General features: G+C 62.1%; 55 protein-coding genes, 3 tRNA genes and 1 pseudogene (1 of these 59 cut by a window edge). 24 read left to right on the forward strand and 35 right to left on the reverse strand.

The window, feature by feature from the left end; translation table 11 throughout:
* Positions 1-78 precede the first annotated feature (78 nt).
* From CKO42_RS03855 to CKO42_RS03875, 6 genes are all read right to left on the reverse strand, one after another.
* Positions 79-360 carry a hypothetical protein gene (locus CKO42_RS03855; RefSeq protein ID WP_242479101.1) on the reverse strand — a complete coding sequence of 94 codons (282 nt, stop codon included), beginning with the start codon at positions 358-360 and terminating at the stop codon, positions 79-81.
* The gene (locus CKO42_RS03860; protein ID WP_338034840.1) at positions 332-766 is read right to left on the reverse strand and encodes an MBL fold metallo-hydrolase; all 435 of its coding nucleotides are present in this window, start codon (positions 764-766) and stop codon (positions 332-334) included. The genes CKO42_RS03855 and CKO42_RS03860 overlap by 29 nt, the downstream gene beginning before the upstream one ends.
* A 185-nt stretch (positions 767-951) precedes the next feature.
* Positions 952-1,677: a heparinase II/III domain-containing protein gene (locus tag CKO42_RS27110; RefSeq protein ID WP_338034841.1), complete on the reverse strand. Its 726-nt coding sequence runs from the start codon at positions 1,675-1,677 to the stop codon at positions 952-954.
* 47 nt (positions 1,678-1,724) lie between these two features.
* The gene (locus CKO42_RS27115) at positions 1,725-3,044 is read right to left on the reverse strand and encodes a heparinase II/III family protein (RefSeq protein ID WP_242479102.1); all 1,320 of its coding nucleotides are present in this window, start codon (positions 3,042-3,044) and stop codon (positions 1,725-1,727) included.
* A gap of 2 nt (positions 3,045-3,046) precedes the next feature.
* Positions 3,047-3,403, reverse strand: a complete 357-nt coding sequence (locus CKO42_RS03870; protein WP_200239548.1) for a DUF5615 family PIN-like protein — start codon at positions 3,401-3,403, stop codon at positions 3,047-3,049.
* The gene (locus tag CKO42_RS03875; RefSeq protein WP_200239551.1) at positions 3,400-3,639 is read right to left on the reverse strand and encodes a DUF433 domain-containing protein; all 240 of its coding nucleotides are present in this window, start codon (positions 3,637-3,639) and stop codon (positions 3,400-3,402) included. The genes CKO42_RS03870 and CKO42_RS03875 overlap by 4 nt, the downstream gene beginning before the upstream one ends.
* A 111-nt stretch (positions 3,640-3,750) precedes the next feature.
* Between CKO42_RS03875 and CKO42_RS03880 the strand changes: the two genes are divergently transcribed.
* Positions 3,751-5,175, forward strand: coding sequence for an IS701 family transposase (locus tag CKO42_RS03880; RefSeq protein WP_200239556.1), 1,425 nt, complete (start codon positions 3,751-3,753; stop codon positions 5,173-5,175).
* Between the two features lie 15 nt (positions 5,176-5,190).
* Here CKO42_RS03880 and CKO42_RS03885 read toward each other — a convergent pair whose 3' ends face one another.
* The 6 genes from CKO42_RS03885 to CKO42_RS03910 form a co-directional block, all read right to left on the reverse strand.
* Complete coding sequence (locus CKO42_RS03885; protein WP_200239561.1) at positions 5,191-6,507, reverse strand: hypothetical protein; 1,317 nt, start codon at positions 6,505-6,507, stop codon at positions 5,191-5,193.
* Positions 6,504-6,779: a hypothetical protein gene (locus CKO42_RS03890; protein ID WP_200239566.1), complete on the reverse strand. Its 276-nt coding sequence runs from the start codon at positions 6,777-6,779 to the stop codon at positions 6,504-6,506. The genes CKO42_RS03885 and CKO42_RS03890 overlap by 4 nt, the downstream gene beginning before the upstream one ends.
* Positions 6,776-7,066: a hypothetical protein gene (locus CKO42_RS03895; RefSeq protein WP_200239571.1), complete on the reverse strand. Its 291-nt coding sequence runs from the start codon at positions 7,064-7,066 to the stop codon at positions 6,776-6,778. Before CKO42_RS03895 ends, CKO42_RS03890 begins: the two co-directional genes overlap by 4 nt.
* Complete coding sequence (locus CKO42_RS03900) at positions 7,063-7,293, reverse strand: hypothetical protein (protein WP_200239575.1); 231 nt, start codon at positions 7,291-7,293, stop codon at positions 7,063-7,065. The genes CKO42_RS03895 and CKO42_RS03900 overlap by 4 nt, the downstream gene beginning before the upstream one ends.
* 665 nt (positions 7,294-7,958) lie before the next feature.
* On the reverse strand, positions 7,959-9,098 hold the full coding sequence (locus CKO42_RS03905; protein ID WP_200239580.1) for a tyrosine-type recombinase/integrase: 1,140 nt from the start codon (positions 9,096-9,098) through the stop codon (positions 7,959-7,961).
* A gap of 247 nt (positions 9,099-9,345) precedes the next feature.
* Positions 9,346-10,302 (reverse strand): SphA family protein, encoded by a 957-nt coding sequence (locus CKO42_RS03910; protein WP_200239583.1) that lies wholly within the window; start codon positions 10,300-10,302, stop codon positions 9,346-9,348.
* 242 nt (positions 10,303-10,544) lie between these two features.
* Here CKO42_RS03910 and CKO42_RS03915 point away from each other — a divergent pair, with 242 nt between their 5' ends.
* Positions 10,545-10,922: a NifB/NifX family molybdenum-iron cluster-binding protein gene (locus CKO42_RS03915; protein ID WP_200239587.1), complete on the forward strand. Its 378-nt coding sequence runs from the start codon at positions 10,545-10,547 to the stop codon at positions 10,920-10,922.
* Positions 10,923-11,130: 208 nt separating this feature from the next.
* On the opposite strand, the gene CKO42_RS03920 is transcribed toward CKO42_RS03915, so the two are convergent.
* Positions 11,131-13,347, reverse strand: a complete 2,217-nt coding sequence (locus CKO42_RS03920) for a polysaccharide deacetylase family protein (RefSeq protein WP_200239591.1) — start codon at positions 13,345-13,347, stop codon at positions 11,131-11,133.
* Between the two features lie 276 nt (positions 13,348-13,623).
* Positions 13,624-14,004 (reverse strand): VanZ family protein, encoded by a 381-nt coding sequence (locus CKO42_RS03925; protein ID WP_200239597.1) that lies wholly within the window; start codon positions 14,002-14,004, stop codon positions 13,624-13,626.
* 15 nt (positions 14,005-14,019) lie between these two features.
* Here CKO42_RS03925 and CKO42_RS03930 point away from each other — a divergent pair, with 15 nt between their 5' ends.
* Entirely contained in the window at positions 14,020-15,483 is a 1,464-nt protein-coding gene (locus tag CKO42_RS03930) for a carotenoid oxygenase family protein (protein ID WP_200239601.1), read from the forward strand.
* 59 nt (positions 15,484-15,542) lie between these two features.
* Here the strand turns inward: CKO42_RS03930 and CKO42_RS03935 are convergent, their stop codons facing one another.
* From CKO42_RS03935 to rpsT, 3 genes are all read right to left on the reverse strand, one after another.
* Positions 15,543-16,631, reverse strand: a complete 1,089-nt coding sequence (locus CKO42_RS03935) for a glycosyltransferase family protein (protein WP_200239603.1) — start codon at positions 16,629-16,631, stop codon at positions 15,543-15,545.
* Between the two features lies 1 nt (position 16,632).
* Positions 16,633-16,887 carry a cupin domain-containing protein gene (locus CKO42_RS03940; RefSeq protein WP_338034843.1) on the reverse strand — a complete coding sequence of 85 codons (255 nt, stop codon included), beginning with the start codon at positions 16,885-16,887 and terminating at the stop codon, positions 16,633-16,635.
* A 92-nt stretch (positions 16,888-16,979) separates the two neighbouring features.
* Positions 16,980-17,246, reverse strand: a complete 267-nt coding sequence (rpsT, locus tag CKO42_RS03945) for a 30S ribosomal protein S20 (RefSeq protein WP_200239606.1) — start codon at positions 17,244-17,246, stop codon at positions 16,980-16,982.
* A 179-nt stretch (positions 17,247-17,425) separates the two neighbouring features.
* Here rpsT and murJ point away from each other — a divergent pair, with 179 nt between their 5' ends.
* Positions 17,426-18,985, forward strand: a complete 1,560-nt coding sequence (murJ, locus tag CKO42_RS03950; RefSeq protein WP_200239608.1) for a murein biosynthesis integral membrane protein MurJ — start codon at positions 17,426-17,428, stop codon at positions 18,983-18,985.
* 156 nt (positions 18,986-19,141) lie between these two features.
* Entirely contained in the window at positions 19,142-20,233 is a 1,092-nt protein-coding gene (gene ribF / locus CKO42_RS03955) for a bifunctional riboflavin kinase/FAD synthetase (RefSeq protein ID WP_200239611.1), read from the forward strand.
* On the opposite strand, the gene mtgA is transcribed toward ribF, so the two are convergent.
* From mtgA to CKO42_RS03970, 3 genes are all read right to left on the reverse strand, one after another.
* Positions 20,230-20,955, reverse strand: a complete 726-nt coding sequence (mtgA, locus tag CKO42_RS03960; RefSeq protein WP_338034844.1) for a monofunctional biosynthetic peptidoglycan transglycosylase — start codon at positions 20,953-20,955, stop codon at positions 20,230-20,232. The two genes, ribF and mtgA, sit on opposite strands and share 4 nt — an antisense overlap.
* Entirely contained in the window at positions 20,939-21,538 is a 600-nt protein-coding gene (locus CKO42_RS03965; RefSeq protein ID WP_200239615.1) for a 2OG-Fe(II) oxygenase, read from the reverse strand. The genes mtgA and CKO42_RS03965 overlap by 17 nt, the downstream gene beginning before the upstream one ends.
* A gap of 105 nt (positions 21,539-21,643) precedes the next feature.
* Positions 21,644-23,017, reverse strand: a complete 1,374-nt coding sequence (locus CKO42_RS03970; RefSeq protein ID WP_200239617.1) for a porin — start codon at positions 23,015-23,017, stop codon at positions 21,644-21,646.
* A gap of 488 nt (positions 23,018-23,505) precedes the next feature.
* Between CKO42_RS03970 and CKO42_RS03975 the strand changes: the two genes are divergently transcribed.
* Positions 23,506-24,294 (forward strand): M15 family metallopeptidase, encoded by a 789-nt coding sequence (locus tag CKO42_RS03975; protein ID WP_200239619.1) that lies wholly within the window; start codon positions 23,506-23,508, stop codon positions 24,292-24,294.
* A gap of 5 nt (positions 24,295-24,299) precedes the next feature.
* Here the strand turns inward: CKO42_RS03975 and CKO42_RS03980 are convergent, their stop codons facing one another.
* The 3 genes from CKO42_RS03980 to apbC all read right to left on the reverse strand — a co-directional run bounded on the left by CKO42_RS03980 (position 24,300) and on the right by apbC (position 25,793).
* Positions 24,300-24,521: a hypothetical protein gene (locus CKO42_RS03980; RefSeq protein WP_200239621.1), complete on the reverse strand. Its 222-nt coding sequence runs from the start codon at positions 24,519-24,521 to the stop codon at positions 24,300-24,302.
* Complete coding sequence (locus CKO42_RS27870; protein ID WP_200239623.1) at positions 24,518-24,622, reverse strand: BrnT family toxin; 105 nt, start codon at positions 24,620-24,622, stop codon at positions 24,518-24,520. The genes CKO42_RS03980 and CKO42_RS27870 overlap by 4 nt, the downstream gene beginning before the upstream one ends.
* A 79-nt stretch (positions 24,623-24,701) precedes the next feature.
* Positions 24,702-25,793 (reverse strand): iron-sulfur cluster carrier protein ApbC, encoded by a 1,092-nt coding sequence (apbC, locus tag CKO42_RS03990; protein ID WP_200239625.1) that lies wholly within the window; start codon positions 25,791-25,793, stop codon positions 24,702-24,704.
* A 211-nt stretch (positions 25,794-26,004) separates the two neighbouring features.
* Between apbC and metG the strand changes: the two are divergent.
* From metG to cydC, 6 genes and pseudogenes are all read left to right on the forward strand, one after another.
* Positions 26,005-27,681, forward strand: a pseudogene (gene metG / locus CKO42_RS03995) (methionine--tRNA ligase); the annotation flags it as partial.
* A gap of 113 nt (positions 27,682-27,794) precedes the next feature.
* The gene (locus CKO42_RS04000; RefSeq protein WP_200239627.1) at positions 27,795-28,583 is read left to right on the forward strand and encodes a DUF1295 domain-containing protein; all 789 of its coding nucleotides are present in this window, start codon (positions 27,795-27,797) and stop codon (positions 28,581-28,583) included.
* A 255-nt stretch (positions 28,584-28,838) separates the two neighbouring features.
* Positions 28,839-29,501, forward strand: a complete 663-nt coding sequence (locus tag CKO42_RS04005) for a DUF6134 family protein (RefSeq protein WP_200239629.1) — start codon at positions 28,839-28,841, stop codon at positions 29,499-29,501.
* Complete coding sequence (locus CKO42_RS04010; RefSeq protein ID WP_200239631.1) at positions 29,501-30,046, forward strand: lipocalin family protein; 546 nt, start codon at positions 29,501-29,503, stop codon at positions 30,044-30,046. The genes CKO42_RS04005 and CKO42_RS04010 overlap by 1 nt, the downstream gene beginning before the upstream one ends.
* 108 nt (positions 30,047-30,154) lie before the next feature.
* Positions 30,155-31,927: a thiol reductant ABC exporter subunit CydD gene (gene cydD / locus CKO42_RS04015; protein ID WP_242479105.1), complete on the forward strand. Its 1,773-nt coding sequence runs from the start codon at positions 30,155-30,157 to the stop codon at positions 31,925-31,927.
* Positions 31,920-33,719 carry a thiol reductant ABC exporter subunit CydC gene (cydC, locus tag CKO42_RS04020; RefSeq protein WP_200239633.1) on the forward strand — a complete coding sequence of 600 codons (1,800 nt, stop codon included), beginning with the start codon at positions 31,920-31,922 and terminating at the stop codon, positions 33,717-33,719. Before cydD ends, cydC begins: the two co-directional genes overlap by 8 nt.
* Before the next feature lie 89 nt (positions 33,720-33,808).
* Here cydC and CKO42_RS04025 read toward each other — a convergent pair whose 3' ends face one another.
* From CKO42_RS04025 to dapA, 5 genes are all read right to left on the reverse strand, one after another.
* Positions 33,809-34,009 carry a PIN domain-containing protein gene (locus CKO42_RS04025; protein WP_200239635.1) on the reverse strand — a complete coding sequence of 67 codons (201 nt, stop codon included), beginning with the start codon at positions 34,007-34,009 and terminating at the stop codon, positions 33,809-33,811.
* Positions 34,002-34,247, reverse strand: coding sequence for a UPF0175 family protein (locus CKO42_RS04030; RefSeq protein WP_200239637.1), 246 nt, complete (start codon positions 34,245-34,247; stop codon positions 34,002-34,004). The genes CKO42_RS04025 and CKO42_RS04030 overlap by 8 nt, the downstream gene beginning before the upstream one ends.
* A 91-nt stretch (positions 34,248-34,338) precedes the next feature.
* Positions 34,339-35,100: an MBL fold metallo-hydrolase gene (locus CKO42_RS04035; protein WP_200239639.1), complete on the reverse strand. Its 762-nt coding sequence runs from the start codon at positions 35,098-35,100 to the stop codon at positions 34,339-34,341.
* Between the two features lie 5 nt (positions 35,101-35,105).
* Complete coding sequence (gene bamC / locus CKO42_RS04040; protein ID WP_200239641.1) at positions 35,106-36,284, reverse strand: outer membrane protein assembly factor BamC; 1,179 nt, start codon at positions 36,282-36,284, stop codon at positions 35,106-35,108.
* 38 nt (positions 36,285-36,322) lie between these two features.
* Positions 36,323-37,198 (reverse strand): 4-hydroxy-tetrahydrodipicolinate synthase, encoded by an 876-nt coding sequence (dapA, locus tag CKO42_RS04045; RefSeq protein WP_200239643.1) that lies wholly within the window; start codon positions 37,196-37,198, stop codon positions 36,323-36,325.
* A gap of 163 nt (positions 37,199-37,361) precedes the next feature.
* Between dapA and CKO42_RS04050 the strand changes: the two genes are divergently transcribed.
* The 6 genes from CKO42_RS04050 (at position 37,362) to CKO42_RS04075 (ending at position 44,080) form a co-directional block, all read left to right on the forward strand.
* Positions 37,362-37,901, forward strand: coding sequence for a glycine cleavage system transcriptional repressor (locus CKO42_RS04050; protein ID WP_200239645.1), 540 nt, complete (start codon positions 37,362-37,364; stop codon positions 37,899-37,901).
* 195 nt (positions 37,902-38,096) lie between these two features.
* On the forward strand, positions 38,097-38,564 hold the full coding sequence (locus CKO42_RS04055; RefSeq protein WP_200239647.1) for a peroxiredoxin: 468 nt from the start codon (positions 38,097-38,099) through the stop codon (positions 38,562-38,564).
* A gap of 179 nt (positions 38,565-38,743) precedes the next feature.
* The gene (locus CKO42_RS04060; RefSeq protein ID WP_200239649.1) at positions 38,744-40,165 is read left to right on the forward strand and encodes a PhoH family protein; all 1,422 of its coding nucleotides are present in this window, start codon (positions 38,744-38,746) and stop codon (positions 40,163-40,165) included.
* A 44-nt stretch (positions 40,166-40,209) separates the two neighbouring features.
* Entirely contained in the window at positions 40,210-40,656 is a 447-nt protein-coding gene (locus CKO42_RS04065) for a DsrE family protein (protein WP_200239651.1), read from the forward strand.
* A 140-nt stretch (positions 40,657-40,796) separates the two neighbouring features.
* On the forward strand, positions 40,797-42,131 hold the full coding sequence (locus CKO42_RS04070; RefSeq protein WP_200239653.1) for an MFS transporter: 1,335 nt from the start codon (positions 40,797-40,799) through the stop codon (positions 42,129-42,131).
* A 119-nt stretch (positions 42,132-42,250) separates the two neighbouring features.
* Positions 42,251-44,080, forward strand: coding sequence for an ATP-binding protein (locus CKO42_RS04075; protein WP_200239656.1), 1,830 nt, complete (start codon positions 42,251-42,253; stop codon positions 44,078-44,080).
* Positions 44,081-44,364: 284 nt separating this feature from the next.
* Here CKO42_RS04075 and CKO42_RS04080 read toward each other — a convergent pair.
* The 3 genes from CKO42_RS04080 to CKO42_RS04090 all read right to left on the reverse strand — a co-directional run bounded on the left by CKO42_RS04080 (position 44,365) and on the right by CKO42_RS04090 (position 44,764).
* Positions 44,365-44,440: transfer RNA gene (locus CKO42_RS04080), tRNA-His, on the reverse strand.
* A gap of 87 nt (positions 44,441-44,527) precedes the next feature.
* Positions 44,528-44,604, reverse strand: a tRNA-Arg gene (locus CKO42_RS04085).
* An 83-nt stretch (positions 44,605-44,687) separates the two neighbouring features.
* Positions 44,688-44,764 (reverse strand) — tRNA-Pro (locus tag CKO42_RS04090).
* A 196-nt stretch (positions 44,765-44,960) separates the two neighbouring features.
* On the opposite strand from CKO42_RS04090, the gene folD reads away from it, so the two are divergent.
* Positions 44,961-45,824: a bifunctional methylenetetrahydrofolate dehydrogenase/methenyltetrahydrofolate cyclohydrolase FolD gene (gene folD, locus CKO42_RS04095; RefSeq protein WP_200239658.1), complete on the forward strand. Its 864-nt coding sequence runs from the start codon at positions 44,961-44,963 to the stop codon at positions 45,822-45,824.
* A 179-nt stretch (positions 45,825-46,003) separates the two neighbouring features.
* Here the strand turns inward: folD and cysS are convergent, their stop codons facing one another.
* Positions 46,004-47,398, reverse strand: a complete 1,395-nt coding sequence (cysS, locus tag CKO42_RS04100) for a cysteine--tRNA ligase (protein WP_200239660.1) — start codon at positions 47,396-47,398, stop codon at positions 46,004-46,006.
* Between the two features lie 323 nt (positions 47,399-47,721).
* Between cysS and CKO42_RS04105 the strand changes: the two genes are divergently transcribed.
* Positions 47,722-48,210 (forward strand): peptidylprolyl isomerase, encoded by a 489-nt coding sequence (locus CKO42_RS04105; protein WP_200239662.1) that lies wholly within the window; start codon positions 47,722-47,724, stop codon positions 48,208-48,210.
* A 68-nt stretch (positions 48,211-48,278) separates the two neighbouring features.
* Positions 48,279-49,022, forward strand: coding sequence for a UDP-2,3-diacylglucosamine diphosphatase (locus tag CKO42_RS04110; RefSeq protein ID WP_200239911.1), 744 nt, complete (start codon positions 48,279-48,281; stop codon positions 49,020-49,022).
* 10 nt (positions 49,023-49,032) lie between these two features.
* On the opposite strand, the gene CKO42_RS04115 is transcribed toward CKO42_RS04110, so the two are convergent.
* The 3 genes from CKO42_RS04115 to CKO42_RS04125 are packed head-to-tail and all read right to left on the reverse strand — an operon-like array spanning position 49,033 to position 52,053.
* Entirely contained in the window at positions 49,033-49,386 is a 354-nt protein-coding gene (locus CKO42_RS04115; protein WP_200239664.1) for a hypothetical protein, read from the reverse strand.
* A gap of 2 nt (positions 49,387-49,388) precedes the next feature.
* Positions 49,389-50,531, reverse strand: coding sequence for a phytoene/squalene synthase family protein (locus CKO42_RS04120; protein WP_200239666.1), 1,143 nt, complete (start codon positions 50,529-50,531; stop codon positions 49,389-49,391).
* Complete coding sequence (locus tag CKO42_RS04125) at positions 50,512-52,053, reverse strand: phytoene desaturase (protein ID WP_242479106.1); 1,542 nt, start codon at positions 52,051-52,053, stop codon at positions 50,512-50,514. Before CKO42_RS04125 ends, CKO42_RS04120 begins: the two co-directional genes overlap by 20 nt.
* Before the next feature lie 253 nt (positions 52,054-52,306).
* Here CKO42_RS04125 and CKO42_RS04130 point away from each other — a divergent pair, with 253 nt between their 5' ends.
* The 3 genes in view from CKO42_RS04130 to CKO42_RS04140 are tightly spaced (at most 16 nt apart) and all read left to right on the forward strand, a layout consistent with a single transcriptional unit that may run on beyond the window.
* A complete protein-coding gene (locus CKO42_RS04130; RefSeq protein ID WP_200239668.1) occupies positions 52,307-54,466 on the forward strand; it encodes a DUF2868 domain-containing protein in 2,160 nt (719 codons plus the stop codon).
* On the forward strand, positions 54,466-55,905 hold the full coding sequence (locus CKO42_RS04135; RefSeq protein ID WP_200239670.1) for a GTPase/DUF3482 domain-containing protein: 1,440 nt from the start codon (positions 54,466-54,468) through the stop codon (positions 55,903-55,905). The genes CKO42_RS04130 and CKO42_RS04135 overlap by 1 nt, the downstream gene beginning before the upstream one ends.
* Positions 55,906-55,921: 16 nt before the next feature.
* A protein-coding gene (locus CKO42_RS04140; RefSeq protein ID WP_200239672.1) for a monovalent cation/H+ antiporter subunit A crosses the window boundary here: on the forward strand, positions 55,922-56,512 show its 5' end (the start). Its footprint extends 2,220 nt past the window's final position; the window shows 591 of its 2,811 coding nt (coding positions 1-591); its start codon is at positions 55,922-55,924; its stop codon lies beyond the right edge, outside the window.

Below are 56,512 nucleotides of genomic sequence, written 5' to 3' on the forward strand. Positions count from 1 at the left end.
GGTCATGCTGTTCATGGCTCGACTCCTGCCCGCCGCAGGAACACGCGGGCTTCTTCGACCTGGTATCGTTTGGCTTCCTTACCCGGATGCGGGCGGTGACAGCGCCACTGGATGCCCTGCAGCACGAAAAAAACCGAGCGAGCGCTCGGTGTCGATGGCCCCGGCCTCGTGCTCCCAGGCGTTCAAGGAATCACCACCTGCGTCCCCGGCAGTCTTGCCTTGAGCATCCCCTGCAGCGCCGCCTTCGCCGCCGCGTGGTCCATAGCGCTGGATGTCGCGCCCGGGGGTGCCGGCCGCCTGGTAGCCGACGAAGAGGATGTCGTGGCGCGGATCACCGAGCAGCGCTTTGAGGTAGTTCACCACCCCAGCGGCGATAGGGCAGTGCAATCACGCGCCGGCGCAGCTCGGCGAGCACCTGCTCGATCAGCCGCCGCTTGCGGGTGAAGCCGACCTTGAGGGCGTCTTCGAGCACCATCGGCAGCAGCTCGGCAGAGGCGGGACTGCAGAGGATCGGGCCGCGGTAGCCGGCGGCGAGCAGATAGGGCAGCCGTCCGACGTGGTCGATGTGCACATGGGTGATGACCAGGGCTTGGAGGGAGGCGATCGGGAAGCCGATCTCCAGCTGCTGGGCACCAGCGCCGTCGGGGCCGGCCTCAGCGCCTTGGAAGAGGCCGCAGTCGATCAGTAGCGAGCGCCCGTCGGCCAGGATCAGCTGGTGGCAGGAGCCGGTGACGCCGTCGATGGCGCCGTGGTGGAGCATCTGCATTGGCATGACCCTTGTTGAGCGCTGCTGCACGACTGTTGAGCGCCGCTGCATAACGGTTGAACGTTGCCGCACAACCACCCGTCGTCCCGGCCGGGAAGCCGGGACCTAGGCCATGGAGGGTGAGCGGGCGGTCACCTGCCGAGCTTTGGTTTCTGCTGCGAGGTTGCTTTCCCTCACGGGGTTACTTAGGTTTGCCAGCTGAGCTCCAGGGCGCACTGATCGCCCTCAATCACGACCTCCAAACACTGCGACGGCAGTGAACGCCCGAACTCCGGATGCCAACGATCAGCGACGAGGCGCGGCTGCCCGCCGGTCACGCCCCAGCGGACGCGCGGACCATCACCATCAGGCAGGCGCAGCACCCCCTGAGTGCCCTCGATGCTGGCCTCAACCTCCGGATGCAAATGAAAGCGAGCTACAGCCGAGCGGCAGTCACCTTCGATTCGATCCGTCACCACTAAGCGATCCTCGGCCAACTGCCACTGGCGCCGATGCACCACCCTCCCCGGCAGGCGCCGATAACCATCATGCGCTGCGGAGACAACGAGCGGCTCCTGAGAACCCTGGCCGAACTCCTGAGAAAGGGACGTTGCCTCGGGTCCGGCAAATCCAGGTCTGTCATGGTCTGAACCGGCCATGAGATCGTTAACCACGACATCAAAGGGCCGAGCACGCCGTGCGACGCGAAAGCCGCCCCAGACCTCGCTGGAATCGGCACCATCGATCTGCACCGTGCTGTGTGCGGCGGTGCCGCGCTCGGCGAGGCGCTCGGGGCCAGTGCCGTAGCGTGATGTACCGCCGTTGACGATGAGCCGTTGGCTGAATAATGACAGCTCGAATGAGAGGGTGTCGGCATGGGCGTGGCCCGGTAGGTAGTCAGGGCCGATGGGTGCGACGTCGAGCAACGCCACCGCTGGGCCGGCTTGGAGTCGGATGTAGCCTGAGTTGCGGAGCCAGATCAGCGCTGGTGTTGTTTGCGAGGGACCGTCCTTGGCCTGGATTCCGGCTTCCCGGCCGGAATGACGGAGGGAGAAGTAGCCGGCGGGACGGAGGGAGAAGTGGCCGGTAGGACGGAGGCAGCTGGGTTCGTCATATCGGCAGCGATCGAGATCGCTCGTGCGTAGCACTCTAGTTGTGCCTGCGTTGGCGCAATGCCGAAGGCGGCGTCGTTGAAGAGGCTGATCTGGCCGTCGGGGTGGGTCATGGCGGCGAGCCAGTCGAGCATGGCAACCGCCTTCGCGCGGCCGAGTGCCAGCAGTGAGGCGTCGAGCACGCCGGGGTAGACGTCGGCCAGAGTCAGCAGATCCAGCAGGTCTTCGAGCAGGATGGCGTGGTACATCGGGCTGCGCTCGAAGTGGCCGCCGTCGGCGAGTATCTGCTCCTCGAGCTCGCGGCGCAGCAGCCGTTGGCCTCGGCGCAGCCAGCGCTTGGCTTCGGGGCCAACGAAGAAGGCCCCGGCGAAGACCAGGGCCTTGGCGTTGGCGAAGAGGTGGTTGCCGAGCAGATGGTGTTCCAGCCGCCGGCTCAGCCAGCTGGTCTGGATGGCTAGGCTGTTGAGGATCGCAGTGTTTGCCTGCTGGGCGGAAGCGCTGTTGAAGCGGTCCGTTTCGTTTGTACCCGTCGTCCCGGCCGGAATCACGCCCTCCCGCAGCAGCCACTTCACCCAGTTCACGATGCGTAGCGAGGTCGGATAGGGCTCCCAGCCGTTGCCTTGACCGGGTGGGTTCTCGCTGATCCAGCGTTGGACTAAGGCGCGGTGCCAGTCGGCTCGGATCGAGTCCGCGACGAAGTTTCGCTCAGCAGTTGCGCACTGATCAGCATCGGCGTTCAGGGCATCAGCGGCGCACTGATCAGCAGCCGCATTCAGGTCATCGAAATAGTGCAGGTTGTAAAGCCAGAGTTTGTCGCGCGCGGCGTCGTTCCAGGCTTCGGGGCCGGTGACGTCTTGTGTCTGGTTTAAGAACCGGAAGCGCGCTGGGCCGAGCATCGAGATCGGATGCAGCAGCGGGAAGGGTGACTGCCCTTTGGGCTCGTCCGATGGGTTTCTGGCCGCTGGAGTGAAACGTTCAAGCTGCGAAAACGTGGTCTGTCCCTTATTTCTCTCTGGATGGAAACGTTCTAGCTGCGAAAACGTGGTCTGCGGAAACGTGGTCCGTCCTCGATTTCTGCGTCCCCGATTTCCGGGTCGCGGGCGGTAGAGCCGGAACCAGAGGCGGCCATAGAACTGAACCGGGCGCAGATGGCGCAGCGTGTGCCAGTAACGCAGCAGTTGATGCATGGTCAGGGGCAGTGCACGCGCACTTTGACCTCTGTTGCAACAACGAAACAGCCTTCCCAACCGTGCACAGGCTGAACGGCAAACAACGTCCGGATGCGTTCTGCAACGGCCCGTCGCCCAGGACTCTTCAACCGAACGAGCAGCAAGCCCGCGTGCGTTCCAGGTACAAATTGCCGGATATCAGAGAAATCCAGATCCTGAGTAATCAGGAACCGACCTGCCCGTTGCGCACCATCCCAAACGTCAGGGTCGGGACAGCCGTCCAAGCCTTCATCCATGACTGAATCGACATCGTGGCCAAACGCAGCCAGATGCGATGCAACCGCCGTGGGAATATTCTCGTCCAGCTTGATCTTCACGCGACTTTCGGCATCGGTGGTACCGGGAGATCCTCTTCCGCCGAGGCAGCCGCAAACGCAATCACAGCCTGCAGGTCGCTTGTCGAGAGGGTTGGAAAATCGGCAAGAATGTCGTCAAGCGTGCCGCCTTCCGCCAGACTGGCCAACACAGTGCGCAAGGTGACCCGGGTACCTCGGATCACCGTCTCACCGCCACAGAGGTCGGGTCGCGTTTCAAAATGCAATAAATAGCTCATCGTGTCGCCCGTTATCTCGTCTCATTAGTACTACTTTGTTATCTTGCTCTATGCATCTGATATTGTTATCATTTTCCAGGCAGCTCGTAACAAATAGATTCTGGACGTCTCATGGTCAAAACCCAAAGCCTTGCACGGCAAGATCCCTTGCGCTCGCTGAAAGAGAATCTGGCGTTTCACATTGAAGAATACCACCACCATTTCTACACAGCGACGTCAGCGAACCATGACATCGGCGAGGCGTATATCCGAGGCCTGTTTAAAACCGAAGCGAGTTGGCGCAACATGGAACGGATGAACGAAGAGCTGGATTTATCGGGTGATGGCCAACAGCGCTTGCAGCAGTTCATTTCCGACTCCCCTTGGTCTGCGAGCGCGTTAATCAGTGACATTGCGGTGAAGACCTCCGCCTTCTACGCCAGCCAACCGAGCTATCAGTGCCGGGACGTCGGCTATATCCTCGATGAATCGGCGCATCTCAAGAAAGGCAAACAGTCCGTCGGCGTTGCCCGCCAATATGCCGGTGTCAGTGGCAAGGTCGAGAACTGCCAGGTCGGCGTCTATGCCAGTTTGGTGTGGAACACCCACAGTACCCTGATCAACACCCGGCTGTATCTGCCTGAGAGCTGGACCGATGACCCCGCGCGCTGCGACAAGGTCGGTATTCCCGCCGATCAGCGCACTTTCAAGACCAAGCTCGAGCTTGCTCGCGAGATGGTCCAGGCTGATCTCAAGGCGGGCGTCGAGTTTGGCTGGGTCGGGGGTGATGGCTTCTACGGTCATGGACTGGAGCTCGGCGAGGCGCTGGATGAGATGGGGTTAAGCTTCCTGCTCGATGTCCACTGCACTCAGCAGATCTATCCCTTCAAGCCCCAGTTGCAGGTGCCGGAGCGCACCTCCCCACGCGGTGCGGCGCCGACGAAACGGCGCGCCGACGTCGAGGCGCTGCGCGTCGATGCCTACGCCCAACAGCTGCTGCCCTGCCAGTGGCAAACCGTGACCGTGCGCGATGGCACCAAAGGCCCGCTCAAGCTGGCGATGCACGTGCGGCGCGTCTGGCTCTGGGACAGCGAGGCCGAGACCCCGACCCAGCGCACCTTGGTGATCAGTCGCCGGCTCACCGACAACAAGCTCAAATACTCGTTGAGCAACGACGATGCCATCACCACGCCCATTGAGCGGTTTGCCTATCGCCAGGCCCAGCGTTATTGGGTCGAGCGCGCGTTTCAGGAAGCCAAAAGCGAGCTGGGGATGTCCGACTACCAGGTTAGAAAGTGGTTGGCGTGGCACCATCATATGGCACTGGTCATGCTGTCCTTGTCGTTCTTGGTGAAAGAGCGTATTCAGCAAACAGCATCCTGCCCACTGTTGAGTGCGCGTGACATCCGCTTGCTCATCATCGCCATGCTTCTCAATGATCCTGATGCGGTTGATCGGCGCATCGCACAGATGGATATTCGGCATGCACAACGACGTAAAGATATTGAGCGACATTACAGAGAAAATGATCCTGATAGCGCGAATGATACTGGTTGAGTCAGGGGCTCGGAATTAATCTAACAAAGTAGTACTAAGCGGCTTCGTGTCTCCCTCGACAGGCTCTACACCAAAGCCTCTCCACAAGTTATAGATGGTCGCAGGCGTGTTATCCTTTGGGATGAAAGCGACACCATCTGGATACCGCCGCGCTTTCGGACTACGCAACCAATATGGTGCAAGCGGTTGGGACTTCTCGCCAACCTCGATCGACTCGTGCTGGTGCAACAGCTTGAAGTCTTCTGCCGAGTATCGGGCAAGTGTGGGCTTGCCCGTCTCGGGGTCTTTCATCTCCCTGAAGACGCGCACCTTACCCCCTTCAGGTGCTATGAAATGGTCTCGGTTTAGGCGTTCGATTGCATTGGGGCTTGCGCTACCCCCCTGTGCATCCTGCTCGGTCGCCTCGATTGCGTTGCGGATGGTCCGCTCGCGGTAGTCCGCCCGGTCTTGCCACTTCTCGCGCTCCGCCAGTCCGCTACGGTTGAACGTCTCCTCGCTCGCTTCCATAAGCTGGCTGTCCGGCACCCCGGCCTCGCGGGCTTGTCTGGCGATCTCACAGGCGAGCGCGTGATCAGCTTCTGACTGCCCTGGATACCCGCCTACACCTTCGCCCAGGTCGCCGCTCCCGCCTTGCCAGTCGCCCGCCCACAGTTGCGGTTGCCGGCGCTCCACAGCCGCTGAGACACGTTCGACAGCTTCAGCCAGGTCAACGGGGGGCTCGCCGTCGTCCTGACGGGCTAGTGTCGGCCTCTCAGGCTGCTCTAGAGCCAACAGCCCATCAAGCAGCCATTGGGCCTCTTGGATGGTTCCGCCCTTCCAAGCCGGAACTCCCGTTACAGTGACGAAGCCTTGACCGAACAGCTCGACTCCGGGTGTCTTCTCACCTTTCGGCCAGTCTCCCGGAGCCCTAACGTTCGTCTTCTTCTGTTGCAGCAGCCAGGGTGCCCGAACGAACAGCCGTAACCCTGTGCCGCTTGGCGACTTCTCGCCATAAATCCCCTCCTTGCGCGCACGGGCCAGCAGCCTGCCGACTTCCGGCATGGCTGGAATCAGCTTGTCGATCGCATCAAGATCAATCGCACGAAGGTCTGATTCCCGCTGAATCAGAACCCCGAACCCGTCGAACCCTGCAAGCGCGTTCTTGGCTTCGTCAAAACGCATCCATCCCTCGGGCTTATTGGTGCTGATCTTGTAGCCTTGCGCGTTACAGGGCGGCTTGGTCCATCTGCCGTCTTTATCTTGCGTGGCGTTCCAGACTGCCCAAAGCCAGGCTTGCCACTCGGGCGGTATGTTCTCGGGTCTAACTTCCAGATAATCAGGCTTGCTACTCACGCGGCGTCTCCTTCCGGCTTCTTTGCAGTTGGTCGGAAGCCTTGAGCGCGTAACCGTAGCTCGCGAAGCGTGCCCTTCTCGTAGGCTTCAAACGCGGCTGCGCCATCGTCGCCGTTGGGCGTCTCAATGTTGTAGCCGTCCGGCCAGCATGAACAATGCGATGCGCGGTGCCCGTTGCCGACACCGTGTCGGCTGGTCTTGCCACACTGCGGGCACACGAAGGATGCGCAGCCGTCGGGGCCTCGTTCGACAATGAAGGTTGGTGCGGTCATTCCACTTCCTCCTTGTCGCCCCATCCGAGATAAGCGAGAGTGTGGTGTAGCTCGCCGCTCTGCGCATCCGGCACCCAAGCGCGCCCGGTAGCTCGGTCATGCAGCCCCCAGAGGAGGCCGTGCCCGTCCGTCGTGATCGGCTTTGCAGGTTCGCCCGGCTTCTCAGGGTCGACAGCCCAAGCAACGATAGGCTGATAGCGGATAACCTGCCCCATGTTGTCGTCGAAGTCGCGAACCTCGACCAGCTCAATGTTCGGGTTGGTGTTGGCGATGATGACCGGATTCATGCGGCTTCCCTCCGCCCTTCGCCCGAAAGCCAGCTCAAAAAGCCCTGCTCGTGAATGAGAATCTTTCGCCCGAGTCGGCGGATATGCGGGCTTAGGCCGTTCTGCTCCGCCGTGCGAACGTAATGCCGCAACGCGTGCTCACTCAGGGTTGGCTTCTTGGCGCCCGCGTTGACGATTTCCGCCATCGCGCCGATTGAGCGCCAGTGGTTGACGGTCGGTTGATCCATCGCTGTTACCTCATGTTTCACCGACGCGCCTTATTGCGCGTCGACCATGTGGCTAAGGATGGATGAGCGTCGTTGCGTTGGTGAGGGGGGCTAATCCCCCGATTTGTCGTTTCTAGCGTCGCCCCACAAGATGCGGTGTCGATTGCGGCGGATGCCACGCTCGGCCCCATCACCTAGTCCGCCCGCTTGGCGAGCTTGTTCGGTTGCGGCTTCGACGGTAGCCCCCGCCCGAATCAGCCGTTCAGCCTCAAATGCCGCTCGCTGGTATCTCGTCAGCCGCCACGAATGTGGCTTGCCCGGCTGATTCAGGCCAAATGCTTGATGCGCTGGCACTCCCCGAGCAATCGCCGCGAACGCTCGCCGACATTGAAACCACGCATTGAACTGCCCCAAGTGACAGCATGAAGCTTTGACTTCGCCCATCCGTGCCCATCGCCACAGGTCACGAAACATGCTTGGTTGTCGTCTTCGGGCTTGCCCGACCAAACGGTTAAACCGATCTCGGGGCTTGCGCCTGACGCTCTTGGGATCTGGCATACATCCCTGCCACAACACATCAAGCGCATCCCGCACGTTCGGCGGGACACACACCTGTGCAGCTTCGAGCGTCAGGATGAACCGTGCTAAGGCTCTTGGCGGCTCCTGCCGCCCGATCGCGCTCATTGCTAACTCTGAGACAGCAAGTCGTTGGCGACGGCCAGCACGCGAGCATGGGCGGTCTTCTCTGTCAGGTGGGCGTATCGGCGGGACGTTTGCGCTTGTTTGTGCCCCAGCACCGCGCCGATTTCGAGCAGGCTCGCCCCTGATTCAGCGAGGAACGACGCGGCACTATGCCTGAGATCATGCCAGCGTAGACCCTCGATCCCTGCCCGAGCGAGCGCGGTTGTGAAGGGTCGACGCAGGTCGACAGGTTGCTTGGCCGTGACGCGGGACGGGAACACCAGGGCGGCGGCTTCATCATCTCGGGCTTTGATCTCGATGACGTTGCTATGCTGGCGTAGCGCGCTTTGACGGGCCTTGAGTAGTGCGACGGCTTGCGGAGGTATCGGCAGACTGCGGGTGCCGCCCTTCACACTGTTTGCCGTCTCGGTGCGAACGCTGAGTACTTGTTGTTCAAGATTGAGATCACGCCAGCGCAAGCCCATCAGTTCTGAGCGACGCGCCCCGGTGGTGACAGCCAAGATGACAGCGAGGTACAGGTCGGGACTCTCGGATGCCTTGCAGGCTTCAAGTAGGCGCGCCAGCTCGTCGCGGGATAGGAACCGGGTGCGCTTGTTGTCGGCCCCCTCGGGCTTTTTGACGGCCTTCACGGGCGAGACAGACAACCAGTGCCACTCTCTGACGCAAGCCGTCAGAACGGCTTCCAGGGTCGCTAGATAGCGCCTCACGGTTGCAGGTGTGCGTTGCTTGGACTCTCCGCCCGGTTTCTTTGGCGGAATCGGCGTTGCTGCCAGGGCGTCGCGGCAACGTGCAATCTCTGCAGCACTGAGGGTTGCGAGCTTCAGGTGGCCCAGCTCACGCGCCCAATAGTCCAGGTGGCGGTTGTAGTTTGGTTGCGTGCTGGGGTTGCGGTTAGGCAGCAGTTCGCGCCGATAGCGCTCAATCGCTGATCCTAAGGTGTGCTTTTGGCCTTCGTTGGTCAGTCCGGCGGTGTCTTCGTCGATCGCCGCTTCCGTCTTGCGCGCCCAGCGTTCAGCGGCGTTGCGGGTCTTAAAGGTCTTCGTGAGGGGCTTGTGCCCTTGCTTGCGGATATAGGCTTGATAGACAGTGCCCGACTCGCGGGCTATCTTGCGGATGGTTGCCATTTGCTGCGCTCTCAGCAGGTGGTGACTCCGAGTCCCGTTGGTTGCCGCCTTCGGGGCTCACTTTGCGCTAGCGTGCGCTAGTTCGCATGGCTTCACCTTAGCACAAATTTACAGCGCAGTGTGACTCCTAGTGTGACTTGTGCCGCAAAATACCGTCTCAGGCCGCGCTATTGCTGGGGGACCATCGGACTCATAATCCCTTGGTCGTAGGTTCGAATCCTACACGGCCCACCATAAAAGCAACCACTCAATGGAAGTGATGCACGTAGCGCAGATTGAAGCGGCCGCCCTCGGGCCGGTTCTCGGCCTCGGTCTCCCAGTAGGCATTGAAGAAAAGATGGTCGTGCTTGGAGAGGTGGTAGACCAAGCCCGGGCCGAGGCCGAGCACCTGTTCCTTGCTGTCGCTGATGCGCCTGCCGTCGAGACGCTTGTCGGTGATCTCTTTTAGATAGTAGCCGTTGAGGCCGAGGCGCAGCCGTTGTGGGATCACCTCGTAAGCGCTGGCGAAGTTGAGGTGAATGGCCTGTCCGGCTTGGCTGTCATCGACGCCGAGCAGGCGGAAGGGGTCCTTGTTCTCGGCATTCCAGAGGTAATGCAGGCGCCAGGAGAGGGTCCATTTGGGCGTCGCGAAGAAGGTCGCGGCCCAGTAAGGATTGAACGAGAAGACGTTACTGCCCGGGTTGATCGCCTTATCGGCATCGTAGTCGCCGGTTGGCAACAGCATTTGCAGTTCAACCCGCTGCATGAAGCGCGGTCCATTCGCACCCATGATCGGGTCCCACTGCAGGAATGGTCCCACGAGCAAGTCGCCGAGGTTGGCACTGCTGGCCTGGATCGGGCCGTTATCCGGATCGAGCTCTAGGCTGGCATAGGGCAGCATCAGGTTCAGGCCCCACTTGCCGTTGAACAGTAGCGGCTGATCGGATTGATAGACCAGCTGGGTGATGCCGATGTTGGCGTCGACCTCGGCGGTGCGCGGTCCCTGCGGAGTCGGGATCAAGGCATTGTCGCCGTCGGCGTCCTTGAGGCGCGCGGAGCGATAAAACTGGACATATTGCTGCGCATACCAGCCCGGACCCGAGGGCGGCGCGCCATCGAGAAAGCTGGTGAAGCCTAGATTGAGGGACGGCAGATCATAGGCCGCCACGGGCTGGCTCAGCAGCAGGGCGAAGATGAAACCGCCGGCAAGGTGACGTTGACGCATCGTATTGACAGCCTCTTTGTTGTTTATTTGCCGTCGCTATCAAGCCGCAGGGCGATCGCGGAGCGCTACAGCGGATTGATGCGGTTTTGCGCTAGCTCAGCATCCGCTGCGAATCATCAGCGCCGACTCGCCTCCAGTCAGTCAATAATCGATGCAGTTCAGGCACTGATCACGACCCGGATGATCAGGCCCCAGTGATCAGCATTCGATTGCTCACACACCAAGCTGGAGACAAGACACCGATGAAGATTGCCATTACCGCTGAGACCGACGCTGGACTGGAGAGCCCTGTCGCGCAGCATTTCGGGCATGCGCCCTACTTTGTGCTGGCTGAGGTCGAGAACGGCGCAGTCACCACGACTCAGGTGATCACGAACCCCTTTGCCGAGTCGCACGAGCCCGGACAGATCCCGGCATTCATCCATGAGCAGGGCGCTGAGGTGATGATCAGCGGCGGCATGGGTGGTCGCGCCATCGCCTTCTTTGAGCAAGCTGGCGTTAAGACCGCCACCGGTGCCGCGGGTAGCGTCAATCAGGCGCTACAGGCCTATCTGAACGAGGGTCTGCAGGGTGCAGCCCCTTGTGCCGAAAGTGTCGCGCATGGTCATGCGCACCGATGACCTGATCAAGGAGCGGCGCATGTCATTGGGTCGGCGTCGCTCGTCGGCGTCGACCACCACAAGCTCGATCGCGCGGAGACACTTTGGCGGGCGCGCTCGGTGTCACCCTGAGCCGCCGCAAGTATCGCCAGGGTGCCGTGCAGGTTGAGAAAGTCCTGAACATGGATGCGTGACAGGCGGCCTTGGCGCTAAAAAGCGCGCTCTCATACTAGGCCAAAAAGATCCGCTCCAGACTACCTCGGGCGATATTCCCCCGCTGATCCTCGGCCTCGATGTAATAGCGGACATCACCGGCGCCGAGCGGAAGCTGCGCGGTCAAGTAATGTGCGCTCAGCGCCGCGCCGGTCTGCGACGGATAAGGGCCATGATCGTGCATCGGCAGGCGCTGCTCGCCGGTGTCGCTGCGCAGCACCAGCTCCACGCTCTTCAGCCCAGCGCAATCGCTGACGAAGCTATGGAGCACCGACTCGCGCGGTGCGTCGAGCAGACAGCCCTGGCCCCAACGCTTACCGCCCGGGTTCTCCGGCGTGACCCAGGGCGGGAAAATGGTCGGGCCGCGACGATCTTGGCCCGATGCGACCAGGTCGTCGATCGCCTGACCGATCCGGCTCAGCCCCAGGTTGGCGGCATTGGTGACCTGCTGATCCCAACCCGTCTGCCCAGTCCAATACCAATAGCAGCTGGTCTCGGCGGTGAGCAGCAGGCGTATTGCCTCGGCCAGCGCTGGATGATCGGGCTCACTGTCTTCAAGCGTATGCACCCGATCCTGGAACGCAGTGAGCACGGCCCAGGAGTTCAGGTCCGGCGAGTAGGGCTGGTCGTAGCGACTGAACCACTTCATGAACTGCGGGTCGCCGTTGTCGGCGCCGGCCCAGGAGCCAGGTTCGATATGGGCGACCTGGCTCGGGTCTGGCGGGAAGCGCTGCAGATAGTCCTCGGCGGTGGTCAGCTCGAAGCGCGGATCGCGCTTGAGCCAGTCGACCAGCTGGCCGGTGTTGTGATGGTAGTAGCTATCGGCGCCGCCACCGTGGTTATCGCCATCGGAATGCAGCAGGAAGAACGGCGGATGCTTGGGATCGAAGCTGCCGGTATCGACAATGCGCTGGTAGAGCTGGCCGAGGACATCGGGATATTGCAGCGCACCGAAGCCACCACGCGCATCCTCATTGCCGATATAGCGCTCCGCCGGGATGGCGATGATCTTGTGCAGCTCGCCATCGGCGTCTTCATAGCCGACATACTCGGGTCTCAGCAGGCTCGGGCTGATCTTCGACGCCGCCCAAATGTTGTGCAGCTGCAGCCAATCGTCGACAGGTGGATTGGTTTGATCGGCCGGGTTCGGCGGTAGCATGCCCTCCTCGATCCCAGCGTAGGGATAGTCCTTGCAGGCGCGGAAGCGATGGATGGAGTCATAGATCACCGCCTCGACGCCGGCCTCAACCAGCGCCGGGATCATCCGCACATGGAACGCCGTCTCCGGCGGGAACAGCACGCGCGAGGCCTCAGCGCCAAAGACGCGTTGGATCAACTCCCGATGCCAGCGGATGTTGCGCACGATATCGCGGTGCGGGATCAGCGGCATCAGCGGGTGGTAGAAGCCGAACGCCGAGAACGCCAGGCGCGGATTGCCAAGCGCGGTCTTGGCGCTGGCCATCTCGCTGAGTGCACGGTTCCAACCGCTGAAGCGCCCGCCGCAACGGCCCAACTCGTCGCAGCGCTCGAGCTGCTCGATCAGGGTGCCGCTCCAGCTGGTTGATAGTCCGCCATGATCGAGACCGCCATCACGATATTGGCGAATGGCGGCCGGCACGAAATCGGTGTAGTTGCCACCGCGCGAGCCGAAGATCTCATCCTTCTCGCCATCCCAATAGTCGGGGTTGGTGGTGTCGTAATAGGGCTGGTGCATGTGCTTGTGGATGCCGAAGTAGACCTTAACCTCTGCGCCGTTGGACTGCGCAAGCTGGATCTGGGCGCTTGGGGACCGTTGCTCGGCGCCTGCCTGAGCCGCGCCTTCACCTGTGCCAGCCGGTTCTGCTGACCCGGTCTGACCATGTCGAGCGCTGCCGGCTTCATCGCCAGCGCGCTCAAGCCGCACCCCGGCGAAGGTCTTGATCCAGTCACCACCGCCCGCCTGCTGAATCTCGGCGCGGCGGCAGCCTTCGATCTGCAGATCGAGCCGCTCGCTCGCTGCCCTGCCAGCAGGCATCGACACCTGGTAATGCCAGCGGCCACTAGCCTCCTCGGAGCCGACGATCGCCTCGCCATTGATCAGCGTCTCGCGGCCGGACGCGCGCACGATGACCTGCGGAAACGGGATCTCACCATCGGCGGAAAACGCCACCCGGAAGGCTGGGTAACTGCCATCGGCGGCAATCTCGAGTCGCGACGGACACTCGATGTTGAGGAAACGGTTAAAGACGGGCATGGGTTTGAGTCCTTGGGATCGATGGGATCTGTCGCGTCAGGCTCAGACTTCGGCCCGAGACTGAGAACGGCTTTGGTTGCCATAGCGACGGTTCAACCCATGCTGCCAAGTACAGGGCGCCTTCGCAACCAACGACAGCAGCATTTGACACTAGCATGCGTCTGCCCCATGCCGAGGACGATCGCATCGACGCAGGCAATGAAAAACCGAAAATTTGGCATTAGCTGTGCATTTACAGGGTGTCGAGATTGGCTTGCGAGGCCTGCAAGGCATCAATCAGCGCTTTTGTGCAAGCGAGCACCAGACGTGCTTCCAGCTGGCTTTTAGGCCAAGATAGATCAGAATACCAACGCCATCGGCGATCCAATCCAGCAGCGAGAAATGCCGCAGCGGCAGGAAGTGCTGCACGCTCTCAATCAGCAAGCCGTAGCCAAGCAGCAGGCCCCAACGCAGCGGGGCTTGCCGCTGCGCCGGCCAGCCGAGATCGGCCAGCCACGCCATCACCGCAAAGGCAAACAGGTGATTGGCCTTGTCCCAGGAGGCACCGATCGGATCGGCGCTTGGCAGGAAGGCCAAGTAGGCGACAATCAGCACACAGACCCAGAGTGCGAGCTGGGACAGCCGCTGCAGGGCCCATTGTGCTCGCTCAGTGTTCAACACCCGAGATCCCTCATGACTATCAATCGCGCTGAAATGCTGAAGATACTGGCGGAAGCCATGATGCCTATCGAGCGCGAATATACCGATAGCGAGCTCAGGGTGTCAGGGACGCTGCCGCCGAGCTTGAACGGTGTGCTCTACCGCAATGGGCCGGGACGGTTCGAGCGCGGTGGCGTCCCCTATAGCCATGCCTTCGACGGCGATGGCCATCTCTGTCGCTTCGAATTCGCGCAGGGACGGGTGCGTTATACCAATCGTTTTGTCCGCACTCGGGCTTACTGTGCGGAGGAGGCCGCTGGGCGCATGCTCTGGCGTGGCTTCGGCACGCAGAAGCCCGGCGGGCTCTGGACAAACGGCCTGCGGCTGCGCTTCAAGAATGCCGCGAATACCAATGTTATCTGGCACGGCAACCGCTTGCTAGCGCTATGGGAGGGTGGCGCGCCGCATCGGCTGGACCCGGTGACACTGGCCACCCTCGGCGAAGAGGATTTTGCTGGCCAGCTGCGCAATCGCTTTGATCCACTGTCCCGCTGGAACTCGCCGCTGTTGCCCTTCTCCGCGCATCCGCAGCAGGATGCTGAGACCGGTGAGCTGATCAACTTCGGGCTGGTGCTGGGACATCCGAGCCGGCTGCTGCTGTATCGGGTCGATGCCCAGGGGATGATGGCCCCCCCTGATGTGCATCAGCTCGACCGCTTCAGCTTCGTGCACGACATTGCCGTCACCGCGCGCTGGATCTGCGTGCTGCTGCCGTTTGCCGATTTCGATATCCCGCGCGCACTGCTCGGGCTCCAGAGTCCGGCAGCCTCGCTGAAGTTAGACAGGGATCGACCGATGCAAGCGCTGCTGATCCCGCGTGCTGGCGGGCCGACGCAGCTGATCGACGCGGTACCGGGCTTCATCTTCCATATCGCCGCGGCTAGCGATCGCGACGACGGCGGTCTCGATCTGCGGGTGATCCGTTATCCGAACTTTCCGGCCCTGGGCGATGTCGAGTGCTTCTTTCGCGAGGTCGAGCAGACCGATGGGCTGCCGCGACTGGAATGGCTTCAGATCGATCCCGCAGCGAATCGTTGCTCGCTCAGTCCCTGCAGCGAGGAGGTCGGATTCGAACTGCCAACCGTCAGCCCGGGCCCCCTTGGGGCCAAGCCGCGGCAGATCTATGGCATTGGCACTCCGGCAGGCCGCCGACTGCCATTCTTCAGTGCTATTCAACGTTTCCAGATGCAGACCGGTGAACTGATCCAACAGGATCTCGGGGCCGATCTTCCGGGCGAGCCCATCCCGACGGCGATGCGGCCGGATCAGGAGGACTGGCTGCTGAGCCTGGTCTACCGCGCGGCCGAACGGCGCTCGGATCTCTTAGTCCTGCGCGCGGCCGATCTGGCGATCCAAGCGTCGATCGAGCTGCCTCATGCCATCCCGCCCGGGTTTCATGGCTGTTGGGTTCCAACCAAACCTTCACCTGTTGGGTAGCTTTGCCAAACCTGCTAGAGCCTTGTTTTCGAATCGGCGTGCATCTGCGGTTTATAGGTTTACTGAAGCAGGTCAATCAGCAGGTCAATCAGCAGTTCAGCGGCCTCGGCGACACCGGTCGGCGCGACCGGCTCGGCGATGCCCTCGGCGAGCAGCTCGGCCAGCGGCTCATGAATCTGGCCGGCGGCGAAGTCGCGCGCGCTGATCTCGCGCAGCGGCACCTGCTGAGCAAGCCAGTCAACCAGCCAGCGGCTTTCCGGCCAGTCTTGGCGTTCAACCGAAAGCACCGGGATGCCATTGCAGGCGGCCTCGGCAAAGGTGCCGTAACCAGGTTTGGTGATCAATGCATCACAGCTTGCAAGCACCTCGAGGACGCTGTTGCCGTCGGCATCGATCAGGGTCAGGTCATCGCGTCCACGCCCCGCATCGGCATCGGGACTCAGCAGATGCACGCCATCCATCAAGTGCGGGCCGCCGCCGAGCTGCAAGCGGCCGGTACCACCGAACTGCATCAGCACCAGCTGTTCAGTAACGGGACGCCCGAAACGCTCATGCAAGCGGAGTGGATCACGCGCGAACGGCTGCGCGATCGGCCCGATGTCGCGCCCGTTCGGCAACCAACTCATCGGCATCGAGGGCGCGGGCCGCAAGAAGAGGTCAGCACCGCCATAGGCTCGCTGCATCCGCCGCGCCAATGCGGTCGGCAACTGATCGCCAACCGGGCTTTCAGCAAGGATGTCGTACCAGCTCAGCGAGCAGAGTCCGGCGCAGGGGATGCCCATCGAACGGGCGACATCCAGCGGTAGCCAGGGGATGTCAGCGAGCACGAGATCGGGGCGCGTCTGCTCGAATAGCCGACGCTGTTGTGCCAGATGCGCTGGGTAGTCCAGATCGAACGCCGCATAGTCCGCCAGCCCCTCGGCCCAGCGCGTCGTCAACGGGCCGTCCATCGGCAGCGGCACGTCGGCCGCTAATGGGATGTGGTGATAGCCCGCCGGCAGCCGAGCGTTGGCGAAGGCTGGGGCAATGTTGCCCTGCAGACTGATCTCGAGATCCGGGAGACGGCGCTTCAGCTCGGTCACGACCGGCGCGACCTGTGCAAGATGGCCGTAGCCATGGGCGGTCACGGCGACGAAGAGGTGGGGCACGTCAGGCCTCGAGGTGGATCGCCAACCAGGTGCAGGTGCAACCTGGCTCGGCTGATGTCGGCTCGGCTGAGGTCTGCAAGACGCGGTGCGGGGTGTGAGCCGGGATGAAAAGGTAATCGCCGCGGCTCAGCGCGATCGTCTCACCCGCGATCTCAAGGCGCGCTTCACCGCTCAGCAGCAGGACCCATTCGTCGTGGGCCTGATCATAGAGGACTGGCTCAGGCTCGCCGCTGCTGGTAATGCGCTCAATGCGCAAGTTTCGACAACGCTGCAGCTCTTCGAAGACCTCGCCTGTCGCTGGCGACGGCAGGTCAGCGAACAGGTTACCGCGTTGAGTCAGCGCCAGAATTAGGAGGCCAGTGCCTTGACGCGGGCATTCAACCGGGACTTGTGGCGCGCAGCCTTATGGGCATGGATCAGCCCTTTGCCGGCGGCGCGGTCGATCACAGGAACGGCCTTTTGGTAGGCGTCAGCAGCAGTGGCATGATCGCCAGCGGCGGCAGCTTTCAGGACCTTCTTCATCGCGGTACGCAAGGTACTGCGCTGCGCGGCATTGCGTTGGCGGTGGTTTTCAGCCTGACGGGCGCGCTTGCGTGCTTGTGCGGTGTTGGCCAAGAGTGATCTCCTAAGCTTGGCGGATCAAATGTTCGGTGGCGCTAAAACGCCTAGCCGACTATCTTCTCTCGCAACAGCCTCCGTTGTCAATCCCGAGTGTCAAGCCCGAGCGATCCCCTATAATCGCGCCTCTTTGGCTCAATCATCGCGCGTCCACGCGCCGTTAGAGGCAGCACCCAATGGCATCGCTGGCCGCGTCCATCGCCAAGGTTGGCAGCAATACCCTGCTGTCGCGCATCCTGGGCTTCGTGCGGGATCTGATCGTCGCGCGCCTGTTTGGTGCCGATGCGGGCACCGATGCCTTCTTCGTCGCCTTCAAGATCCCGAACTTCATGCGCCGGCTGTTCGCCGAGGGCGCCTTTTCGATGGCCTTCGTGCCGGTGCTCAATGAGTACAAGACGCAGCGCGGCTTCCCGGCCCTGAAGCGCTTTGTCGACGACGTCGCCGGCACCCTCGGCGCCATCCTGTTCGTCATCACCGCGCTCGGGGTGCTGGGCGCGCCGATCCTGGTGCTGATCTTTGCACCGGGCTTTGCGAGTGATCCGGACAAGCAGCTGCTGGCGGCGGACATGCTGCGACTGACCTTCCCTTATCTGCTGTTCATCTCGCTGACCGCGCTCGCCGGCGGCATCCTCAATACCTATGATCGCTTCGGCGTGCCGGCCTTCACGCCCGTGCTCTTGAACCTCTCGCTGATCGGCTGCGCACTCTGGCTGGCGCCGCAGATGGAGCGACCGATCATGGCGCTGGCCTGGGGGGTGCTCATCGCTGGCATCGCGCAGTTGCTGTTCCAGCTGCCTTTTCTACACCAGCTGCGGCTGTTACCGCGCCCAAGGCTGAGCCCGCGCGATGAGGGCGTGCGGCGGATCGTGAAACTGATGATCCCGGCGCTGTTCGGGGTCTCGGTCACCCAAATCAGCCTGCTCATCGATACCCTGCTCGCCTCCTTCCTCGCCACCGGCAGCATCTCCTGGCTCTACTATTCCGATCGGCTGATGGAATTCCCGCTCGGCATCCTCGGTGTCGCGCTCGGCACCGTGATCCTTCCCAAACTCTCGCGCCAGCACGCGGCGGCCTCGCCAGAGGCCTTTTCGGAGACGCTAGACTGGGCTTTGCGCTGGGTGCTGCTGCTCGGACTACCGGCAGCGGTTGGGCTCTTCGTGCTCTCCGGGCCGATGATCGCGACCCTGTTCTATTCCGGTGAATTCACCGCCTACGATGTGCTGATGGCCGAGCGCAGCCTGATGGCGTACTCGCTCGGACTGATGGCGTTTCTCGGTATCAAGGTGCTGGCTCCGGGCTTCTATAGCCGCCAGGACATGAAGACGCCAGTGAAGATCGCCGTGGTCGCGATGCTGACCAATATCGTCTTCAACCTGATCCTCATGTTCCCGCTCGGCCATGCCGGCTTGGCGTTGGCGACCATCATCGCCGCCAGCGTGAACGCGCTGTTGCTATTGATTGGCCTGCTCAAGCAGGGCATCTACCGGCCCCTGCCTGGCTGGTGGCTGCTGCTTGCCAAGGGTCTCATCGCGAGCCTAGCGATGGGGGTGGCACTCTGGCTGCTGAGCGGACCGACGCCATTTTGGACCGTCTGGAGCTTTCATGATCGCCTGATCCGTCTGATCGGCCTGATCCTCATTGGCGGACTCTGCTATCTGCTACTCGCGCTGGCACTCGGCATCCGACCGCGGCATCTGTTTCGGATGAACCCAATCACCACAGATCACGCAGCTTGACGCAGAGTAAACAAGGCGAAGCAGCGCCTCTCATCACGCATTCACAGGCCAGACGCACAGGATCTCTCAGGGCCATTTTTCTCGCGACAGCACAGTCAACGACGACGCGCCCTATAATCGAGGGCATTCGTTCACTGGACCGATGGACTCATAGGCATGCGGCTGATTCGGGGCCTTCATAATCTGCGCGACCAGGATCGCGGCTGCGTGGCAACCATCGGCAACTTCGATGGCGTGCACCTTGGCCACCGCGCCGTGTTCCAACGCCTGCTCGCGCAAGGCGAGGCGCTCGGGCTACCAGCCACGGTGATCACCTTTGAGCCACAGCCGATGGAGTATTTCGCGCCGGCGGTCGCACCTGCCCGCTTGACCCGGTTGCGCGAGAAGGTGGCAGCCATCGCCGACGACGGGATCGAACGCATCTTGCTGCTCGAGTTCGGTCCGCGACTGGCCGAGATGGACGCGCACGACTTCATTCAGCAAGTGCTCGTCGATGGACTCGGGGTGCGATTCCTGCTGGTCGGCGACGACTTCCGCTTCGGCCACAACCGTTCGGGCGACTATGCGTTGCTCGAACGCGTTGGCGCCGAACTCCCGCCCGAGCAGCGCTTCGAGGTGGCCAATCTGAAGACCATCACGCACGCCGATGAGCGCATCAGCAGCACCCGTATCCGGGAATTGCTCGCCGCCGGCGATTTCGAGCAAGCCCGACAGTTGCTCGGCCGACCATACCGGATCTGTGGTCGGGTCGGACATGGAGACCAGCGCGGGCGCACCATCGGCTTCCCCACTGCAAACATCGAGCTTCATCGACGCATCAGCCCACTGCGCGGGGTCTATGCGGTCTGGGTCCAGGGTGTCGCTGATGACCCCTGGCCTGGTGTCGCCAACATTGGCCGCCGCCCAACCTTGGCTGGAACCGATGAACGGCTCGAGGTGCATCTGTTCGACTTCGACGGCGATCTCTATGGTGCGCATCTCCAGGTCGAATTCGCCCTGCGCTTGCGCGATGAACAGCGCTTCAACTCATTCGAGGCCTTGAGGGCGCAGATCGAGCGCGATGCTGAATCAGCACGGGCCTGGCTCGTCGACGCGTCGAGGCAAAGCTCAACACAGTTGCCGTTGCCAGAACGCCACAAGCCCTCAGACATTGTCCAGCACGCCTTCGGCCCCAAGCAAGGGATCGACCTGGGAGAGCGCAAGCGGTTTGGCTTGGATGGGCCCGCATCACCAGACTCAGAACGCTAGAGCCGATCCAGATAGGCAGCACCACCGAGATTGCGCATCTGGCGCTCGATCCAAGCGGCCTTGCGGCGCACCTGCGGTGACGGTGAGTCAACGCGGTAGATGTTCGGATTCGGCAGCACGGCGGCGAGCAAGGCGGCCTCGGGCGTGCTCAATGTGAAGACAGGCCGATCGAAGAACCGCCAGCTAGCCGCGCCCACGCCATAGGTATCCGGCCCAAATTGGGCGATATTCAGGTAGACCTCGAGGATGCGCTGTTTCGGCCAGAGCCACTCGATCATCAACGTCAACGGCGCCTCGAGGCCCTTTCGCAGCCAATCGCTGCCGGGCCAAAGGAAGAGGTTCTTCGCAGTCTGCTGAGACAGGGTGCTCGCACCACGAAGCGAGCCGCCATTGCGCCAGCGCTCCAGCGCGTTCTTCATCTCCACCAGATCAAAACCAGTATGCGTTGGAAAGCGCTGGTCTTCAGCAGCAATCACCGCGAGCTTGACCTCGGCCGGAATCTGATCGGCGGAAACCCATTCGTGATAGACGCGTTTCTCCGCAGTGGCCGGGGCCTCTGCCAGGAGCCAATGACGAATCATAAAGGCCGAGGTGGGTGGATCGACCCAGCGCAGCGCCAGGATGGTTGTCGCCATCAGCAGCAATAGAACAGCGGTAGCGGCTGCGACTGTTTTGAGAAATCGACTCAACGAGATCAAGTCCCGCTCAGGCGCGGCGGCCACGGGGGGCGTATTCGAACCATCCGGTGATGATGTACTTGAGTCCATCCTTGTGCGGCAAGCCGCGGTGAGTATGTGTGAAGCCCGCTGGCCAGATCAACGTCAGCCCCTGCTCAGGCTTGACCTTGAGAGCCTGATGGAGGAATTCGGTTTCACCACCTTGCTCAACAGAATTCAGATAGGTCATCCAGGCTAGGACACGGTGCGCGACATCCGGATGAGCGTTCTCATAGTGCCAGGCATGGTAGGCCTGCCCTTCTGGATAGTAGCGCTGAATATTAAAGCTGTAGACGCCGTGCTCGAAGGTCTTTGGATACTGCAGTTCGGTAAAGCGCTCGGTGTAGGCACGATGAGCCTCTGCTAGACGCTTGAAATAATCCTCGATCGTTGTCGAATACTTTTCCCGCAGCTTCTCTGGCACTTTCGCTGAGTGCAGATCGGTTGAGTCCTTGCGCTTCTTATCAACGTGCACCCCAGTTCGGCCCGGGGCTGTGACCTTACGCTTATCCGCGTCTCTGAACAGCGCGACCAGGGCGTCGCAAGTCTCGGTAGGGATGAGCTCAGAATGACGAGCAATGAATTCCATACTCAGGCGTCGGATCACGTTTCGTTGGGCTAGCCACGTATGATACATACCCGCCAAAAAAACGGGGCCCGAAGGCCCCGTCTTGCTTCCACTGTCTGAGCAGGATCAGAACTTGTGGATCATGCCAGCGGAGAAGCCGCTCCACTCGATGCCAGGATACATCGGCGAGCCGCTGAGGTCGTCGTCGACCTGGGTGTACAACACGTAAGCCTTGGTGCGCTTGCTGAAGTTGTGGTCGAAGCCAATGGCCCAAGTGTAACGGTCACCTTCGAGGTCGTCTCTCAGGTTATTGAGCGAGATGGTCTCGTTCAGGTTGGTCGCGAACGAGCCAGCATTGCTGCGATCGACCGAGCCGTACATAGCCTTAACAGAGTTGTTACCAAAGGCATAAGCAGCCTGAATCTGCCACAGGCTCTGCTTCTCGACGGTGTCAGCAGTGCCCAGGAAGATATCCCCATTGGCATCGATAAAGGTCAGTGCCGAACGCTGCTGTCCGCCTGGGAGGTTGTCCTGCTGCTCGTAGATACCGGTCAGGGTAAAGCCGTTCCAGTCGAGAAGGCCGAGGCCGATACGCCACTTGTCGTACGAATCGTTGATGTAGTTGCAGCTCGGAGTCGGATCACCGACTGAGTCGATGCAAGCCGCGCCACCCCGCAGACTGGTCTGCGAGTCCATGAACATGTCGGCATCCAGCGACTCGTAAGCAACAGATGCGTAGAACGGACCGTTGTTGTAAATACCAGCCAGCGAGAAGGCGCCCGCGAGCGAATCTTCGTTGATGTTCGCGCCAGAGCCTGCGGTTGCGCCACCGCCGGCGACCACGGCACCCATGAACGAGAAGCCCGAGAAGCTCGGCGAGATGTAAGCGATGACGTTATCGGCGCGGATGTCATCAAATCCGACGGTGCCGTTGTAGTCAGCCATGGTGTCGCTGAACAGATCCAGCTTGCCGGTGGAGATCTTCAGCGGGGTGTCATGACGACCAACCAGGGCGGTACCCCAGTTGCCGGCCAGACCGATGAAGCTGTTACGGTAGCTGATACCACCGTTGTTGCCGCTCGGAATATTGTCATCACCAGCGCCCAGATTCAGGCCAAGCTCGACCTGGTAAATCGCCTTCAGACCGTTGCCGAGATCTTCGGAGCCCTTGACACCAATGCGGTTGGCGCGGCTGGCACCCGGCATGAAACTGCCTTCATTCGAGATACCCCAGCCCTTAAAGTCCTGGCCACCACGGACGATTGGATTACCGGCCGCGTCAAGGTAAATCGTGCCTGGGGCAGCGACATTGCCATTGGGATCGGCGTAATAGCTGGCATACGGGTTGCCGTCTAGGTCAGTCCCTCTAACAGCGGCATCAGAGACGTCCGCATAGTCAATCGACATGTTCAGCTTGCCGTACAGGGTGGCCTCGGCCATCGCGGCGGCCGGGGCGACCATCGCGGCGGCGATGGCCAGGGTCAGAATCTTTTTCTGCATCTTGATCTCCGCTGTGTTGTGAATAAGACGAAAGATTGCACCAACCTTCCGCAATCGTGCCTTGCAACCGAAATAGTAGACTACGACGGCACAGCTCGCAACAGTTTTTTTGAAAAAAGAGACAATTCCCGCGCCAGTTGTATCGCAGCAACAACTCGATCTGCAGCAGGCTCAGGAACGGTGTCGGGCGTGCCGCTTCTCAATGACAATCATCGGCTTAGCAAATGCTTAACGGACACTTCTGCCACGCCATGCTATGTCCCAACTGCCGCTGGCGCAACATCAACGTGGCGATCTTTGCACAGTTGGAAAGGTCTTGCTGCCTGAGCGCTCGCATGGCGTCGCACTGCCGATCAGGTTGATGATAGATAGACGACCCCGTGCAACACTGTCGCGACTCACGTCGCGACTCAGGACGTCTCGCGGTCAACGACGAATAGCAGCTACGATGCGATTTAGCCCATCCCGATCCTTGACGGAGGCCGCTGATGCTCCCGCTATCGCAAACCCTACTGACCACGAGCACGCTTCTGTTCCTGAGCATCCATCCCGGAGCACTGCTGTCTGCAGCGCCCCACGACGGCAGCCGAGACGCTGACCGCCCCGATGACATCATCGATGTGAGCGCGATCATCCCAGGCGTGGCCTTGGACATGCGCTACACGACTGCGCACAACTTCGTCGGCCGCCCAATCCCCGGCTACGAAGCCACAAAGTGCTTGTTGACGCGCCAGGCGGCAGTCGCCCTCGCCGATGTTCAGGCGGCGCTCATCGAGCAGGGATACCAACTGAAGATCTACGACTGCTATCGACCGCAGCGAGCCGTGGATGCTTTCGTGGCTTGGGCCGAGGATCTTGACGACCAGCGGATGAAGACCGAGTTCTATCCGAACGTCGACAAGCAGCACCTGTTTCGCGACGGCTACATCGCGAGCAAGTCCGGCCATAGCCGGGGCAGCACGGTTGATCTGACCATCGTGCCGAAGCCAGCTCCGACGCAGCCGGCGTTCGATGTCGAGGCGCAGGTCTCTTGCGAGGCGCCATACGGCGAGCGTTTCGCCGACAACAGCGTCGACATGGGAATCGGATTCGACTGTTTCAGCCCGCTGTCACATACGCTGAGTCCTGCAATCACAGGCAAGGCGCACGACTATCGACTCCTATTGAAGGGGCTGATGGAAGAGGCTGGATTCAAGAATCTCGACGAGGAGTGGTGGCACTTCACCTTGCATGATGAGCCGTATCCCGAGACCTACTTCGACTTTCCAGTTGACTGAGCCGTTTACCGGAGGATCTCAGAGAGTTCGATATCCTTTTCAAGCATATCGTTCACCATGTCGCCGATCGTTTGGCCGTTTGCCTTCGAGCGAGCCTCTAGAAAGGCGAGCACGTCATCGCGCAACGTGACAGACACGCGCGCCTGGCCAGCAAAGCGATTCGGCTGCGCGCGTGAGTAGTCGAGATCGTACTCGGGAAGTATGTCGTCAGGACTGTCGATCATCATCTCGCTGGTGGATCTTTGAAGACATCAATGGCATCGTTGAAGTCGACACCGTGCTTGCGAAGGTTGCTAGCCGCCTTCGCTGAGTCCCACTCGAAAATCATGCCTTAACACCGAAGACGCGACCTTTGGGTGAGCTCAGCTAAACGGCCATCGCCCGAAGGGCTAAGCTGGCAGCCCGGCTCAGTTGTTCTGGATCACAATCCGCGGGAACTTGGCCGCATAGTCCTTCGCCTGCAGCGAGAGCTTGGCTGCGGTCTTGCGGGCGATCTCGCGATAAAGCTCGCTGATGCGCGATTCCGGATCAGCGACCACCGTCGGCTTACCGCCATCGGTCTCGACGCGGATCTGCATGTCGAGCGGCAGCGAGCCGAGCATGTCGATCCCATACTGCTGCGACATGTTTTCGCCACCGCCCTGGCCGAAGATATGCTCCTCGTGACCGCACTTGGAGCAGATATGGATGCTCATGTTCTCGACGATGCCAAGTACCGGTACCTCGACCTTCTGGAACATCTTCAAGCCCTTGCGCGCGTCCAGTAGGGCGATATCCTGCGGCGTGGTGACGATGACCGCACCCGAGACGGGCACCTTTTGTGCCAGCGTCAACTGGGTATCACCAGTGCCCGGCGGCAGGTCGATGACCAGATAATCCAGCTCGGACCAATTGGTGTCGTTGAGCAACTGTTCCAGCGCCTGGGTCACCATCGGGCCGCGCCAGATCATCGGCGTCTCTTCCTCGATCAGGAAGCCGATCGACATGGTCTGCAGGCCGTGGCTGACCATCGGCTCCAGTGTCTTACCGTCTTTCGATTCCGGCTTGCCGGAGACACCAAGCATGCGCGGCTGCGATGGACCATAGATGTCGGCGTCCAGGATACCGACCTTGGCGCCTTCGGCCACCAGCGCTAGGGCCAGATTGACCGCGGTGGTGGATTTTCCGACGCCGCCCTTGCCGGAGGCGACTGCGATGATGTTCTTGACGCTATCGATCGGCTTCAGCGACTTCTGCACCGAGTGCGCCTTGACCTGCCAGCCGACATCGACCTGCGCCATACTGACGCCATCGACGCCTTCAACCTGCGCCTTCACCGCATCGGCGATGGCTTGCTTGATCCCGTCCGCCGGGAAGCCGAGCAGCACCTTCACCTTGACCTGGTCGCCCTCGACCTCGATACCCTTGATACAGTTGGCGGAGACCAAGTCCCGGCCCAGATGCGGCTCGTTATAGCCCTTGATGGCGGCTTCGACAGTCTCTTTGGTCACTTCGGTCATGGAGAGCTCCGTTGTCTGTGGCGACCGCGGTGGCCCGCGGGCTGGCATGATTCTGTAGGATGCGAGCGCCGCGCTTTGCCAGCTTACGCTGACGCCTTCGGCCCCGTCGCTGGCACTCGAACTGGTATCAGCAATCGCTAATTCAAGCCTGCTCGGCGATCTGTACGGCGCACCTTGGTAAACTAGTCCCTCCAACCCAGAGCTTTATGTAATGAGTCAGCCCCGCGACATCCTGGTCACCAGCGCACTGCCCTACGCCAACGGCCCGATCCATATCGGCCACCTGGTGGAGTACATCCAGACCGACATCTGGACGCGGTTCCAGAAGATGCGTGGAGAAAACTGCTGGTACGTCTGCGCCGATGATGCCCACGGCACCCCGATCATGCTCAAGGCTCGCCAGGAAGGCATCACGCCGGAGGCCCTGATCGCCCGCGTCGCCGAAGAACATCGGGCCGACTTCGCCGGCTTTCGCGTCGCCTTCGACAACTATCACTCGACCCATTCCGATGAGAACCGCCATTTCGCGACCCTCATCTACGAGCGCAATCGCGACGCTGGGCATATCGCCAAGCGGACCATCGAGCAGGCCTATGATCCGCTCGAGCAGATGTTTCTGCCGGATCGGTTCATCAAAGGCGAGTGCCCAAAGTGCGGCGCCGCCGACCAATACGGCGACAACTGCGAGGCCTGCGGCGCCAGCTACTCGCCCGCCGAGCTGAAGAATCCGCGCTCGGCGGTCTCCGGCGCCGTACCCGAGCAGCGTACCTCCGAGCACTATTTTTTCCGCTTGGCCGATTTCGAGCCCATGCTCAAGGCTTGGACCCGTGGCGGCAGCCTGCAGGGGCAGGTCGCCAACAAGCTCGACGAATGGTTCGATGCCGGGCTGCAGGAATGGGACATCTCCCGCGACGCGCCCTACTTCGGCTTCGAGATCCCGGACCACCCCGGCAAGTTCTTCTACGTCTGGCTCGACGCGCCGATCGGCTACATGGCCAGCTTCCAGCACCTCTGCGACAGCGCCAAAGGCCAGGCCGCGGGGCTCGACTTCGACCACTACTGGGCGCCGGACAGCAGCGCCGAGGTCTATCACTTCATCGGCAAGGACATCATCTATTTCCATGCGCTGTTCTGGCCGGCAATGCTGCACGGCGCCGGCTTCCGCACCCCAACCGCGGTCTTTGCGCATGGATTCCTGACCGTCGACGGCCAGAAGATGTCGAAGTCGCGCGGCACCTTTATCAAGGCGCGGACCTACCTGGACCATCTCAACCCGGAGTATCTGCGCTACTACTTCGCCGCCAAGCTCAGCGCGGGTGTCGACGACATCGATCTCAGTCTGGACGACTTCCAGGCGCGCGTGAATTCGGATCTGGTCGGCAAGGTGGTCAACATTGCCAGCCGCACCGCCGGCTTTATCAGCAAGCGCTTCGACGGCCGGCTCGCCGCTGAGTTGCCCGACCGCCCGCTGTTCGAGACCTTCGTCGCCGCCAACGGCCCGATCGCCGAGGCCTTCGAGGCGCGCGAATACAGCCGCGCGGTGCGCGAGATCATGACGCTGGCCGATCGCGCCAACCAATACATCGATGAGCAAGCGCCCTGGGTCGTCGCCAAACAGGAAGGGCGTGAAGCCGAGCTGCAGGCGATCTGCACCCAGGGCCTGAATCTGTTCCGCCTCTTGATCGGCTGGCTGAAGCCGATCCTGCCCGGCACCGCAGAGGCTGCCGAGCAGTTCCTGCAGATCGAGCCGCTGACCTGGGACGCGCTCGCCACGCCGCTGTTGGATCAGGAGATCGCTAAGTTCAAGCCGCTGATGACGCGCATCGAGCCGGCGCAGATCCAGGCCATGCTCGAGGCCTCGAAAGAGGATCTGGCAGCGTCTAGCGCGCACTGATCGATCAGTTCAGACACACCGCCAGATGGTCGTTCCACCTTATTTCCTGACGACACAAGCCGGACGGCTAGCGTTGATGTGCTCGTCAGATCCGATGGTCAGGCCGCATGTTTGACCTCAATATCTACGCCGCGGGCCTTGCGGTCGTCCTCGCACTCGCCATCAGCGCTTGGCTGATCAGTATCCCAGCGCGCAATGTCAGCCTCGTCGACAGCCTCTGGTCGCTGTTCTTTCTGGTGCTGACGCTGGTCTACATCACTTGGGCGCCAACGCTCGCGGCGCGCGCGTACATCCTGCTGTTCCTGGTCACGGTCTGGGCCACCCGGCTCTCGGTGTTCATCACCCTGCGCAACAGGGGCCAACCAGAAGACCGGCGCTACCAGGCGATGCGCGCCGAGAACGAGCCTGGATTCTGGCTCAAGAGTCTCTATCTGGTGTTTGGGCTGCAGGCGATCTTGGCCTGGGTGATCTCGCTGCCGCTGCTCGGTGGCATCCTCGGCTCGGCGCCACTCGGTTGGCTAGACTATCTGGGCGTGTTGCTCTGGCTCATCGGGTTCGGTTTCGAGGCCATTGGCGATCAGCAACTCGCCGCCTTCAAGGCCCATCCGCTGAGCCGAGGGCAGGTGCTCGACCATGGTCTGTGGCGCTATACACGCCACCCGAACTACTTCGGCGAGGCCTGTGTCTGGTGGGGGTTCTACCTGCTCGCGCTGGCCGCCGGGGCCTGGTGGAGCCTCCTGGGCCCGGTCCTGGTGACGCTGTTATTGCTGCGGGTCTCAGGGGTTGCGCTGCTGGAAAAGGACATCGCCGAGCGCCGACCGGCTTATCGCGACTATATCTGCCGAACCAACGCCTTCTTCCCCGGACCACCGCGCGCAAGACCAAACGTCAACTGACGCCCATAGCGAGTCACCAGCCAGGCAATAAGCGCCTGTTCCAGGGTAGCGATTTCGGTTCATGCGGCCAGAGGTGAAGGCCGAAAAGACCCACAGATGAACACAGATCGACACAGATGCACACCGATCTTTTCATTGACGACCGGCAGCGTCCATCTATACCGCAGTAATGTTTATCCTTGTCCAACTGTTGTTCAGGCAGCCTAAGGGCACAAACTTTGCCGTATGAGCCACCCTCTCTTCTGGAGTCTCCCGATGTTCAATCAACGCGTTCGGCCCGCCCTCGTCGGCGGTCTCTTGGCGCTGGCCTTGCCTTTGACACTGACCAGCCTCGCAGTGGGCGCATCGGTCGATCAGACCTTTCGCTTCGAGGTCCTGCTCGACGACAAGCCGATCGGCGAGCATCGCTTTGATATCGATGTCAGCGGCGATCAACAACGGGTCACCAGCCAGGCCGAATTCGAGGTCGATTTCTTCTTCATCACCGCCTACCGTTATCGCCACCAGAGCAACGAGCTGTTTCGCAATGGCTGCCTGGAGCGGCTCAGCTCGACCACCAACGACAATGGCACCCGCTACAAGATCGACGGCTCGGCGGTCAGCAATGGCTTCCGCGTCGATCGCGGCGAGGACGTCGAGCAATTCGATGGCTGCGTCAAGACCTTTGCCTACTGGGACTCAGCCATCCTGCAGCAGCCCAAGCTCCTGAATCCACAAACCGGAGAGCTCGAATCGGTCAGCGTGCAACAGCGCGGAGCGGAGCAGGTCGCCGTCAACGGCAGCGAGGTTGAGGCGACCCGTTTCGAGCTGGTCACCGACGAACTGACCATCAACCTCTGGTATAACGACGAGCTGGGCTGGGTACGGCTCGCCAGCGATACCGGCAAGGGCGCCCAACTGATCTACCGGAGACTCTGATGCGTCGATTCCCACAGGTGCTGCGACTGCTGCTCGCGGCTGGCATCCTCAGCCTGCTCAGCGGCTGTATCGAAACTGGAGGCGAACCGATGAAGACGGTCGATCGAGTTGACCTAGAACGTTTCATGGGCGATTGGTATGTGGTCGCGAATATCCCCACCTTCGTCGAGAAGGGCGCGCACAACGCCGTCGAGTCCTATGCACTGAATCCCGATGGCACCATCGCCACCACCTTCACCTTTAATCAGGATGCCTTCGACGGCCCGCAGAAGGTCCATCACCCGAAGGGCTTCGTGCTCGACACAGCGACCAACGCCCGCTGGGGGATGCAGTTCATCTGGCCGATCAAGGCCGACTTCCGCATCATCTATCTCGATGACGACTATCAGACCACGGTGATTGGGCGCGCCAAGCGTGACTATGTGTGGGTGATGTCGAGAACGCCCGACTTCAGCGATGCGGAATTCGAGGAGATGAAGGCCTTCATCGAAAGCCTAGGCTACGCTCCCAGCAAGCTCCAGCGCGTGCCGCAGCAGGGCGTTTGACCAGGCTGGCTGCTCAAGCTGGCCATTCACGCTCGCTACTCGAGCTGACGCTGAGAATTGCTACAATCCCGGATCTCTCTTGCGACTCATTCCCGGAACCCGCCTCGTTTGACTGCCCCCCGCACCCTGCTGGATGACCAAAAGCCGCTCGCCTCGCGCTGGCTGCGGCTTTCGGTCGGGCTCGGCTTGGGCAACGGGGTGCTGCTGATTCTCCAAGCCTGGCTGCTCGCCCAAATCATTGACACAGTTGTCTTCGGTGACGCCAGCCTAGACCAGGTTGCACCCTGGCTCTGGCCCCTGCTCGTGCTCTTCGCGGTGCGCGCAGGCATCGCCTGGGCCTCGGAGCAGAGCGCCTTCCGGGCCGCGGCGCAGGTCAAGATCAGCCTGCGCGATCGGCTTTATCGCCATATCCAGGCCGCCGGCCCGGCCTGGATGGCCGGGCAGCGCAGTGGCGCCATCGCCGAGGATCTGACCCGTGGCATCGAAGCCGTCGAGGCCTACTACGCGCGCTACCTGCCGGCGATGTCGCTGACCGCGCTGATCCCACTGGCGATCCTGATCGTGGTGCTGCCGCTGGACTGGCTCTCGGCGCTGATCATGCTGGTGACCGCGCCATTGATCCCGGTGTTCATGATTCTGATCGGCAGCAGTGTGGAGCGGCTGAATCAGCAGCTCTGGAAGGAATTGGCCCGGATGGGGGCGCATTTCCTCGATGTGATCCAGGGCATGACGACGCTGAAGCTGTTCAACGCCAGCCGCCGCGAGGCCGAGGTGATCGCGCGCATCTCCGAGGACTATCGCGCCAGCACCATGCGCGTCCTGCGCGTCGCCTTCTTGACCTCGGCGGTGCTCGAGCTGTTCTCGACCCTGGGCATTGCCATCATCGCGGTCTTCATCGGCTTCCGGCTCTATCAGCTCGATCTGCCGATCCCGGACCTGATCGCGCCCCCCGAGATCAGCTTCGTCACCGGCTTCTTCATCCTGCTGCTAGCGCCCGAGTTCTATGCGCCGCTGCGCAATCTCGGCACCCATTATCACGGACGGATGGAGGCGATCGCCGCCGCCGAGCGCCTGGTCGCGGTGATGGATACCGAACTGCCGGCACCCCCAAAACAGCTTGCGAGCCTGAGCGCGGACAGCCCGCTGCACATCCGCTTCGAGGACGTCTCGTTCAGCTATGAGCCGGGGCGACCAGCGCTCGCTGGCGCGCAGCTTGAGATCAAGCCCGGCGAGCGTGTCGCCTTGGTTGGGCCCAGCGGTGCCGGTAAGACGACGGTCGCAAACCTCTTGCTCGGCTTCATCCGGCCAGAGGCAGGTCGCATCAGCATCGATGGCGAAGACCTCAACGCGCTGGCGATCGACGACTGGCGCCGGCGGCTCGCTTGGCTGCCCCAACAGCCGCGACTGTTCCAGGGCACGATCGCCGACAACATTCGCCTCGGGCTGCCTGATGCGAGCCTTGCCGAGGTGCGCCAAGCCGCCGAGCGCGCACAGGCCGCCGAGTTCATCGATCGGCTGCCACGCGGCTATGAGACGACGGTCGGCGAGCGTGGCGCTGGACTCTCCGGCGGCCAGATCCAGCGCGTTGCCCTGGCGCGCGCCTTCTTGCGTGATGCGCGCTTCGTGATCCTCGACGAGGCGACGGCTAGCCTCGACCCCGCCAGCGAGGCGCTCGTCCAGCGCGCGCTCGACCAGCTCGCTGAGGGCCGATCGATGCTGGTGATCGCGCATCGGTTGAGTACGGTGCGCAATGCCGATCGCATCCTGGTGATTGACGGCGGGCGGATTGTCGAAGCTGGCTCACATGCCGAGCTGATCGAACGCGATGGCCCCTATCGGCAGATGGTGCGACTGCTGGAGCCTGGAGGGGCGCATGTCTGAGCTCATCCGTCTCTGGCAGCTGTTCCAGCCCTATCGTGGCTGGATGCTGGGCGGCTTCGCCGTCGCCTTGATCACGTTGCTGGCGAATGTCGCGCTAATGGCGGTCTCGGGCTGGTTCATCACCGCGATGGCGGTCGCTGGCGCGGCTGGCGTGGCGATGAACTATTTCGCCCCAGCCGCACTGATCCGCGCCAGCGCCATCGGCCGCACCGCTGGGCGCTATTTCGAGCGTCTGATCACGCACGAGGCCACGCTGCGCCAGCTCGCCGGGCTGCGAGTCTGGTTCTATCGGCATCTGGAGCCGCTGGCCCCGGCGCGGCTGATGGAGTACCACAGTGCCGATCTTCTGACCCGCATCCGCGCCGATATCGACGCGCTGGATAACCTCTATGTCCGGGTGTTGGTGCCCGTGCTGGTCGCGATCACCGCTGGGCTCGCGTTCTTCCTCTTCACGGCGATGTTCGATCTCGGGCTCGCGCAGCTGTTGCTGGTGATGCTGCTGATCGCTGGCGTCGCCCTACCCTGGGCTGGACATCGGCTCGGCAAACGGCCCGGGCGGTGCATCGTCGAGATCCAGGCTGAGCTGCGCCAGGCCGGCATCGACGGCACCCAGGGCCTGTCCGAGCTGCTGATCTATGGGGCTGCCGACAGCCACGCTCGGCATCTGGACGCGCTCAGCCGGGCGCTGGTCGCCGAACAAGAGCGCATGAGTCAGCTCACCGGCATCGCCCAGGCCGCGACTGGCCTCACCGCCAATCTGACCCTCTGGGGCATGCTCTGGCTCGGCATCCCGCTGGTGCATGATGGCAGCCTGGCGCCACCACAGCTGGCGATGCTCGCGCTGTTCTCGCTCGCGACCTTCGAGGCCGTCGCGCCTTTGCCGATGGCCTTCCAACAGCTCGAATCGACGCTGACCGCGGCGCGCCGGCTATTCGCGATCGTCGACACCGAGCCGGCGGTGCCGGAGCCAACCGGCCCCGCGCCGCAACCGAAAGACAGCGGGCTGGTGATCGAGGGACTGCGTTTTGCTTACCCCAGCAAGAGCAGCCTGAATGATCACTCCGGCACGGGATCAAGCGCGGATGCGGGCATCCATATCGACTCGGCCCAGGAGCGCCTAACGCTCGACGGCATCGATCTCCAGCTGCCACCGGGTCGGCGGGTCGCTATCGTCGGCGCCACCGGCTCCGGCAAGACCACGTTGTTTAACCTGCTACTGCGCTTTTGGGCACCCGAGTCCGGCTCTATCCGGCTCGGCGGGATACCGCTCGAACAGTTTCCCGGCGAAGACCTGCGCAGCCGCATCGCATTGGTCTCGCAGCACACGCATCTGTTCGATACCAGCATCCGTGAGAACCTGCTGATCGCAGCCCCCGACGCCCCGCAAGGGGTGCTTGAGCAGGCCTGCGCAACCGCCCAGATCCACGACTTCATCGCCGAATTGCCCGATGGGTACGACACCTGGGTTGGCGAGACCGGCGTGCGGCTCTCGGGCGGCCAGGCGCGACGCATCGCCATCGCCCGCGCGCTGCTCCGTGATGCCCCGATCTTGCTTCTCGATGAGCCGACAGAAGGCCTCGATGCCGTCACCGAGCGCGCGCTGATGGATGCCGTGCAACGGCTCATGGAAGGGCGCACCGTCCTGTTGATCACCCATCGGCCGGTCGCGCTGGCGCAGATGGACGAGATCCTGGTACTCGATCACGGCCGCGTCGTCGAGCGCGGCACCCACACCGAACTGCTCAAAGCGCCGATCTACCCACGCCTGCTTGGATTGGATCTCGACGTCTAGCTGAAATCCGGGATTGCTTACTCCTGGATTTGCGTTCAATGCATCAAGAGCGTTCGCGACCCAAACACGGCGGGCGTCCTGCTGAGAATTCAGACGATCTCACCCGCTTCGGCCAGCAATCGATGGATCAAGCGCGCCACATTGTCATCTTTGGCCTGCCCGGCCTCGATCTCATCTCGCACCGCTTGCGGCAGCAGCACCCGATCGAACAGCCCGCACAGAAGCTGCTCTTGGCCAATCCCCAATAGCGCGATCATTGGTGATGCATTGACAACAACGCGTTTAGGCATGACCGATAGCGTCATCATCTAGGTCTTCCTGAAACGGCGATACGCCGAGTCGAGACAACGCCCACATGAACTCGACACGCGTCAGGCCCGCGATCTCCGCACCACGCTCCTGCGAGATCAGCCCAAGCTCATACCATTTCGCCGCGGCGGCCATACGGAGTTCCATCTGCATCTCTTGCGGGTCTTTGCGCAAGGCGGCAAAGGCGCCGTCGGGCAGATCAAATGCGATCATTGTCATCACAAATCTCCTAGAAAAAGCGCTCTACGCGTTCCATGATGAAACAACAGTGCTGCAGCACGATGCCCTTCGTGGGAGCATCACACATGGTTTAGATCGGTAGCCAGCCGGTGCCGCGTGATTGCGGCGCGATGACCAGACGCTGTTCCAGCTCCACGGAGACCGCCGCTATCGCCGAGCGGACCAGGTCTTCGCGGTTGTTATTGGCGCTGACGTGGGCGATCAATAGCTGACGAAGCGCGCGGTGCTCGAGACGGTCGAGCAGCTCCGCAGCCTGCTGATTGCTCAGGTGGCCGAAGGCGCCGCCGACACGCGCTTGCACACTCGGCGGATAGGGGCCAGCGCGCAGCAGCGCCGGGTCATGGTTGGCCTCGAGCATCAGCGCATCGCAGTCGCTCAGGCGCTCACGGATGTGTGGCGTGATGCTCCCCGCATCGGTGAGCACGCCGAGCCGACAGCCATCGCCATCGATCACGAACTGGCAGGGCTCGCGCGCATCGTGTGGGATCGGATAGGGGGCGATGCTGAGATCACCAATCCGCAAGGCACCGCCGTGGCCGAGAAATAACCGCAGATCGATCTCGGTGGCGATGCCGGCAGCGCGCCAGGTGCCCGGCGTGGACCAGACCGGAATGCCATAACGCCCGGCAAAAGCGGCGACGCCGCCAATGTGGTCGCCGTGCTCATGCGTGAGGAGAACTGCAGCGATCGACGCCGGCTCGACATCCAGCGATGCGAGCCGGTGAGTCAGCGCCTTCACCGAAAGCCCGCAGTCGATCAAGACCCTGGTCAAGCCAGACTCGACCAGGGTGGCATTGCCCCGACTGCCGCTGCCGAGCGCGGCAAATCGCATTCAGCTCAGCCGAGCTGTTCTTTCAACAACCGCAGAATCTGCTCCGCAGTAGCCGAGGTATCGCGCCCGCCGGCCTCATCGTGGACCGTCACGCGACTCTCCTGCGCATCGCCCTGGACTCGGATCTGATAGGTCTTGGCCTTATCGGGCCGATCGCCACCATCCCAGAATGCCATCTTGGAGAGCAGACCCTGCTTCTTCTCGCGCTTGTTCGGATCATCGTAGCGGACGAAGAAGACGCCCGCACTGCGATCCCGGTCTTCGACGGCGAACCCGCTCCGATCCAAGGCCAGCCCAACCTGCCGCCAGGCGCGGCGGAACTCCTCTTCGATGACCAGCTCGCTGCCGGCGCCGGCACTGACCAGCCGCGCCGTGCTCGATGCTCGGCTCCCCGCTGGCGACCCGGCAGCGGCGCGACCGCCACCCTGCGCCAGCATCCGCTGAGCATTGCTATCCGACACACCCAACGACAGCATCAGGCGCCGCAGCATCTCCGCCTCTTTGCCCGGATCGGTCGGCGCCGGCTCCCAAACCGTGGTCGAGCCCTCACCAACGGTGTTGCGCACTAGGCGCTCCTCCATGCCGCGATGGGTCAGATAGACCTCGGAGGTTCCCGAGCGCGGCCCGGCATCGATACGAACCCGGTATTGGTCACGGGTCGAGGTGGCATAAAGCCCGCCGGCGACCTTGCGCATCATGTTGGTGACGAAGTCCTTGCGGATCTCGGCGCGATTCTCGAGCCAGTCGGTCTTCATCACGCCCACGGCGGGGTCCTGCTCCTCGAGCAGGATGCCCTGTTGACGCCAAAAGGCGACGACCTGCGGCCAGACAACCTGCGGCGAGGCATCGACCTCGAGCCAGCGCTGATCCCCAGAGCGTTTCAGCGTCACGCCAGAGACCTCCGGCAAGACCTCGCCGCTTCCTGCAACGCGCCGGCGCGCCTCTTGACCGCCGGCATAGGTGGAGAAGGTCGCCGTTCCGCTCGCGCCGGGGATATCGAGCGCATCGTTGAAACTGGCGCCGGCGAGATCCGGTGGCAGGGCAAGATTTTCATCCGCCTCCCGCGCCTTCTTGTACTCGACCTGCCGATCAGGCAGGTATTTCTCCACATTCATCGAGCCACAACCGGTCAGCGTCAGCGGCAGCAGTGGCCAGGCAACCAGCAGGAGCAGCAGTGTCTTCATGTTAATGGTCAAATGCCTCGTGCCTTTGAGTGCGCCGATCACAAGACGCCGGCGTCGATCAGGGCCTGGCGCACCACCGCATGCTGCGATTCGGAGAGCCAAGTCAGCGGTAGACGAATCCCGGTGCCGATGAGACCCATCTCGTGTAGCGCCCATTTCACCGGTATCGGGTTGGATTCGACGAACAGGTTGCGATGTAGAGGGTCCAGGCGCGCATTCAACGCGAGCGCTTGGTCACGCTCGCCAGCAAGCGCCACCTGACACAGCTGCGCCATCAGGGCCGGCGCGACGTTGTTGGTGACCGAGATCACGCCATCCCCGCCCTGCAGCATCAGTTCGCAACCGGTGGCATCATCGCCGCTGTAGATCGCGAAGTCTGGGCCACAGCCTGCGCGCAGCTCGGCGACGCGGGTGAGATCGCCCGTGGCATCTTTGATGCCGATGATCCGCGGATGACTGGCGAGCTCGCAGGCCGTCGCTGGTAAGAGATCGCAGGCGGTTCGCCCAGGCACGTTGTAGAGGATCTGCGGAATATCGACGGCATCGGCGATGCATCGGTAGTGCGCGATCAGGCCAGCTTGAGTCGGCTTGTTGTAATAGGGGGTAACCAGCAGTGCCGCATCCGCGCCGGTATCCGCCGCACATTGCGTCAGCCGAATGGCCTCGGTGGTCGAGTTGGCGCCGGTTCCCGCGATCACCGGAATGCGCCCGGCGGCGGCCGCGACGGTGCGTGAAAGCACCTCACAGTGCTCGGCCTCGTCGAGCGTGGCGGACTCGCCGGTGGTTCCAACGGCGACGATGGCAGCCGTTCCAGACTGCACATGCAGATCAACGAGTCGCTTCAGCGCCTCGCCGTCTACTTCGCCTTCCACGCTCATCGGCGTGACGAGCGCGACGATGCTGCCTCGTATCATTCCGTCTAGACTCCGGGCAAAAAATCAGAGAGCGATGGTATCTTGGCGCGTTAAGGCTTTACAAGCACGCACGCAGCGCCCATTGCGGCACTTGGCTCGAGATCACCGCTTGCTGCTACACTTTAGCCCTCCTTGCCGCGAGCGCTCAGGAAACATCAGCGAAATGGCTACGCACAAGACTTACCTCGTCATCTCCGCGGTCGGTGCCGACCATCCCGGCCTGGTCAACGATCTCTCGCGCAGTATCCTCGAGCATGGCTGCAATATCGAAGACAGCCGCATGACGGTACTGGGCGGCGAGTTCGCAGCGATCCTGCTGGTCGAAGGGAAGTGGAACACCCTCGCTAAGGTCGAGAACGCACTGCCTGAGCTGCAGCGCTCGCTCGACCTAACCATCGTCTGCAAGCGCACCGGCGCCCGTGCGCAAGGCGAGGGTAAGCTCCCCTATGCGGTCGATGTGATCGCCATGGACCATCCCGGCATCGTCAATAACCTCGCCGGCTTCTTCGCCGAGCGGCGGATCAATATCGAGGATATGGCGACCACGACCTATGCGGCCGCACACACCGGAACGCCGATGTTTGCGGTGCACATGACGGTCGGCATCCCGTCAGACACACACATCGCGACACTACGCGAAGAATTCATGGATTACTGCGACGGGCTCAACCTGGATGCCGTGCTGGAGCCGCAAAAGGCCTAGCACCGAGCTTCCAATTCAGCAGCGAGACCTGATATCCACAGAGGCTTCGGCTATCTGCGCTCTGACGCTCGTTATGCGTGCCATTAGGCTCGTTATGCGTCGAGTTCCGCGCCATGCAGCAGCTGCTGCGTGGCAACCAGGGCAGGGCCAAGCCGAGCTGCATGTCGACTCCACGCCACATTCGAGGTGATGCTTATGTCCGTTGCGATCAACGAGCCCGTCCCTGACATCGAACTGCCGGCCACCGGCGACAAGGCGCTGAAGCTCAGTGATTTTCGCGGCCAGCGCCTGGTGCTGTTCTTCTACCCGAAGGCCAGCACCTCCGGCTGCACCCAGGAAGGCCTCGACTTCACCGCCGCCGCGGCCGATTTCGCCGCCGCCAACACCGCCATCCTCGGTGCCTCACGCGACGGCATCAAGGCCCAGGAGAACTTCAAGACCAAGCAAAGCTTCACCTTCGATCTGCTGTCGGACAAGGACGAGGTCCTGTGCAAGGCCTTCGATGTCATCAAGCTGAAGAAGATGTATGGCAAGGAATCGCTCGGCATCGAGCGCAGCACCTTCCTGATCGACGAGCAAGGGACGCTGATCCAGGAATGGCGTGGGGTCAAGGTCCCAGGCCATGTCGATGAGGTGCTTGCTGCCGTCCGTGCGCTCGGCTAGCTTACACGGCGCATCGCCACCCCGATGGATGAAGCGCTTGTTTCACGGACAGGGACATGGCGCATCGCCAGCCTGGACGATGCCCCTTGCCCGGCACGATGCATGCCCGCCCATTGCACGATGAAGCGCTTGTTTCCCGATAACGCGCAGCATCTGGTTGCACCAGAACTGAGGTATCGATGATCCAGCGCGACAGTGACCACTGCCTGTTTGTGCTCGACACCAACGTGTTGATGCATGACCCAACCGCCCTGTTTCGCTTCAAAGAGCACGACATCTACCTACCGATGATCGTGCTCGAGGAGCTAGACGCCGGCAAAAAGGGACTCTCGGAGGTCGCGCGCAACGTGCGCCAAGTCAGCCGGTTCCTCGACCAGCTGATGTGCGACGCAGATCGGGACGAGATCGAGGCCGGCCTGCCGATCCACCCGCTGAGCGAGTACGGACGCGGCTTCACAGAGGCGCCAACGGGCCGACTGATCTTCCAGACCGAGCTGCTCGGATCTGATGTCACCAGCGCGCTGCCCGGCACCTCAGCGGACAATGACATCCTCGGAACCGCGTTAGGGCTACAACGACGCGAACAGCCTGGCGGGCGGTCGGTCGTCATTGTCTCCAAAGACATCAACCTGCGCATCAAGGCCGCGGTGCTGGGTATCCCAGCCGAGGACTACTCGAACGATCAGGTCCTGGATGACGCTGACCTACTCTATACCGGCATGGCGACCTTGCCGGAGGACTTCTGGGAGCACAATGCCAAGGAGGTCGATGCCTGGAAGGAAGAAGGCCGGACCTTCTACCGCATCAGTGGTCCAGATGTCTCGGACTGGTACGTCAATGAGTGTCTGAGCCTCGAGGGCGACGACAGCTTCGAGGCGGTGGTGCGGGAAAAGCGCAGTCCGAGCGAAGCGATCATCGAGCTCACCGAAGACTATCGGGTCCATCGCAACAACGTCTGGGGCATTACTGCGCGCAACCGAGAACAGAACTATGCGCTCAACATGCTCATGGACCCTGATCTCGACTTCGTCACCCTGCTGGGCACCGCCGGTACCGGCAAGACCCTGCTCGCCCTCGCCGCTGGGTTGGCCCAGGTGCTCGACCGCGCGCACTACCGCGAGATCATCATGACCCGGGTAACGGTCCCGGTTGGCGAGGACATCGGCTTCTTGCCCGGCACCGAAGAAGAGAAGATGACGCCCTGGATGGGTGCCCTGATGGACAATCTCGAGGTGCTCACGCAAACCGAGGGCGGCGACTGGGGCCGCGCCGCCACCAATGATCTGGTGCGCAACCGCATTCGCATCTCGTCCCTGAACTACATGCGCGGGCGGACCTTTCTGCACAAGTACATCATCCTCGATGAGGCGCAGAACCTGACCGCCAAACAGATGAAGACCCTGATCACCCGCGCCGGCCCCGGCACCAAGATCGTCTGCCTGGGCAATATCGCGCAGATCGACACCCCCTATCTGACCGAGACCACCTCGGGCTTAACCTATGTTGTGGATCGCTTCAAGGATTGGGAGCACAGCGGCCACATCACCCTGCTGCGAGGCGAGCGCTCCAGGCTCGCGGACTTCGCCTCGGGCGCCCTATAAACACTGCTTCCGACGACCGTTTAGGTTTGATGAGAGGAATAACAATGATCAATCAAAAACTGCGCAACACACTGCTGGGCTTGAGCCTGCTGGGTATCAGCCTGCTAATCGCGGCAAGCGCCGCCATGGCCGCTGACGACAAGCTCGACGTGGTCTATCACGTCAGCGAGGAAGACAAGGTCGGCTTCGTGCTGAACAACATCCAGAACCACATCGAGGGCATCGGCGGACCCGAGAAGATCAACATCGTGCTGGTCTCGCACGGACCTGCCGTGAAGCGGTTCCATGACATCGAGGCCGTGAACAAGGTGCGAGAGAACGTCGCCAAACTGCAGGAGCAAGGCGTCACCTTCGAGGCCTGCGCCAATACCCTGACCGCCCTCGGCTTCGAGCGCGACGAACTGCTCACCGGCTTCGTTATCGCAGAGAAGGGTGGCGTCACCCGGATCGCCGAACTGCAGTCGGAAGGCTACGTCTACCTTCGTCCTTAGGCGCCTGCGCCCTTAAGTGCGCCCTTACGTGCTTGAAGGCCGATCATCTGATCGGCAGCGCTCCCCGGCGGCCCCGGCCGCCACCTCTCCCTTAACCCTGACCGCCTTCTGATTTGGGCGACCGCCAAGCGAGCTGGCTCATGATGCACCCCGCCTCCGAGATCAAGCTCGGCCCGATCACCCTGGCCCCCGGCGTCGAGCGCCGGCACGCTGGGAGCTTCTTGGTCGCCGCCTTCCTCACCATTGGCATGATGACCTTCGTCACCATTGGCCAGACCTATGTGCTCAATGAGCACCTCGGGGTACCAGAATCCGAGCAGGGCGCCATCAGCGGCGATCTGGTGTTTTGGACCGAGATCGTGACCCTACTGTTCTTCCTGCCCGCGGGGGTGCTGATCGATCGCATCAGCCGACGCTCGATCTATGCGGTTGGCTTTTTGTTCCTCGCGTTGACCTATGTGCTCTATCCGTTGGCGGAGACCGTCGACGCGCTCTACTACTACCGCATCCTCTATGGTCTTGGAGTAGTCGCAGTTGCTGGGGCGCTCTCGACGGTGCTGGTGGATTATCCGGCCGAGCAATCCCGCGGCAAGCTGGTGGCGATGATTGGCGTGCTCAGCGGACTCGGGATCGTGTTCACCAACCAGGGCTTTGGCGCCTTACCCGAACAACTGGTTGCCGCTGGTTTCGACGGCGAGAGCGCCGGCCGCATCACCCACTTCGCGGTCGCGGGGGTCTGTGTGCTCGCGGCTGTTGTGGTCCAATTCGGGCTCAAGGGCGGGGTTCCGGTCGCGCGCGAGCAGCGTCCGAGCGTGCGACAGTTGTTCGTCAGCGGTTTCTCCGAGGCCCGCAATCCACGCGTTGCGCTGGCTTACTCCGCCGCTTTCATCGCCCGCGGTGACCAATCCGTCAATGCCACCTTCTTGATCCTTTGGGGCACGCTGGCCGGTAAGGCCGCTGGCATGAGCTCCGCAGAAGCGGTCATGAACGGCACGCTGATCTTCGTCATCGCCCAGATCTCGGCGCTGCTCTGGGCACCAATACTCGGCCCGATCCTCGATCGACTCGACCGCGCAACCGGGCTCGCGATCTGCATGGTCCTCGCTGCAATTGGAAACCTGTCGCTCCTGCTCCTGGATGATCCGCTCGCCAACGACGGCATCATCTTCTTCATTCTGCTCGGCATCGGACAGATCAGTGTGTTCCTCGCTGGGCAATCGCTGATCGGCCAGGAGGCGCCGGTCACCAAGCGCGGCTCCGTCTTGGGCGCCTTCAATATCTCAGGCGCCTTTGGCATCCTGTTGATCACCTTAGCCGGCGGGCGCCTCTTCGACGCCGTCGATCCCCGTGCACCCTTCGTCGTCGTCGGCGCGATCAACATCCTCTTATTCCTGGCCAGTCTGGCTGTGCGGCTGCACAAGCCACGTCCTCCAGTCGCAAAACATGCGGCAGCCGAGGCCCGAAGCGGCCGCTAACCGACAGGCGAGCGGTGTGAATCGACACTCAGCTCGGCTGGGGGCGTTATGATGAGCCCGGCCCAACCGAGCAGCCACTCATCCAACCTGCTTCGGATTCCCGATACGCAGACCAATCGATGCCGAATGTCCAGCCAAAGCAATTCGACCTGACTTGCGCGCCACGCCGAAGTCTCGGGCTTGGCGTGATCATCGTCTTCTTGTTCGCATTCGCTAGCATCTTGGTGGATGTCTGGCTGATTGGACATGTGCAAGACCAGGTCCACATGCACGCCAACAATCACTACGCTCTCACAGAATTCGCGGAGCAGGGACTGCCACAGGCGAACGCCTGGGTGCTCGCGGCCAAGGCCAGCGCCCTGCTCCTTGCAGTCTTGATTGCGCTCGCCTTTGCACGCTCATGTCTTCAGAAGATCGGCCAACTTGCCGCGAGCCGCGAGCGCAACCGCGCCATCGTCGACAATATGGTCGACGGCGCCATCCACATCGACGGTAATGGTCGACTTGTCGCGCTCAATGCTGCCGCTGAGCGGATCTTCGGCCAGCCCAGCAAAGAGGCCCGAGGCCAATCCTTATCGATCCTGCTTGCACCAGAGTATCGCCAGCAGATCGAAACCAAGATCCGCCTGGCCGCGGCTCGCGTCGGCTCCGAGCCGCCGCTGAATGCTGCGCTCGAGGTCCATGGCCTGCGCCGCAATGGCACAAGCTTCCCACTCTACCTCGCGATCAGCGAGGTAGTCATGGGCAATTATCCGGTGTTTACCGCCATCGCGCGTGACCTGACCGAGACCAAGCGCCAGATGCAGGAGCTTGCTGAGACACGCGACAAGGCCATGGCCGCAGATCGCGCCAAGAGCCAGTTCCTCGCCGTCATGAGCCACGAGATCCGCACGCCGATGAACGGTGTCATGGGCATGCTTGACCTGTTGCGCGATGGCAACCTGAGCGAGCAGCAGCTCGCGTTTATCGACACGGCAGAGAAATCCAGCAACGTCCTGCTCGGCATCATCAACGACATCCTCGACCTCTCCAAGATCGAGTCTGGCAAGCTCGATCTGCAAGAGCTCGACTTCAACCTCGGCGCCACCATCGAAGAGGTCGCTGCGTTGGTCGCATCCAGTGCGCGCGAGAAGGACCTGGAGATCGTGACCTTCGTCGAGAGCGATGTCCCGCCACGCGTGCGTGGCGATCCGTACCGGCTGCGCCAAGTGCTGAACAACCTCATGGGCAATGCCGTCAAATTCACCAATGAGGGCGAGGTGGTGGTCGAGGCACGCCTGACAGAAGCCAACAACGATTGGATCGAAATCAAGGTCCAGATCCGCGACAGCGGAATCGGCATCGAGCCAGAGATTGCCAAGACCCTGTTCCAACCGTTCACGCAGGCCGACGCCTCAACCACCCGACGCTTCGGCGGCACCGGGCTTGGTCTGGTCATCTCCAAGCGACTGATCGAAATGATGGGTGGCGAGATCGGATTCGACAGCCGCCTCGGCGAGGGCTCGACCTTCTGGTTCAGGGTGCGACTGGCCCAGGCGCAGACCAGCACAGAGGATATTGACGCTGACTTGGTCGGTATTCGGGTCTTGATCGTCGATGACAATCGAACTAATCGGATGATCCTTGAGAAGTACCTGGTTCGATGGGGTGCTGAGGCGACCACCACCGACGGTGCGTCGACCGCCCTGAAGGCCTTGCATCAGGCAGTCGAGCAAGGCAAGCCGTTCCGACTCGCGATCCTTGACATGCAAATGCCCGATATCGACGGCATCGAGCTGGCGCAACTGATCAAGGGCGACGTCGCGATTGCCAACACCCCATTGCTGATGCTGAGCTCAATGGGCTATCCCGGTGAAGACGCCCGGCGCGCCGGCATCGTCATCAGCCTGCTCAAGCCGGTTCGCCAAGCGCTGTTGCATGAGGCGGTCGTCAAGGGGCTTGGGGCTTAGCAACAGGCGCCTCGCTCAGTGGCTGCCGCACAACCGCCAGCAGCAACCGTCCACGGAGTAGCCGAGCATCTGGTCTTTTCGCCCGCCTTGCGCATCGCCCCGCTACGTTCTCGACGACGCGATTCGAAGACAAACGATCCAGCGCACTTCGATTCCAGAACTTCGATTCCAGAACTTCGATTCCAGATGTTCCGGTCATCGCCGGCCAGGCCGCCAAAGCAGCGGCCGAAAACATCGGCGAAAACAAAAAAGGCCTCGATATTCATCGAGGCCTTTTATTGCTTTGGGGTGGACGATGGGGATCGAACCCACGACCGCAGGAGCCACAATCCTGTGCTCTACCAACTGAGCTACGTCCACCATTGAAACCAGATCCGCCGATGCACGGTGCTCGGCGGATGACGACAGTCAAGCTCTATCATTCCAGAGCCTGTGTCAAGGGGCGTTTGGCGCGCCCGGCAGGACTCGAACCTGCGACCAACGGCTTAGAAGGCCGTTGCTCTATCCAGCTGAGCTACGGGCGCTCGTGCATCGGTCGTCGCCGACTGGAGAAGCTCCAATCTTCGTCTGCTCTATAAGCATCAGCAGGCGCTCGAAGCGCCGAATATGGTCGGGGTAGAGGGATTCGAACCCCCGACATCCTGCTCCCAAAGCAGGCGCGCTACCAGACTGCGCTATACCCCGATATAAAATTCCATCGCAGCAGGGCTCATCGAACGGCCCCACCCTGCCACCCCACTTGGAGCGACTAAGCCGATATAGGGTACGCGGTTGGGGTGCTGGCGTCAATGCATCGGTCAACCTGCTTGCGCCAGACCAATGCAGGTGGGCCGCGACCGGGTTAGCATGACAGGCTAGCCTGAGTGGGAGCACAGCACAGATGAGCGCACAGAGTCTTGACGGCAAAGCGATCGCGGCCGAAGTCCGCACCGATGTGGCAGCGAGTGTCGCGGCGCGCTTGAAAGCGGGCCGAACGGCACCCGGTCTTGCTGTTGTCCTAGTCGGCGAGAATCCAGCCTCGCAGGTTTATGTACGCAACAAGCACAAGGCTTGCGCCGAGGTGGGGTTCCACTCCGAGCTGCACGAGCTACCCGCCAGCGTCTCGCAAGCGGGGCTGCTCGAGGTGGTCGATCGCCTGAATGCCGATCCGGCCATCCACGGCATTCTCGTGCAGCTTCCGCTACCGGCACAGATCGATCCCGAGGCCGTGATCGAGCGCATCCTGCCAACCAAGGATGTCGACGGATTCCATCCCTACAATGTCGGCCGATTGTCGCTGCGCATGCCGGTGCTGCGCCCGTGCACACCGAAGGGTGTGATGACGCTGCTCGAGCGCACCGGACAATCGCTTGAGGGCTTAGACGCTGTCATCATCGGCCAGTCGAATATTGTCGGTCGCCCGATGGCTCTGGAGCTGCTCGCAGCACGCTGCACCATCACGGTCTGCCATAGTCGGACCAAAGATCTGGCTGAGAAGGCAAGGAGTGCGGATATTCTAGTGGTCGCAATCGGCCGCGAGCGCTTCGTGCCGGGTGATTGGATCAAGCCTGGCGCCATCGTGATCGATGTCGGCATGAACCGGGATGCGTCCGGCAAGCTCTGCGGCGATGTCGACTTTGAAGCCGCACGACAGCACGCGAGCTGGATCACACCCGTGCCCGGCGGCGTTGGACCCATGACGATCGCTAGCCTGCTCGAGAATACCTTGCAGGCCGCTGACCTTGCCGACAACCGCTCAGTCTAGCGGGTCACGGGCAACGCCCAGATGCGGCATTGCCAGCGCAACAGCATGGCAGCTCGCCAGCATGACCGCACGCCAGCAAACGACAGCACGCAAGGCTCCTTAGAAAGCGTCCACTAACTGCTTCCCGATTTAAGCGCCACTGTCCGGCAAGAATCGGGAAGTAGAAAATGGACGGCTCCTTAGCCGCGGCGCCAGGTGGTGCCACCGGCACCATCCTCGAGCTGAATCCCCGTGGCCTGCAGCTGGTCGCGAAGACGATCAGCCTCCGCGAAGTTGCGTGCTCGCCGCGCCTCGGCACGCGCTGCAATCAAGGCCTCGATCTCAGCATCACTCGGACCCGATGTCCGCGCCGCCCCTTCGCCACGCAGATAGGCATCGGGATCTTGCTCGAGCAGGCCGAGCACGCCTGCAAGCTCGCGCAGCTCGGCGCCGAGCCCAGCCGCGACCGGCGGATCGGTGTCACGGAGGCGGTTGATCTCGCGCGCTAGATCGAACAGCACCGCGAGCGCCTCGGGGGTATTGAAATCATCGTCCATCGCCGCCGTAAAGCGCTCCCGCGCCTGCTCACCGCCAGCCGCATCTGCCGCTGCCGCTGGGAGCCCGCGCAGGGCCGTATACAGCCTGCTGAGCGCGGCGCGAGCGCCATCGAGCTGGCTGTCGTCGTAGTTGAGCGGGCTGCGGTAATGACTGCTGAGGATGAAGTAGCGCACCTCTTCAGGCTGATAGCGCTCGAGGATCTCGCGCACGGTGAAGAAGTTGCCCAGCGACTTCGACATCTTCTCGTCGTTGACGCGGACGAAACCGTTGTGAATCCAGACGTTGACGAAGGGCTCACCGGTCGCGCCCTCGGACTGCGCGATCTCGTTCTCGTGATGCGGGAACTGCAGATCAGCGCCGCCGCCGTGGATGTCGAAATGATTGCCTAAGCGGCAGGTCGACATGGCCGAGCACTCGATGTGCCAGCCCGGGCGCCCTTCGCCCCAAGGCGCGGCCCAAGCCGGCTCACCGGGCTTGGCCGCCTTCCAGAGCGCGAAGTCGAGCGGATCACGCTTGGCCTCGTCGACCTCAACCCGGGCGCCAGCCCGCAGATCTTTGGGGTCCTTGCCGGACAGACGACCATAACCGGGGAAGCTCGCGACGGCGTAGTAGACGTCGCCGTTGTCGGCCGCGTAAGCATGCCCGTTCTCGATCAGGCGCTGGATCATCGCCACGATCTCGTCGATATGGGCTGTCGCGCGCGGCTCATCAGCGGGCGGCAGGATGCCGAGTGCGGCCGCGTCCTCGTGCATGGCACCGATGAAACGTTCGGTCAGCTCGCCGAACGCCTCGCCGTTCTCGGCCGCACGCGCCAAGATCTTATCGTCGATGTCCGTGATGTTGCGGACATAGGTGACATCGAAGCCGCTGCGCATCAGCCAACGGTAGATCACATCGAACACCACCAGCACCCGCGCATGACCAAGATGGCAGTAGTCGTAGACGGTCATGCCACAGACGTACATCCGGACCTTACCGGGCTCGATCGGCTGGAACGGGGCCTTGCGGCGAGTCAGGCTATTGTGGATGTGCAACATATCAAGTGATGTCTATGCAGGACAGATGCGGGGCATATGCAGGGCAGATAAAGAATACTAACGTACCTAACGATCACAGCGCGGCGCCACCCCGGAAAATGAATCGCGTGAGATTCAGGTTAACGCGTCGCCAACCCGGCGGATGGAGCGCTGGTTTCACGATCACAAAGGGCACAGGCGGACCCAAACGGGCTGCTGATCACCATCCCGCGACTCAACGCGAGCGCCGTCGCAGACCTCAAACGGGCGCCGATGGGCGAACCGATGGGCGAATCTAGGGCTTAGTTTTGATAAGCTGAAGCGAGACACAACGGAGACACCCAATGATTAAGCTTCAGACCAACCACGGCGACATCCTGATCGAGCTCGATCACGACAACGCACCAGTCACTGCCGAGAATTTCGAGCAGTACGTTCGCGACGGCCACTACGACGGCACGCTGTTTCATCGCGTGATCGACGGTTTCATGATTCAGGGTGGCGGCATGGACGTCAACTTCACACCGAAGCCGACCCGGCCGCCGATCGAGAACGAGGCCAACAACGGCCTCAAGAACACGGCTGGCACGGTCGCGATGGCACGCACCAACGATCCACATTCCGCCTCGTCTCAATTCTTCATCAACGTCTCGGACAACAGCTTCCTTGACCATCCGGGACAAGATGGGTGGGGCTACTGCGTGTTCGGCCGGGTCGCCGAGGGCATGGATGTTGTCAACGCCATCAAGAACAGCAAGACGGGCGGTCGGCAAGGCCATCAAGACGTTCCGATCGACGATGTGATCATCGAGAAGGCCGAGATCACTGATTGAACGATTGTCCGTCAGACCGCCAGCTCCGTGCTGTTAGAGAACGCCGTTCGGCGGATGCAACACCGCCCGTGGGCGAGACGCTGTTCATCTCGGATCTGCATCTCTCGCCACAGCGGCCTGCGCTCATCCAGCTCTTCATCGATTTTCTCGAGCAGCGCGCGCCGGCGGCAACTCAGCTCTTCGTTCTCGGTGACCTGTTCGATGCCTGGATCGGGGACGACGACGACCCGCTGCCCGAGGTGCGAGCCGCACTCAAGCGGCTCACTGATCGGGGCACCCGCTGCTCGATCATGCATGGCAACCGCGACTTCCTGCTTGGGCGGCGATTCGCGTGGGCGACCGGCTGTCACCTCATTCGCGACCCTTGCCTGATCCAGCTCGACGACGAGCCAACCTTGCTCATGCACGGCGATCTGCTCTGCACCGACGACCTGGCCTACCAGCGCTTTCGACGGCGAGTGAGAAATCCGATCGTGCAGCGCCTCTTTCTCTGGTCGCCGCTGAGCAAACGACGACGCATCGCCGCCAGCTATCGACAGCGCAGCGGTGAGGCGATGGCGCAAAAGCCCGACGCGATCATGGATGTGAATAGCGCTGCAGTCAGCAGGCTGATGCGCCGCGCTGGGGTGCGCAGGCTGATCCATGGACATACCCATCGGCCGCAGGATCATGCCCTAGAGCTAGACGGTCTGCCGGCGCTGAGACAGGTGTTATGCGACTGGACGGACGACCGCGGCGAGCTTCTCGTGCATCAGGCCGGCACCTGGCGCCGTGAGCCCTGGACGGCTAATGGCGCTGGTTGCACGCGCTGACAAGAGACCCTCAACCGTTGGCGAAATCCAGCCCCAGCTTGTTGTAGTGGGTCCGAATGACGATCCAGCCAGTGTAGGCGACGATCAGGATCAGCAGCCCGAAAAGATCGAACAGAGAGAGATAGATCTTCAGATCGGACAGGAAGTAGCCACCGATGAGCAGCAATGACGCAAAGGCGCCGTAAAACAGAAACAAGGGCATAAACGACATGCCCATCGCGGTCCAGACCGGATCAACCTCACCCCGACCACCGTTCGCGTCCGCACGCTCGCGGGCACTGATCACCAACTTCCGATGCCGCGCACTGCGCCAGAAGTAGAAGGCGCCAAGCACCAGCGCCACAATGCCGATGTAATAGCTCAAAATTAACCTCCTCCAGTGGATACCCGCATCAGACCGCCGTCCTGGCCGAGTGACGCCATTCGTTGACGCTCGTCTAGGGTCGCAAACAGATCGAGAACCCAGATCAACTTCTCACCAACCGATTGCGGGCTATCTTGACCGACCTGACGCTGACTTGCATCTTGGCCGGAACGTAAAACCGCCACCCGCGATCTTGCCGGGCGATCCTTAGCTGCGGCGGCACTGACCAGGAATTGGTTCTCTGACAGCGCCGACTCGGCACAGCTTCGGCCCGGAAATGGCGTCGCAGCAATGGCGCGACTTAAGAGTGTCACCTTTCGACCTGGCGGCACAACCGCGCGCGTTGTCACGGAATCATAGCCGTTGCGCGCAACCTCACGACCGATCTCGGCATAGAGCAGACGGGCGGCATAGATGCCGGGCCGGCAAGGCACCGGCAGCTTGGCGATACCGGACTCGGCGCGCTGATAGATCGCTTCGGCCATGTCCAGGACACGCTTGACCACAGCGCCAACCGCATCGTTGAAGGTCGGATTGGCCAGCCAGGCCTCGATATCCAAGCCTTCTTCGCGCAGCCACGCCTTCGGTAGGTAGACGCGACCATTGCGGGCGTCTTCACCGACGTCGCGACAGATGTTGGTGAGCTGCATCGCGCTGCCGAGATCACAGGCGCGTGCCAGCACAGTCGGCGAGCGCACCCCCATGATTACGGTCATCATGGCGCCAACCGCGGCGGCAACTCGGGCCGAGTAGTCGAGCACGCCCTCGATGGTCTCGTAGCTGCGCCCCTCGGCATCCCAGGCAAACCCTTCGAGCAAGGCTTCCGGCAGCGCACGGGGCACGTCGAAGCGCTCGACCGTCGCCGCAAAGGCGCGATCGGGCGCCAACGGCAATGGCCGCCCCTGATAGACGCGCTCGAGCCGCTCGCGTAATTGCTCTAGGGCCGCACGTTGGTCGAGCTGTTCGTCGATCGCATCGTCGGCCACGCGGCAGAATGCATAGAGCGCCGCAGCCGGGTCGCGGATCATCTTAGGCAGGAAGAAGGAGGCGGCGAAGAATGACTTCGAGCCGGTACTCAACATCTGCCGACAAGCAGCGAGATCCGCTGCTTCTGAGGTTTGGGTTTCACGCAAAAACAGAGGCATCGGGGACCACCGTATCCAGTACACGTGCTGTCGAGATGACGCCAGGCACACCTGCTCCAGGGTGGGTGCCAGCGCCGACCATGTAGAGGTGCTCGACCTCTTCGCTCTTGTTGTGCGGTCTGAACCAAGCGCTCTGCAGCAGCACCGGCTCGAGACTAAACCCAGCACCCTTGACCGAGCAGAGACGCTGCTCGAAGTCGTTGGGCGTGGTGATCATCGACACCGCTAGCTCATCCTCAAGATTAGGCAGCAGGGTGTCGGAAAGGTAGGTCGAGATCGCGCGCCGATAGGGCTCTGCGCGCTCCGACCAGTCGACGTCGGCATCCAGGTGTGGCACCGGCGCGAGGACGTAAAAGGTATCGCAGCCCTCCGGCGCTAGCGACGGATCGGTCGCGGTCGGGCGATGCAGGTAGAGACTGAAGTCATCCGCGAGTACCTTGCGATTGAAGATATCTTGCAGCAGCCCCTTGTAGCGCGGCCCGAGCAGGATGCTGTGGTGCTTCACATCCTCATAGCGCCGTTTGGTACCGAAGTACCAGACGAAGAGGCCGTTCGAGTACTGCGCTTTGTCGAGCTTGCGATCGGTCCAATGCTTGCGCTCGATACCCGGCAACAAGTGCTTGTAGGTCCAGGCGACATCGGCGTTGGAGACCACCACGTCGGCCGCGATCTGCTCGCCATCCTTCAGCTTGACGCCGGTCGCCTTGCCGTTCATAACGGTGATCTCGGCAACCTCAGCCTTCAGGCGCAGTTCGCTGCCCTGGCCCTCGATGAGGCTCACCAGACCGTTGACGATGGCACCCGTGCCGCCCATGGCCGAGTGCACGCCCCAGTGCCGCTCGAGGAAGGAGATTAGTGAGTAGATCGAGGTGACCGTAAACGGATTGCCACCGATCAGCAACGGATGGAACGAGAGGGCCACCCGCAGGCGCTCGTCCTTCACATACTGCGAGACCATAGCGTAAACGCTCCGATAGCTGCGCAGTGCAACCATCTTCGGCACGATCTTCGCCATGTCCTGCCAATGGGTGAAGGGGACATGGCCAAGCTCGACGAAGCCGACCTTAAAGATCGCCTCGCTGGCCTCAATGAAGCGGTCATAGCCGGCGACATCGCCGGGCGCGAAGCGCTGCACCTGCGCGCGCATTGCATCGGCATCGCCGTTGGTGTCAAACACCGCGCCATCATCGAAACGAATGCGATAGAAGGGGTCCATCGGGCGTAAGTCGATGTCTTCCTTGAAGCTACGGCCACACATCTGCCAGAGTTCTTCGAGCAGGAAGGGCGCGGTGATGATGGTCGGACCGGCATCAAACTTGAAACCGTCGAGCTCGTGCACGTAGGCACGGCCGCCCGGAGCGTCCAATTTCTCAACAACGGTTACCCGGTAGCCGCGGGCGCCCAAACGAATCGCCGCGGCGAGTCCGCCAAAGCCGCTTCCGATGATCACGGCATGTGGCTTGCGCCCTGCTTGCAGCGCGCGAGCAGCAATCGTTCCTGCCTGGGGTGGGTCAGTAGTCAAAGTGTCAACTCAAGCTGATGTCAATCATGCCTGACAGTATAGCAGCCGATATTTTTCCTGCGCCAGCATCCTGTACTGCATTCGTTCATGTCTCTTGCCTTATGTCAAGCACCGCGCCGCAGGCTTGATCCCTAGACCATGGCCGTTATACCTTCCATCCACAATCAATAACGGCGTGGCGCATGAATGGTTCGCGCGGTCCCTGCGAGCCATCCGGGCAAGCCATCTCACCGGTGAGTCGTACTCTTAATTCATGCTCTCCCTTTTACGGCGTCTCGCGCCCAACCGACACAGCGCTCGCGACGGCAAGTCCGGGCACTTGCGTTGGCAGGTTCCCGACCTGATCGATTTCGACTACTACGTCGATGAAGACGAACGCTTGCTGCGTGAGCACCCGGCTGAGCGCCGGCGCCTAGCCGAGCGCGATCGCACCATCTACAAAGACCGGATCGAGCCGTTCATCGGCGACGCGGATGCCCATACGCGTCAGCATCGCAACCAGGCCCTGCGCTGGTGGCTCGAACGCCGACGCGCTCAGGAAGAGCCGGAGATTGCCGAATTGCTCCCCGGCCAGGCCTTCGAGCGCGCTCAGCGCTTAGTCGCCACGGCGATGGGCCTGGTCGGCTTGGCGATCGGCATTGGCGCCGCATCAACGCTGCTCCATTACGACGGAGATCATCCCGTCAATGTCTCCTGGTACCTGTTCTGGCTGGTGTTGTTTCAGCTGATCCTGGTCGGCACCACCATCGGGCTTTGGTATGGCCGGCGCTCCAAGCTCATCAAGGGCGCCACGCAGGACATCTCATTCCTCGGCCAGGTGTTGCGTCCGCTGTTCTCGCGCGCTGCGCGCTGGGTGCAAAAACAGCGCCTGACGCATGTGCGACCTGACCTCCGAGAGCGCGCCAAGGCCAAGCGCGGCCTGATGCAAGCCAACTACGCGCTCTACGGCCCGGCGAGCTACTTGCCCGTGCTGGTGCCCGCGCAGGTGTTTGGCATTGGCTTCAACATCGGCGTCATCTTCATGACCATGGCCCTGATCTGGTTCGCGGATCTGGGTTTCGGCTGGGGCTCGGCGATGAACATCCGCGCCGAGACCATCCAGGGCCTGATACGGGTCATCGCCCTGCCCTGGAGCTGGCTGCTCGGCGAAGGGGTGGGCCTACCGACGCTGGATCAGATCGCCGGCACGCGCATCAGCCTGAAAGACCCCCTGTACGTGCTCGATGCTGGGCATCTGCGCTCTTGGCGCTGGTTCTTGGTACTCTCGGTGCTCACCTACGGCCTACTCCCGCGCATCGCCTTGCTCGGACTCTCGGCACTTAAGCAGCGGCGGGCACTGGCCGCCCTGCCCTTCACGCATCAGTCCGCGCAAGCGCCCTATGCGCGGATGATCACGCCAAGCCTCGAGACCAAGATCATCCGTAACGGCGAAGGGCCTGAGATGCCGATCCCGGCCCCACTCAAGCCGCTCAGCAAACCGACTGCTGCACCGCGACCGCCGAAGACCGACGCTCGTGTTGAGCCTAATCTCGAGACCAGATCAGAGCCCAGATCAGAGCCCAGACCTGAACCCAGACCTGAGCCCAGACCTGAGCCCAAATCCGAGCCCAGCGATGAGCCGCGTACCACGACCACGAGTGCGCCATCGGCGGCACCGCACACGAGGTCGGAAACAACCCCTGCGGCGCCATCACATCCGCCCTTGGCACCCGAGCCCCAGCAGTCACCGCCGGCACCACCATCCGCAGCCTCTAAGCCGAAACCTGAGCCGAAGCCTGAGCCGAAATCGACACCGAAGCCTGAGTCGCGCCCGGAACCGCTGCCACGGCCCGGTCCATCGGAGACGAGCAACGGCCCGTCGACGCAACCGCCTAGCGCCCATGCAGCGCTCGAACGCGCCAGCGCGACGCCTGAATCCGAGGCGCCGCCTGTCGATCGGGTCACCGTCGATGCCGATGCCTGTGTGCTGCTCCTGCATATCGATGTCGCCGACCTGCTCGCGGAGCAAGATCATGCGCGGCTACAGCAACTGCTGCGCAGCCAGACCGGTTGGCGTGTGGCCGCCGCGGTGACCTACGGCGGCGGCCGGGCGATGGCGGATCAGACCGTCGAGCTGATCAGCAACGCGATTTGGAGCGCACCGCCGGCTCGGATCGCACTGATCCAAGACGGATCACAACCCCCGATTACCGAAAACCTCCGCTTTTTGCGCAGCGTCCGCGCCGCAGCTGGCGAGCAGGCGCAGGTATTACTGGCGCTGATTGGCGATCCTGACGACGATGAAGATGATCCGCTGCCGCCACTGAGCGATTTCGACTTTGCCGATTGGCAGCGCAAGATCGAGCAGATGGGCGACCCCTATTTGCGGCTGGTCATGCTCGCGCCGCCTGATGATGATGATGAGGCCGCATGATGGAAGCTCAGGTTCCTACACTCGCCATCGTTGGCCATCCGAATGCCGGAAAATCGTCGGTTGTCGCCACGCTGACCGAGAACGATCGCATCGCCATCGACAAGCGCGCCGGCACCACGACGCGCTCTGACGAATATCCGGTCGAGATCGATGGCAAGGCGGTCATGCGCTTCGTTGACACGCCCGGCTTTCAGAATCCGACCGATATCCTCGAGTGGTTTCAACAGCATGCAGACGAGATCGATCTCCCGCGCGCGTTCTTGAATGCCCATACCGATGACCGGCTCTACAGTCACGACTGCGCCTTGATGCGGCCGCTGGCCGATGGCGCTGGCATCATCTTGGTGGTCGACGGCTCGAAGCGAATCAAGGAAAAGGACCGCACCGAGATGGAACTGCTGCGCCTCACCGGGCGTCCGCGCATGGCCATCCTCAACAACCTGACTAGTAACGCCAAGCACATGGCGGCCTGGCAGGACGCGCTCAACAAGTCCTTCAACTCGGTGCGCGAGTTCAACGCGCATCGCGCCACCTACGCTGAGCGCATCGCACTCCTGAACGCCCTCAAGACCATCGACCAACGCTGGGAGCCGATGCTGCACGAGACGGTGCGCGCCTTCGAGCGCGACTGGCAGCGGCGCATTGATCACAGTGTTGACAGCATCCTCGACCTCCTGCGCAAGGCGCTGACCTTCAAAGTGGTCAAGATCGTCAAGGTGAACGAGCTCGGCTCGGACCGAGAGCGCGAGTCGATTCGCCAACGCCTGAACGAGAGCCTGCAGGATGGGCTCCGCACGCTCGAAACGGAGGCCCAGACCGAGATCCGAACGCATTTCAAGCATCACGTCTGGAATGTCGCGCCCGACTCCTTGCTGGTCAAAGATCTGTTTTCAGACGAGGTCGAGCGCCATCTCGGGCTGAACCGACATCAGACGGTCCTTGCGAGCGCCGCCGCCGGTGCTGCCACCGGTGGTGCGATCGATCTGGGTGTCGGCGGCCTCTCGTTCGGTGCCGGCACCCTGATCGGCGCCGGCGTTGGCGGCGTGCTCGGCGTGCTCGGCACCTCGCAGCTGGCCAAGCTCGATATCCAGCGCACACTCGGCGTCGAGCGCTTCACGCTCGGGCCGGTGAGCAACCCCCGCTTCCCGTTTGTCCTGCTCGACCGCAGCATCCTCTACTGCGCGCGCGCAATGAACTGGGCACATGGCCGCCAGGCAGCCGATGAGAGCGCGCCCAACCGCGTTCCAGATCAGGCGCCGAAGAAGCAGCGTGGATTTACCGAGGCCCTCGACGGCGAAGATCATAAGGTCCTGGCCAAATTCTTTGCCGCCGCCCGCAAGGGCAAGCATTCCCCACAGGAGCAGCGCGTTCGCGAGATCCTAGGCAGCATCCTGCACGATCTGTCCACTGACAAGATCGACAGCCGCGCTAGCCTCTAAGGTTCGTCTTTAAGCCATGACCAACCTGCCACTGATCGTTCTGATCCCGTTCATCGGCGCCATGCTGCCGCCCTGGGCTGTGATGACCGGGCGGCCTTGGTCAGCCTGGGTCACTGGCGGCGTCGCCCTCGCGGCCCTTGCGCTGACGATCGTCCCAGGCCTGTCGGTCATGCAGGGCGAGACCCTGATCTGGCAGCAAGACTGGTTCCCGGCGCTGGGGCTCTCACTAGCGTTTCGACTCGATGGCCTGGCGCTGCTGTTCGTGCTGATGATCCTCATCATCGGCCTGCTGGTGATCCTGTACGCGCGCTGGTATCTCGCCGAGCAGGACCCAATGGGCCGCTTCTACGCCTATCTACTGCTGTTCATGGGCTCCATGCTCGGACTGGTCATGTCCGAGAACCTGATCCAACTGCTGATGTTCTGGGAGCTCACGAGCATCAGCTCCTTCCTGCTGATCAGCTATTGGCGCCAGCGTGCGGATGCCCGCCAAGGCGCGCGCATCGCGCTCGCAATCACCGGCGGCGGCGGTCTCGCCTTGCTCGGTGGCATCCTCCTGCTCGGGGAGATCGTCGGTAGCTACGACCTCAGCGCCGTGCTGGCCGCG

Source organism: Lamprobacter modestohalophilus (genome assembly GCF_016583905.1).
Lineage (GTDB): Bacteria > Pseudomonadota > Gammaproteobacteria > Chromatiales > Chromatiaceae > Lamprobacter > Lamprobacter modestohalophilus.

Bases quoted from the DNA above. Each gene is read 5' to 3' on its own strand.
- CKO42_RS04030 (WP_200239637.1), bottom strand. From the start codon at position 34,247: ATGACAATGATCGCATTTGATCTGCCCGACGGCGCCTTTGCCGCCTTG.
- CKO42_RS03880 (WP_200239556.1), top strand. From the start codon at position 3,751: ATGGTCAAAACCCAAAGCCTTGCACGGCAAGATCCCTTGCGCTCGCTG.
- CKO42_RS04055 (WP_200239647.1), top strand. From the start codon at position 38,097: ATGTCCGTTGCGATCAACGAGCCCGTCCCTGACATCGAACTGCCGGCC.
- CKO42_RS03900 (WP_200239575.1), bottom strand. From the start codon at position 7,293: ATGGATCAACCGACCGTCAACCACTGGCGCTCAATCGGCGCGATGGCG.
- CKO42_RS04005 (WP_200239629.1), top strand. From the start codon at position 28,839: ATGTTCAATCAACGCGTTCGGCCCGCCCTCGTCGGCGGTCTCTTGGCG.
- murJ (WP_200239608.1), top strand. From the start codon at position 17,426: ATGGCATCGCTGGCCGCGTCCATCGCCAAGGTTGGCAGCAATACCCTG.
- CKO42_RS04120 (WP_200239666.1), bottom strand. From the start codon at position 50,531: ATGCCTCTGTTTTTGCGTGAAACCCAAACCTCAGAAGCAGCGGATCTC.
- CKO42_RS03975 (WP_200239619.1), top strand. From the start codon at position 23,506: ATGCTCCCGCTATCGCAAACCCTACTGACCACGAGCACGCTTCTGTTC.
- CKO42_RS03905 (WP_200239580.1), bottom strand. From the start codon at position 9,098: ATGGCAACCATCCGCAAGATAGCCCGCGAGTCGGGCACTGTCTATCAA.
- CKO42_RS03915 (WP_200239587.1), top strand. From the start codon at position 10,545: ATGAAGATTGCCATTACCGCTGAGACCGACGCTGGACTGGAGAGCCCT.
- CKO42_RS04060 (WP_200239649.1), top strand. From the start codon at position 38,744: ATGATCCAGCGCGACAGTGACCACTGCCTGTTTGTGCTCGACACCAAC.
- CKO42_RS27115 (WP_242479102.1), bottom strand. From the start codon at position 3,044: ATGCATCAACTGCTGCGTTACTGGCACACGCTGCGCCATCTGCGCCCG.
- CKO42_RS04035 (WP_200239639.1), bottom strand. From the start codon at position 35,100: ATGCGATTTGCCGCGCTCGGCAGCGGCAGTCGGGGCAATGCCACCCTG.
- folD (WP_200239658.1), top strand. From the start codon at position 44,961: ATGAGCGCACAGAGTCTTGACGGCAAAGCGATCGCGGCCGAAGTCCGC.
- CKO42_RS03895 (WP_200239571.1), bottom strand. From the start codon at position 7,066: ATGAATCCGGTCATCATCGCCAACACCAACCCGAACATTGAGCTGGTC.
- bamC (WP_200239641.1), bottom strand. From the start codon at position 36,284: ATGAAGACACTGCTGCTCCTGCTGGTTGCCTGGCCACTGCTGCCGCTG.
- CKO42_RS03875 (WP_200239551.1), bottom strand. From the start codon at position 3,639: ATGAGCTATTTATTGCATTTTGAAACGCGACCCGACCTCTGTGGCGGT.
- CKO42_RS27870 (WP_200239623.1), bottom strand. From the start codon at position 24,622: ATGATTTTCGAGTGGGACTCAGCGAAGGCGGCTAGCAACCTTCGCAAG.
- CKO42_RS03980 (WP_200239621.1), bottom strand. From the start codon at position 24,521: ATGATGATCGACAGTCCTGACGACATACTTCCCGAGTACGATCTCGAC.
- CKO42_RS04025 (WP_200239635.1), bottom strand. From the start codon at position 34,009: ATGCCTAAACGCGTTGTTGTCAATGCATCACCAATGATCGCGCTATTG.
- CKO42_RS03965 (WP_200239615.1), bottom strand. From the start codon at position 21,538: ATGGAATTCATTGCTCGTCATTCTGAGCTCATCCCTACCGAGACTTGC.
- CKO42_RS04105 (WP_200239662.1), top strand. From the start codon at position 47,722: ATGATTAAGCTTCAGACCAACCACGGCGACATCCTGATCGAGCTCGAT.
- CKO42_RS04070 (WP_200239653.1), top strand. From the start codon at position 40,797: ATGATGCACCCCGCCTCCGAGATCAAGCTCGGCCCGATCACCCTGGCC.
- CKO42_RS04000 (WP_200239627.1), top strand. From the start codon at position 27,795: ATGTTTGACCTCAATATCTACGCCGCGGGCCTTGCGGTCGTCCTCGCA.
- apbC (WP_200239625.1), bottom strand. From the start codon at position 25,793: ATGACCGAAGTGACCAAAGAGACTGTCGAAGCCGCCATCAAGGGCTAT.
- CKO42_RS04135 (WP_200239670.1), top strand. From the start codon at position 54,466: ATGGAAGCTCAGGTTCCTACACTCGCCATCGTTGGCCATCCGAATGCC.
- ribF (WP_200239611.1), top strand. From the start codon at position 19,142: ATGCGGCTGATTCGGGGCCTTCATAATCTGCGCGACCAGGATCGCGGC.
- CKO42_RS04050 (WP_200239645.1), top strand. From the start codon at position 37,362: ATGGCTACGCACAAGACTTACCTCGTCATCTCCGCGGTCGGTGCCGAC.
- cydC (WP_200239633.1), top strand. From the start codon at position 31,920: ATGTCTGAGCTCATCCGTCTCTGGCAGCTGTTCCAGCCCTATCGTGGC.
- dapA (WP_200239643.1), bottom strand. From the start codon at position 37,198: ATGATACGAGGCAGCATCGTCGCGCTCGTCACGCCGATGAGCGTGGAA.
- CKO42_RS03860 (WP_338034840.1), bottom strand. From the start codon at position 766: ATGCAGATGCTCCACCACGGCGCCATCGACGGCGTCACCGGCTCCTGC.
- cysS (WP_200239660.1), bottom strand. From the start codon at position 47,398: ATGTTGCACATCCACAATAGCCTGACTCGCCGCAAGGCCCCGTTCCAG.
- CKO42_RS03920 (WP_200239591.1), bottom strand. From the start codon at position 13,347: ATGCCCGTCTTTAACCGTTTCCTCAACATCGAGTGTCCGTCGCGACTC.
- CKO42_RS03970 (WP_200239617.1), bottom strand. From the start codon at position 23,017: ATGCAGAAAAAGATTCTGACCCTGGCCATCGCCGCCGCGATGGTCGCC.
- CKO42_RS03890 (WP_200239566.1), bottom strand. From the start codon at position 6,779: ATGACCGCACCAACCTTCATTGTCGAACGAGGCCCCGACGGCTGCGCA.
- CKO42_RS04075 (WP_200239656.1), top strand. From the start codon at position 42,251: ATGCCGAATGTCCAGCCAAAGCAATTCGACCTGACTTGCGCGCCACGC.
- CKO42_RS03910 (WP_200239583.1), bottom strand. From the start codon at position 10,302: ATGCGTCAACGTCACCTTGCCGGCGGTTTCATCTTCGCCCTGCTGCTG.
- CKO42_RS04130 (WP_200239668.1), top strand. From the start codon at position 52,307: ATGCTCTCCCTTTTACGGCGTCTCGCGCCCAACCGACACAGCGCTCGC.
- CKO42_RS04065 (WP_200239651.1), top strand. From the start codon at position 40,210: ATGATCAATCAAAAACTGCGCAACACACTGCTGGGCTTGAGCCTGCTG.
- CKO42_RS04010 (WP_200239631.1), top strand. From the start codon at position 29,501: ATGCGTCGATTCCCACAGGTGCTGCGACTGCTGCTCGCGGCTGGCATC.
- CKO42_RS03930 (WP_200239601.1), top strand. From the start codon at position 14,020: ATGACTATCAATCGCGCTGAAATGCTGAAGATACTGGCGGAAGCCATG.